The sequence below is a fragment of the Duodenibacillus massiliensis genome (assembly GCF_900128485.1).
GTDB lineage: Bacteria > Pseudomonadota > Gammaproteobacteria > Burkholderiales > Burkholderiaceae_F > Duodenibacillus > Duodenibacillus massiliensis.
Genome location: NZ_LT635857.1, coordinates 32,893 through 76,858, shown reverse-complemented (window position 1 = coordinate 76,858; position 43,966 = coordinate 32,893). Strand labels below are relative to the sequence as shown.

General features: G+C 57.1%; 38 protein-coding genes, 2 tRNA genes and 2 pseudogenes. 19 read left to right on the top strand and 23 right to left on the bottom strand.

Annotated elements, in window-relative coordinates:
• Nucleotides 1-1,012: 1,012 nt before the first annotated feature.
• The 9 genes and pseudogenes from dut to BQ7486_RS12165 form a co-directional block, all read right to left on the bottom strand.
• Nucleotides 1,013-1,459, bottom strand: a complete 447-nt coding sequence (dut, locus tag BQ7486_RS02085) for a dUTP diphosphatase (RefSeq protein WP_022374082.1) — start codon at nucleotides 1,457-1,459, stop codon at nucleotides 1,013-1,015.
• 6 nt (nucleotides 1,460-1,465) lie between these two features.
• Nucleotides 1,466-1,855 (bottom strand): hypothetical protein, encoded by a 390-nt coding sequence (locus BQ7486_RS02080; protein ID WP_074008790.1) that lies wholly within the window; start codon nucleotides 1,853-1,855, stop codon nucleotides 1,466-1,468.
• Nucleotides 1,848-3,053 (bottom strand): bifunctional phosphopantothenoylcysteine decarboxylase/phosphopantothenate--cysteine ligase CoaBC, encoded by a 1,206-nt coding sequence (gene coaBC, locus BQ7486_RS02075; protein ID WP_074008789.1) that lies wholly within the window; start codon nucleotides 3,051-3,053, stop codon nucleotides 1,848-1,850. The genes BQ7486_RS02080 and coaBC overlap by 8 nt, the downstream gene beginning before the upstream one ends.
• Before the next feature lie 355 nt (nucleotides 3,054-3,408).
• A complete protein-coding gene (locus BQ7486_RS12340) occupies nucleotides 3,409-3,543 on the bottom strand; it encodes a hypothetical protein (RefSeq protein ID WP_022374086.1) in 135 nt (44 codons plus the stop codon).
• Nucleotides 3,544-3,817: 274 nt separating this feature from the next.
• Nucleotides 3,818-4,267, bottom strand: a pseudogene (locus BQ7486_RS02070) (RNA-guided endonuclease TnpB family protein); the annotation flags it as partial.
• Between the two features lie 18 nt (nucleotides 4,268-4,285).
• Complete coding sequence (gene lspA, locus BQ7486_RS02065) at nucleotides 4,286-4,813, bottom strand: signal peptidase II (protein ID WP_022373770.1); 528 nt, start codon at nucleotides 4,811-4,813, stop codon at nucleotides 4,286-4,288.
• 6 nt (nucleotides 4,814-4,819) lie between these two features.
• Nucleotides 4,820-7,699 (bottom strand): isoleucine--tRNA ligase, encoded by a 2,880-nt coding sequence (gene ileS, locus BQ7486_RS02060; RefSeq protein ID WP_074008795.1) that lies wholly within the window; start codon nucleotides 7,697-7,699, stop codon nucleotides 4,820-4,822.
• A 143-nt stretch (nucleotides 7,700-7,842) separates the two neighbouring features.
• Entirely contained in the window at nucleotides 7,843-8,799 is a 957-nt protein-coding gene (locus tag BQ7486_RS02055; protein ID WP_022373772.1) for a bifunctional riboflavin kinase/FAD synthetase, read from the bottom strand.
• A gap of 143 nt (nucleotides 8,800-8,942) precedes the next feature.
• Nucleotides 8,943-9,125 carry a TOBE domain-containing protein gene (locus BQ7486_RS12165; protein ID WP_074008787.1) on the bottom strand — a complete coding sequence of 61 codons (183 nt, stop codon included), beginning with the start codon at nucleotides 9,123-9,125 and terminating at the stop codon, nucleotides 8,943-8,945.
• 118 nt (nucleotides 9,126-9,243) lie between these two features.
• On the opposite strand from BQ7486_RS12165, the gene BQ7486_RS02045 reads away from it, so the two are divergent.
• The 6 genes from BQ7486_RS02045 to BQ7486_RS02020 all read left to right on the top strand — a co-directional run bounded on the left by BQ7486_RS02045 (nucleotide 9,244) and on the right by BQ7486_RS02020 (nucleotide 13,656).
• On the top strand, nucleotides 9,244-9,558 hold the full coding sequence (locus BQ7486_RS02045; RefSeq protein WP_074008786.1) for a hypothetical protein: 315 nt from the start codon (nucleotides 9,244-9,246) through the stop codon (nucleotides 9,556-9,558).
• Nucleotides 9,559-9,673: 115 nt separating this feature from the next.
• Nucleotides 9,674-10,675, top strand: a complete 1,002-nt coding sequence (locus tag BQ7486_RS02040; protein WP_074008785.1) for a TRAP transporter substrate-binding protein — start codon at nucleotides 9,674-9,676, stop codon at nucleotides 10,673-10,675.
• Nucleotides 10,676-10,690: 15 nt separating this feature from the next.
• On the top strand, nucleotides 10,691-11,974 hold the full coding sequence (locus BQ7486_RS02035; protein ID WP_074008784.1) for a TRAP transporter large permease: 1,284 nt from the start codon (nucleotides 10,691-10,693) through the stop codon (nucleotides 11,972-11,974).
• An 11-nt stretch (nucleotides 11,975-11,985) separates the two neighbouring features.
• Nucleotides 11,986-12,516, top strand: coding sequence for a TRAP transporter small permease (locus BQ7486_RS02030; RefSeq protein WP_022373778.1), 531 nt, complete (start codon nucleotides 11,986-11,988; stop codon nucleotides 12,514-12,516).
• Nucleotides 12,517-12,521: 5 nt separating this feature from the next.
• Complete coding sequence (locus BQ7486_RS02025) at nucleotides 12,522-12,935, top strand: hypothetical protein (protein WP_074008783.1); 414 nt, start codon at nucleotides 12,522-12,524, stop codon at nucleotides 12,933-12,935.
• Nucleotides 12,936-13,158: 223 nt separating this feature from the next.
• Nucleotides 13,159-13,656 (top strand): transposase, encoded by a 498-nt coding sequence (locus tag BQ7486_RS02020; RefSeq protein WP_074008782.1) that lies wholly within the window; start codon nucleotides 13,159-13,161, stop codon nucleotides 13,654-13,656.
• Between the two features lie 189 nt (nucleotides 13,657-13,845).
• On the opposite strand, the gene BQ7486_RS02015 is transcribed toward BQ7486_RS02020, so the two are convergent.
• Entirely contained in the window at nucleotides 13,846-15,117 is a 1,272-nt protein-coding gene (locus tag BQ7486_RS02015) for a carboxylesterase family protein (protein WP_074008781.1), read from the bottom strand.
• A 127-nt stretch (nucleotides 15,118-15,244) separates the two neighbouring features.
• Between BQ7486_RS02015 and BQ7486_RS02010 the strand changes: the two genes are divergently transcribed.
• Complete coding sequence (locus tag BQ7486_RS02010; protein ID WP_074008780.1) at nucleotides 15,245-16,846, top strand: hypothetical protein; 1,602 nt, start codon at nucleotides 15,245-15,247, stop codon at nucleotides 16,844-16,846.
• A 214-nt stretch (nucleotides 16,847-17,060) separates the two neighbouring features.
• On the opposite strand, the gene BQ7486_RS02005 is transcribed toward BQ7486_RS02010, so the two are convergent.
• Nucleotides 17,061-17,921, bottom strand: coding sequence for an alpha/beta hydrolase (locus tag BQ7486_RS02005; protein WP_074008779.1), 861 nt, complete (start codon nucleotides 17,919-17,921; stop codon nucleotides 17,061-17,063).
• Between the two features lie 145 nt (nucleotides 17,922-18,066).
• On the opposite strand from BQ7486_RS02005, the gene BQ7486_RS02000 reads away from it, so the two are divergent.
• The 3 genes from BQ7486_RS02000 (at nucleotide 18,067) to BQ7486_RS01990 (ending at nucleotide 20,738) form a co-directional block, all read left to right on the top strand.
• Complete coding sequence (locus tag BQ7486_RS02000; protein ID WP_074008778.1) at nucleotides 18,067-19,005, top strand: LysR family transcriptional regulator; 939 nt, start codon at nucleotides 18,067-18,069, stop codon at nucleotides 19,003-19,005.
• 109 nt (nucleotides 19,006-19,114) lie between these two features.
• A tRNA-Arg gene (locus BQ7486_RS01995) sits at nucleotides 19,115-19,190 on the top strand.
• A gap of 186 nt (nucleotides 19,191-19,376) precedes the next feature.
• Nucleotides 19,377-20,738, top strand: coding sequence for an integrase arm-type DNA-binding domain-containing protein (locus BQ7486_RS01990; RefSeq protein WP_074008777.1), 1,362 nt, complete (start codon nucleotides 19,377-19,379; stop codon nucleotides 20,736-20,738).
• Between the two features lie 222 nt (nucleotides 20,739-20,960).
• Here the strand turns inward: BQ7486_RS01990 and BQ7486_RS01985 are convergent, their stop codons facing one another.
• The 7 genes from BQ7486_RS01985 to BQ7486_RS01950 form a co-directional block, all read right to left on the bottom strand.
• A complete protein-coding gene (locus tag BQ7486_RS01985) occupies nucleotides 20,961-21,194 on the bottom strand; it encodes a hypothetical protein (protein ID WP_074008776.1) in 234 nt (77 codons plus the stop codon).
• A gap of 9 nt (nucleotides 21,195-21,203) precedes the next feature.
• Nucleotides 21,204-23,108 (bottom strand): DUF927 domain-containing protein, encoded by a 1,905-nt coding sequence (locus tag BQ7486_RS01980; RefSeq protein WP_074008775.1) that lies wholly within the window; start codon nucleotides 23,106-23,108, stop codon nucleotides 21,204-21,206.
• The gene (locus BQ7486_RS01975) at nucleotides 23,105-24,160 is read right to left on the bottom strand and encodes a toprim domain-containing protein (protein WP_074008774.1); all 1,056 of its coding nucleotides are present in this window, start codon (nucleotides 24,158-24,160) and stop codon (nucleotides 23,105-23,107) included. Before BQ7486_RS01975 ends, BQ7486_RS01980 begins: the two co-directional genes overlap by 4 nt.
• 108 nt (nucleotides 24,161-24,268) lie before the next feature.
• Nucleotides 24,269-24,625: a hypothetical protein gene (locus BQ7486_RS01970; RefSeq protein ID WP_074008773.1), complete on the bottom strand. Its 357-nt coding sequence runs from the start codon at nucleotides 24,623-24,625 to the stop codon at nucleotides 24,269-24,271.
• Nucleotides 24,622-24,810, bottom strand: coding sequence for a hypothetical protein (locus tag BQ7486_RS01965; RefSeq protein WP_074008772.1), 189 nt, complete (start codon nucleotides 24,808-24,810; stop codon nucleotides 24,622-24,624). Before BQ7486_RS01965 ends, BQ7486_RS01970 begins: the two co-directional genes overlap by 4 nt.
• A gap of 421 nt (nucleotides 24,811-25,231) precedes the next feature.
• Nucleotides 25,232-25,501, bottom strand: a complete 270-nt coding sequence (locus BQ7486_RS01960; protein WP_074008771.1) for a helix-turn-helix transcriptional regulator — start codon at nucleotides 25,499-25,501, stop codon at nucleotides 25,232-25,234.
• Nucleotides 25,502-25,895: 394 nt separating this feature from the next.
• On the bottom strand, nucleotides 25,896-26,663 hold the full coding sequence (locus BQ7486_RS01950) for a hypothetical protein (RefSeq protein WP_143183002.1): 768 nt from the start codon (nucleotides 26,661-26,663) through the stop codon (nucleotides 25,896-25,898).
• A 1,723-nt stretch (nucleotides 26,664-28,386) separates the two neighbouring features.
• Between BQ7486_RS01950 and BQ7486_RS01940 the strand changes: the two genes are divergently transcribed.
• From BQ7486_RS01940 to BQ7486_RS01930, 3 genes are all read left to right on the top strand, one after another.
• Entirely contained in the window at nucleotides 28,387-29,049 is a 663-nt protein-coding gene (locus BQ7486_RS01940; RefSeq protein ID WP_074008793.1) for a metal ABC transporter ATP-binding protein, read from the top strand.
• Between the two features lie 6 nt (nucleotides 29,050-29,055).
• Nucleotides 29,056-29,883, top strand: a complete 828-nt coding sequence (locus BQ7486_RS01935) for a metal ABC transporter permease (RefSeq protein ID WP_074008767.1) — start codon at nucleotides 29,056-29,058, stop codon at nucleotides 29,881-29,883.
• A 164-nt stretch (nucleotides 29,884-30,047) separates the two neighbouring features.
• A complete protein-coding gene (locus tag BQ7486_RS01930; RefSeq protein WP_162272221.1) occupies nucleotides 30,048-31,901 on the top strand; it encodes a C69 family dipeptidase in 1,854 nt (617 codons plus the stop codon).
• A 526-nt stretch (nucleotides 31,902-32,427) separates the two neighbouring features.
• On the opposite strand, the gene BQ7486_RS01920 is transcribed toward BQ7486_RS01930, so the two are convergent.
• Both BQ7486_RS01920 and BQ7486_RS01915 read right to left on the bottom strand, forming a co-directional pair.
• On the bottom strand, nucleotides 32,428-33,984 hold the full coding sequence (locus BQ7486_RS01920) for an FGGY-family carbohydrate kinase (RefSeq protein WP_074008764.1): 1,557 nt from the start codon (nucleotides 33,982-33,984) through the stop codon (nucleotides 32,428-32,430).
• Between the two features lie 102 nt (nucleotides 33,985-34,086).
• Nucleotides 34,087-35,148: a Fic family protein gene (locus BQ7486_RS01915; protein ID WP_074008763.1), complete on the bottom strand. Its 1,062-nt coding sequence runs from the start codon at nucleotides 35,146-35,148 to the stop codon at nucleotides 34,087-34,089.
• 255 nt (nucleotides 35,149-35,403) lie between these two features.
• On the opposite strand from BQ7486_RS01915, the gene tig reads away from it, so the two are divergent.
• The 4 genes from tig (at nucleotide 35,404) to lon (ending at nucleotide 41,604) form a co-directional block, all read left to right on the top strand.
• Entirely contained in the window at nucleotides 35,404-36,756 is a 1,353-nt protein-coding gene (gene tig, locus BQ7486_RS01910; RefSeq protein ID WP_074008762.1) for a trigger factor, read from the top strand.
• A 218-nt stretch (nucleotides 36,757-36,974) separates the two neighbouring features.
• A complete protein-coding gene (gene clpP, locus BQ7486_RS01905) occupies nucleotides 36,975-37,574 on the top strand; it encodes an ATP-dependent Clp endopeptidase proteolytic subunit ClpP (protein WP_022373787.1) in 600 nt (199 codons plus the stop codon).
• A 20-nt stretch (nucleotides 37,575-37,594) separates the two neighbouring features.
• A complete protein-coding gene (gene clpX / locus BQ7486_RS01900) occupies nucleotides 37,595-38,941 on the top strand; it encodes an ATP-dependent Clp protease ATP-binding subunit ClpX (RefSeq protein WP_074008761.1) in 1,347 nt (448 codons plus the stop codon).
• Between the two features lie 209 nt (nucleotides 38,942-39,150).
• Complete coding sequence (gene lon / locus BQ7486_RS01895; RefSeq protein WP_074008760.1) at nucleotides 39,151-41,604, top strand: endopeptidase La; 2,454 nt, start codon at nucleotides 39,151-39,153, stop codon at nucleotides 41,602-41,604.
• A gap of 70 nt (nucleotides 41,605-41,674) precedes the next feature.
• Here the strand turns inward: lon and BQ7486_RS01890 are convergent, their stop codons facing one another.
• Nucleotides 41,675-42,034 (bottom strand): hypothetical protein, encoded by a 360-nt coding sequence (locus BQ7486_RS01890; RefSeq protein WP_074008759.1) that lies wholly within the window; start codon nucleotides 42,032-42,034, stop codon nucleotides 41,675-41,677.
• 15 nt (nucleotides 42,035-42,049) lie between these two features.
• Complete coding sequence (locus tag BQ7486_RS11860; RefSeq protein WP_154666300.1) at nucleotides 42,050-42,214, bottom strand: hypothetical protein; 165 nt, start codon at nucleotides 42,212-42,214, stop codon at nucleotides 42,050-42,052.
• A 446-nt stretch (nucleotides 42,215-42,660) separates the two neighbouring features.
• On the opposite strand from BQ7486_RS11860, the gene BQ7486_RS01885 reads away from it, so the two are divergent.
• Nucleotides 42,661-42,933: an HU family DNA-binding protein gene (locus BQ7486_RS01885; protein ID WP_022372406.1), complete on the top strand. Its 273-nt coding sequence runs from the start codon at nucleotides 42,661-42,663 to the stop codon at nucleotides 42,931-42,933.
• A 46-nt stretch (nucleotides 42,934-42,979) separates the two neighbouring features.
• Nucleotides 42,980-43,055 (top strand) — tRNA-Val (locus tag BQ7486_RS01880).
• A 620-nt stretch (nucleotides 43,056-43,675) separates the two neighbouring features.
• Here the strand turns inward: BQ7486_RS01880 and BQ7486_RS11565 are convergent.
• Nucleotides 43,676-43,966, bottom strand: a pseudogene (locus tag BQ7486_RS11565) (integrase core domain-containing protein); the annotation flags it as partial.

Below are 43,966 nucleotides of genomic sequence, written 5' to 3'. Positions count from 1 at the left end.
GGCGAGCGCAGGCGCTCTGGGCTGCGGCTCCAGGCGGGCACGGGCGTTGCAGAAAGAAACGTAACGGCGTAGGGGGCGGAGAGGATTTTCGTGGTCATGGGTTTTCTCGATTCAGTTAAAAATGCAGTTCATAAAAAAACGCCGGCTTTTCTCGTGTGAGCCGGCGTTTGCAGGTGGTGTTGGTTGTTTGCGCTTTAAGTCTTGGGTTTCCTCACTTTTTGCGCGCACGACACCGGGCTCACGTGGATGGTCTGACACATACACATGGGCATACACATGAGGCGGGCGGTGATCGTGCTGGTGAAGTTCATGATGTTTGTTTTGTTTGCTTGGGTTAACAAAAAAGGCGCTTCGGAAGTTTTTCCGTAAGCGCCTTGCGGTTTGCTTTTCTTCGCGTTATGCGGTTTTTCGCAGACAACAGACGCTTACCGGTGTGCAGCAGCACATCGGGCACATACGCATCATGTTGTTCTTGGCGGAGAGCATTTGGTTAACAAAACCTTTTGAGTCAAATTCGGTGAAAGGCCGTTGCCTTTCGGTGACGGGCATTATGCACGGAGCTTTCGCCGGCTGTAAAGCGAATTCGAACGGCAAGGGCAGGGTGGAAGGTGACGGGGTCGTTCGCTGCTTTCAGAAATTTGCGGAGAAAAGTCTTTTAAGTTCAGCTGCCTTTCGTTCGACGGAAGCGCTTCGTGTAGTCACAACTGCCATCGCGCAATCAGGGTATGCGGCATGGTAATACGTCGTATGCGCAAAGCCGAATTCTTCGCAAAGGGCATTGTCCTGTGCGATAAGGACGGCACGCGGCTAAGAGACAGGTCCGGACATCACCGCGCTCAATGTCCGGCTTCCTCTTTATCGAAACGGCGCATCATGTCGGCGCCGGCAGTTTGCGTCTGCGCGGTTTCAAGCGGTTCAGGCTGAGTTGGTTGCGTCAGCCTGCGCATGACCGACAAGAAAAAAGGCCGCCCGGTATGAACGCCCGACAGCCTTTCTTTCGAAACCAATCCCGTTATTTTGTCCCGGTCGACCCAAAGCCCCCGGCCGCACGGCTTGACGCTTCAAAATCTTCGACGACATGAAACTGCGCCTGCACCACGGGCACGATCACAAGCTGCGCAATGCGCTCAAAGGGATTTAACACAAAGGGCTCGGCAGAGCGGTTCCAGAGGCTCACCATGAGTTCGCCCTGGTAGTCGGAGTCAATGAGCCCCACGAGGTTTCCGAGCACAATGCCCTTTTTGTGCCCGAGGCCGCTTCGCGGAAGGATCACCGCGGCGTAGCCGGGGTCGGCCAAGTGAATCGCAAGACCCGTGTGCACAAGGTACGTTTCCCCCGGGGCTAAGGTGCGGGGTTCATCAACCAGGGCTCTTAAATCAAGCCCTGCGGACCCCGGTGTTGCGTACTGAGGGAGCTGCGTGCGGATGCGGTCATCCAAAATTTTGAGATCGACTTTCATATCTATCTATCTTTTCTTGTTTCTGGCCTGGGCGGTGGTCACCACGCCGATAAAGACGAGGATCATACCTAAGGGGATGTTGTCGGAACGGTCAAAGGCAACGCCTGTGGCCATGAGAATGACGCCAGCGAGGGCAATCAAGGGCCCCGCAAGGCGGATGAGGGCAAAGGCCATGCGCACAACGGGTTCATTTTTAAGGTAGGGGTCATCGTCCGTGTCGGCGGGCACCGCGTCCCCCTGAAGAGGAGCGGGTTCAGCCGTGCTTCTCACGGTCACCATGCCGTTGTCTGCGGTGACGGACAAGGGGCTCAGACTCCCGATTTTGCCTTTTATGAGCTTATCGAGGTAGGCCACATAGTCGCCGTCGGGCGGCTCAAGACTGAAGGGATCACGCATGGTTTCCGTCCTTAAGGCTTGCCGCAATAAAGTCCGTGATGAGCTGCGCGGTTTCGTCTTTAGTCATGGTCGGAAGTTCTGTGACGCCGGTTTTTGTCACGAAGATCACGGTATTCTCGTTCTTGCCGAACACTGCCGGGGCGAGGTTGCCGACAATAAGGTCAGCGCCCTTCGTTACACATTTGGTCCGGGCATTGGCTTCTAAGTTTTCGGTTTCCGCGGCAAAGCCCACGGCAAAAAGCGTGGGCCGCGCTTTTTTAACGTCCGCGAGAATGTCAGAGTTTTTCACGAAGGTGAGGGTAAGCGACTCTTTTCCCGGCGTCTTTTTCATTTTCTGCGGAGCAACCTCTGCTGTCTTCCAGTCGCAGACCGCGGCAACGCCCGCAAAGATATCGGCGTCTTGGGTTTCTTTCAGCGCTGCCGTATGCATTTCGTCTGCCGTTTTGACGGAGATAACGCGCACACCCGCGGGCGCGGTTAATGCCGTGGGGCCTGAAATCAGTACTGTGTCGCATCCGGCCTGCATGAGGCTTCGCGCAAGCGCATAGCCCTGAAGGCCGGAACTACGGTTTGTGATCACCCGAACGGGATCAAGAGGCTCTTCGGTGGGGCCGGCCGTCACAACGGCTTTTTTGCCCGTAAGGGTTTTGGGGGCAAGCGCGGCGGCAGCCAGTTCCACAATATCTTCCGGCTCCATCATGCGCCCTGCGCCGGTTTCGCCGCAGGCAAGGTTTCCCGCCTGAGGTCCCCAGATCATGACGCCGTCATCAGCTAATACTTTGACGGAGCGCTGCACCGCGGGGTTTTCCCACATCCGTGTATTCATCGCCGGACAGACCGCGAGGGGCGCCGCACGCGCAATGATTGCGGTGCTCACAAGATTGTCGGCAATCCCGTGGGCGGCTTTACCGAGGATGTCGGCGGTCGCGGGCGCCACAATCATGAGGTCGCACGCCCCGTGCGTGGCCGCAAGGTGCGGCATATCGCGCGTGAGGTTTTCAATGCCCACGGCGTGGCCGCAGAGCGCTTCAAAGGTTAAGGGCGTCACAAAGTGCGCCGCCGCCTCAGTCATGATGATCCTCACATCGGCTCCGGCTTTTTTTAGGAGCCTGACGAGTTCACAGGACTTGTAGGCGGCAATACCGCCCGTGACGGCAAGCGTAACGGAGCGGTTTTTGAGTGTGGGATAAGCGGGCACGGCAGGCAAACGATCGAAAAGTTAGCTGATGACGGCATTGTAGCGGGACAAGGCGGGCGCTTTTCGGGCCGGTGACGGATAATTCAGTGCGGCTGGTAGCGGCGCTTCTGTTCCGGAATGCGGCTGCGTTTCTGTGATTAATTCCTGAAGGAGAAGCAATGAGTACGCCGTACATCATGGTTTTGGGCATCGGGGTCGGCTCGCTGATCCTTGCCTGGCTGTGCGGGTACTGGAAGAAAAATAGCCGGAAAGCCAGTCAGCGACGGACTTTTTGCCTGCGCTCCGGACAAATCGCATCATCCTCAGTGATCGTGCCGACATGCCTCGTCGCAGCCCGCGCCCTTTCCACGACGCCCTAAAAGAATTCCGGGTGCTGCATGTAGTACTGGAGCTGCTCCCAGTCGCGTTGGGAGAAATCAAGCACCACATTTCCGGACGGTGTCTGCAGGGATGCGTAGGTGCCGGGCCGTTTGTTTTCTTTTTTCTGCATTGCTGATTCCTTGTTTCCATGCGGGTTCCGGCTTACTGAGCCTGCCGCATTGCGTTGTCTGGGATTGACCGGAGGAGATCTCTGATCCACGCCGGTGCGCCTTCAAGGACTTTCACGCTTTTGCTGTCGCTTCGGGCTCCCAATGCAAATTGATGCCCCGAGTTGTCAACGACCCAGGCGCGGTCGCTTAAGGCAAGTGCCGGCGTAAACAACACCCCGTCTGAAGACGGGGGCTTTATTGTAACCGCATCACACGGCCCAACATAAGGCTGGTTTACATCAGCCCCTGTGCTGACAGCTGTTGGCACAGACCCTGCAGGTTGCGGCTCGCATTCAAGTCGCTGTGCGCAAGGTGACCACATTGGCTGCAGCGGAACCCGTGCTTATGGCGTTTGCCTGGTGCCCCGCACTGTGAGCATGTCTGGCTTGTATAGCGCGGATCCAGGAAAACACACCGGATTCCAGCGGTTGCCGCTTTGTAAACAATCATCTCCTGCAACTCACGGAAAGACCAGCGGTGCAGTCGGCTTCTGATGCGTTTCCCGGCCTTGATGTGATCCCGGATATGCGTCAGGTCTTCCAGGGCGATTAACTTGATACCCCGCTTTACGGCTTCCTGCACAATCTCTTTGCTTACAACGTTATTGACATGCGTCACATGGCGTCTTTCTCGGCCTGAGGCTTTTTTCAGGTGCTGTCCGGCACTCTGAGAGCCGTTGCGCTGAAGACGCTTTCTCTGACTTCAGTCAGGGGTAGTTGACTTCTTCGCGGACTTAAATTCCGCAACGACAATGAGAAAGGCCCCGAGGCAGATTGCGATATCGGCCACATTAAACGCGGGCCAGTGCCAGCCGGCAAGATGAAAGTCGAGAAAATCGACGACGCTTCCCAAAACCACGCGGTCAATGGCGTTACCCACGGCGCCCGAGAGAATGAGAACGGAGGCCCACTGAAAGAAGCGGTTGGCGGTGCGCTTCATGGTAATAAGCGCAATCACCGCAACGACAGAGGCCATCGTCACGAAAAACGCGGTCTGCCAGCCGCCCGCGTCGCTTAAAAAAGAGAAGGCTGCGCCGGTGTTTCGGACGTGGCAGAGATTAAAAAAGGGGAGAACGCGGATAAATTCTCCCTCAAAAAAGGCCGCCTGAATCCAGGCTTTTGTCGCCTGATCAAGAATGAGAAAAACGACGGCCGCAGCCGCAAGAAGGCCAAACCGCCCCCACGAAACTGCGGGGGGATTTGACGGATTCTGACGGTCTGCGGCCTGCATGGCGCGTTAAGCGTAAAGACGCTTTTCGCCGGCACCGAAGAGGTTGACGCGGCACCTCGGGCAAAGGCCCGGATGTTCGGCGTCTTCGGTGGTGCCGTCAACGTAGTGCCAGCAGCGGATGCACTTGGTGCGCGGGCTCGGGGTCACGGTGACCGTGAGTTCCGCGTCGTCCTTTTCGGCCTTCCGGAGTTCACACTTTGAGGTCATCATCACAAAGCGGAGTTCTTCGCCCAAAGAGGCAAGGTACTGCCAGTCGCTTCCGGAGGCCGTAATGATGGCGTCCGCGGCAAGGCTCGAACCGATCTTGCCTTCGGCGCGCAGGGTCTCGATTTCTTTCAAAACCTTGGCGCGTGCTGAACGCACCGCCTCCCACTTTGCGAGAAGCTCGGGGGCGTTGGCGACTTCGGGCACCATGTGATTGGTTTCCGTGAAGATCGTGCCGCTTTCGTTGGGCGAAAACACGGCAAAGGCTTCTTCGGCGGTAAAGGACAGAATCGGCGCCATGAGACGCAGAAGCGTTGCCGTGATGTGCCAGAGCGCGGTCTGCGCGGAACGCCTCGGAAGGCCATCGGCCTTTGTCGTGTAGAGGCGGTCCTTCAAAACATCGAGATAGAACCCGCCCAGGTCTTCCGTGGCAAAGCTCATCAAGAGGGAGGTCACCAGATGGAACTGGTACGTCTGCTCAAGTTCGAGGATTCTGTCCTGCAGGGCGTCGACGCGTGCCAGGGCCCAGCGGTCAAGCTCAAGCATCTCACTGACCGGAACGGCGTCTTTTTTGGGATCAAAGTCGCTCGTGTTGGCAAGGAGGAACCTGAGCGTATTGCGGATACGGCGGTAGCTGTCTACAACGCGCGCGATGATGGAGGACCCGATTCTGAGTTCGCTCGTGTAGTCGGTGCTTGCCACCCACAGACGGCAGATTTCAGCACCGTACTTGTTGCAGATTTCCTGCGGGCTCACGGTATTGCCGCGGCTCTTGCTCATCTTTTCGCCGTTTTCGTCCACAAGGAACCCGTGGGTGAGAAGGGCGTCGTAGGGCGGACGGCCGTCCAGCATCGTGCCGATGAGAAGCGACGAGTGGAACCAGCCGCGGTGTTGGTCGCTGCCTTCAAGGTAGAGGTCTGCCGGGAACTTGTTCAAATCATCCTTGTGGCTGCCGCGCATCACGGTAAAGTGCGTGGAGCCGGAATCAAACCAAACGTCGAGAATGTCACTCGTCTTTACGTACTGGCTGACTTCGTCGGCCGCGAGGAACTCTTCGGGCTTGGCCTTCACCCAGGCTTCAATGCCTTCTTTTTCGACGCGCTTGGCGACTTCTTCCATGATTTCAAGAGTCTTGGGGTGCAGTTCACCCGTGGCCTTATTCATGAAGAAGGGAAGCGGCACACCCCAGTTGCGCTGACGGGAAATACACCAGTCGGGGCGGTTCTCGATCATGGCGTGCAGGCGGTTATAGCCCCAGCTCGGGAAAAACTTCGTGCTGTCAACGCCCTTAAGCGCGGCTTCACGCAGAGTCTGCGCGGAGGCCGGTTCCCCGAGAACGCCCTTGGTGTCCGCATCGGGCTTATCCATTCTCACAAACCACTGGGCCGTGGCGCGGTAGATCAACGGGGTCTTATGACGCCAGCAGTGCATGTAGCTGTGGTTCATCTTGCCCACGGCGTAAAGAGCGCCCGCGACACGCAGGGTGTCAACGATCTTAGGCTGCGCCTTCCAGATGAAAAGTCCTCCGAAAAGCGGGAGCCAGTCGGCGTAGACGCCGTTACCCTGCACGGGATTAAGGATCTCATCGTTGGTCATTCCGTGCTTTTTGCAGCTCACAAAGTCATCCACACCGTAGGCCGGTGCCGAGTGCACGATACCCGTGCCGGATGCGGCTTCAACGTAGTCTGCGAGATACACGGGCGAAAAACGCTTATAGCCCGGGTCGATATCGTACAGGGGATGGCAGAACCTGACACCCTCAAACTTTTCGCCCTTGGCGGTCGCAACAATCGTCCCGGTCTTTCCGTAGCGCTTTAAGGCGGCTTCGGTGAGGCCTTTGCCAAGGATAAGGTAACGGTCGCCGCAGTCAACGAGCGCATACTCCAGTTCGGGGTGCATGTTAAGCGCCTGGTTCGCGGGAATCGTCCACGGGGTCGTGGTCCAGATCACCGTATAGCAGGGCTTCTCAATCTTGTGCGCAAAGGCTTCTTCAACGCGCGGCTTATCTTCCTCGGAAAGCTTAAAGCCGATATCGATTTCGTAGCTTTCGGCGTCCTTATATTCGACTTCAGCTTCAGCCAAAGCCGACTGGCAGTCAAAGCACCAGTTCACGGGTTTGAGACCGCGGTAGACGTAGCCCTTTTCCATGATTTTGGCGAGAGCCCGGATTTCAGCCGCTTCCGTTGCGGGCCGCATCGTGAGATACGGATTTTCCCAGTCAGCCAAAACGCCCAGGCGCTTAAAGCCCGCTTTCTGGTGCTCAACCTGTTCGGCCGCGTAGGCGCGGGCCTTGGCGATCACTTCTTCCTTAGGCAGGCCCTTGCCGTACTTTTTCTCAATCTGGATTTCAATCGGCATGCCGTGGCAGTCCCAGCCCGGGACGTAGGGCACATCGTAGCCGGCAAAGAGCTTCGTCTTATTGATGATGTCCTTCAAAATCTTATTTAAGGCGTGGCCCATGTGAATGTCGCCGTTGGCGTACGGGGGGCCGTCGTGCAGAATGAACTTGCGCGCGCCTTTGCGGGCCTTGCGGATGGTCTGATACACACCGCGCTTTTCCCAGTCGGCGACCCAGCCGGGTTCGCGCTTGGCGAGGTCTCCCCGCATCGGAAAGGGTGTGTCAGGCAGATTCAGAGGATATTTTTTCGATGCTGCGTCAGCACCTTTGTCGGCTTTTGCCATGTGTTTCTCCAGGCCCCCTCGGGCTCTTCCGGATTGACAGTAAAACTTCAGGCGTAAAAGCATTACGCGCCGAAGCGGTGAATTTGAGAGTGTATTTCATCGGGGCGGTACTTTGCCATAGGCAAAAGCGCCCAGTTTGACGTTCAGGCTTCGACTTTGACGCCCAGAATTGCTTTGGCGCGCTCGCAGTCGGCAGAAATGGCGGCCGTGAGTTCCGGAAGGCCCGAAAACTTCTTTTCGTCTCTGAGTTTTTCAACGAACTCCACCTCGATGAGCTTACCGTAGGCGTTGCCCGTCCAGTTAAAGACGTGGGTTTCAAGAAGCCACCGGCCGTCGCTGACCACGGTCGGTTTGTTGCCGATACTCGCCACCCCCGGCCAGACGGAGCCGATCGCGTCAAGGCCCTTTACCCGCACCGCGTAAATGCCGTGCAGCGCCGGATGCGTTTTACTGCCCGGGGGGACGGCAAACATGTTGAGCGTGGGGAACCCCAGCTGCCTGCCGAGCGCCGCACCGTGCACCACGCGCCCGGTCATCGCGACGGCTCGCCCGAGCATCTCGGCTGCTTCATGGAGGTCTCCCAAGGCAAGCGCCGCGCGGATTCTGGAACTTGAAATCCTCTCCTGCCCGTGAAAAAGAAGGGGCGTCTTAAAGGTTTCAAAGTGATAGTGTTGCCCCAATTCTTCAAGCGTAGCGAAGTTGCCGCTGCGTCCGGCGCCGAACGTGAAGTTTTCCCCGACGCTCACCCAGCGGCACGCGAGGCCCTCGGCGAGAATGTCGCGGGCAAATTCTGCGGGCGCCATTTTGGCCATCGCCTCGTTAAAGGGCATCACAAAGACGCGCTGAATGCCGCAGGCAACGATGTTCGCGAGCTTATCCCGCAGGGTTGAGATGCGGGGGAGGTCGGTCTCGCCGAAAAACTCACGGGGGTGGGGCTCAAAGGTAAGCACCGCGGGCATAAGGCCTCGCGCGGCCGCAGCCTGTCTGACTTCAGCCAGAAGCGCCTGATGCCCTCTGTGAACGCCGTCAAAGTTGCCGATGGCCACCGCGCAGTCCATGCGCGTAAACGGGCTCGGAAGTCCCCGGATGATGTGCAGCATATGGTTTGTGTGTTGCAAAGCCCGCGGGCTTTGCGCGAATAGAATCGGATGGGCAATTATATGGGGAGGGCGCTAAACGCAGAAACCGCCCGCGGGAGGAAGGGCCGGCGGGCGGTTTGTGATTTGGGGAAAAGTCCCGGGTCTTAGTCTTCGATGCCGATCATGACGTTGGTGGCCTTAATGATCGCGTAGGCCTTGCCGCCCACCTTAAGGCCAAGGTTTTTCGCAGAAGTCGTCGTGATGGAGGAGACGATCTTTTCGCCGGCGGCAGTTTCGATCATGACTTCGGTGGAAACCGGGCCTTCCTTGACTTCAAGGCCCAGCAACCGCCCGCTTGCCGCCCTTTTTCCGCCGGATCGGGCTGATGAAGTCTTTGGGCAATGCGCTGCCTTTGATTGCCGGTGTTGCAGGGACTGGCACCTGGGAGAACCGGTTTTGCGGGAGATGTCTGACCGCACCGTCATTGCGGTACCGCGCAGGCCGTTTGCAACCGATGCCTACGGAGCCCTGCCGCATACATTGACCGCTTCTGATCCTGAGGTTCCCGATCCGCTCAGGGAAAAGCTCATGGCCTGTCTCAGAGACACGCCGCAGGCGACGCAGTCTGAGGCAGCCAAATCCCTGGGGGCTTGCGTCATTACCGTTAAGCGCCTTTTTGCCGGCCTGCAGAAAGAGAAAAGCGCCTGCGCCGCATCGGCAACAACCGCCGCGGCCTCTGGCAGGTACTTTAAAGCCCCGTCCGCCTTGGGCAGGGCCTGACGCGGGTTGTTAGAATGCCCGCAGTGCGGCCCCAAAATCAGGCAAAGTGCCGCACGGGCTCAGGGTTTCGCTCTGAGTCAGCCCATGCTTTGCCGGCCATTAGACCGAGAACCCGATGCATAAGATCCTAGCTTCCCTTTGTGCCGCCGCCCTTGCGGCCTTTACCGGTGTTGCCGCTCAGGCTGAAATCCCCGCGCAGACAATACGCCTGGCGCACACCGCGGCGGTTTCCCACGCGCACCATGAAGCCGCGCAGCTTTTTGCCAAAAATGTCTCTGACAGAACGAAGGGGAAAGTGAAGGTTGAGGTGTATCCCGCAGGCGAACTCGGAGACCAGCCGGCTTTGGCTGAGCAGGTGACCTTAGGCGCCATGGACATGGCCGTGGTGAGTCTAGGCAACATGGCGATGTACGATAAGAAACTTAACGCCATGACGGCGCCCTTTCTTTTTACCGATTACGACCACGCCCACCGCACGATTGACGCGTTTGTGATGGACTGGATGAATGCGGGCCTCTCGCAGCATGACGCCGTGGGCCTTGCCATGTTTGACTACGGCTTCCGGCAGACGACAACCAAGGGCGTGCCGATTAACTCCGCAGACGACTTAAAGGGCCTCAAGATCCGCGTGCCGCCTTCAACGGGCCTTCTTGCGGCCTTTGACGCCCTGGGCGCCAACACCCAGCGCATTGCGTACTCAGAGCTCTACACCTCCTTAAAGCAGGGCGTGGTGACGGGCGAAGAAAACCCGGTTTTCACAATCCTTGCGGATTCCCTCTATGAAACGCAGGATGAGTTGGCGCTCACAAACCACTACTTTGACTGCCAGGTGCTTTTGATCAACAAGATGCTCTTTGACGGCATGCCCGAGGAACTGCAGACGATTCTGAAGGAAGAGGCCGTCAACGCCCAAAACCTCACCCGCGAAAAAATCAGTCACGGGGAAGCCGCTGTCATTGAAGAGCTTAAAAAGAAGGGGATGCATGTGACGAACCCCGACCGTGCGTCTTTCGTAAAGAAAATGCAGCCCGCCTACGAAAAGGTGGGAGCCTTGGCGGGCACGAAAGAAATGAAGAATCTTCTTGATGCGGTTGCAAAAGCAAAGACCGCAAAATAAGAGGGTGGCTGCGTCATGGTGATGTTTGTCATCTTCGCCTCGGTGCTCGTTCTGATGCTTTTGGGCGTCACAACGGCCGTGACGATGGGCTTTGCCTCCGCGGCAACGTTTTTACTTGCGGGCGGGGACATGGCGCGGCTTTTTCTTGTGCCGCAGCGCATGTTTGCGCAGGTCTCAGGCATCACCCTCATGTCAATCCCGTTTTTCCTTCTCATGGGTAACCTCATGACCGAAGGCGGGGTGAGTAAAAGCCTTTTTGCCTTCGGACGCGTCAGCCTCGGGCACCGCTGGGGAGGGCTCTCCAACGCCGCGATTGCCGCCTGCATCGTGATGGCCGCGATGTCAGGCTCCGCCGCCGCGTGCGCCGCAGGGATCGGCATGATTGCCGTTGCGGAAATGAAAAAGTCCGGCTACGGGGAAGCCTTTTCCTGTGCAACGATTGCGGCAGGCGGCGCCTTGGGGCCCATCATTCCCCCGAGCATCACATTGATTCTTTACGCCGGGCTCACGCAGACGAGCGTCAACGCCCTTTTTGCCGCGGGCGCCGTGCCCGGGCTCATCATCGGGTTTGCCTTCATGCTGTGGTCCTCGTGCGTCTGCCGCATGAAGGGCTACGCCAAAACGCAAGCCGCCCCCTGGCGCGAGCGCTGGTACGCCTTTAAGGAAGCGTTTTTTGCGCTTTTAACGCCCGTTATCGTGACCGGCGGTATGTTTGCGGGGCTTTTTACCGCGACCGAAGCTGCGGCGGTCGCCTCCTTTTACGTGATGATTCTGGGGTTCTTTGTCTTTAAGACCCTCAAGGTCAAAGACCTTCCGAAAATCTTTTGGGCGACGGCCGAGCAGACCGCGAAAGTCATGTTTGTGATCGCGACGGCGGGCTTCTTCCAGTACGTTCTTCTTTATACCCGGATTCCCCAGGAAGCGATTGCCTTTATTTCGACGAGCTTCACTTCCATCGTTCCGGTGCTTCTCATCATCATTGCGCTTCTTGTGATCATGGGCTGCTTTATGGAAGGCACCGCGATCCTCCTGATTACCGTGCCGATTTTTGTACCCCTGGCAAAGGCCTTTGGGTTTGACGTGGTGCAGCTCGGAATCGTGATGTGTATTTCGCTTGCGGTGGGCGTTCTGACGCCGCCCGTGGGGCTGAATCTTTATGTGATGGCCTCGATCTCAGGCGTGAAGGTCATGGCGATTGCCAGAGAGGCCCTGGGTTATGTGCTCATCATGATTCTCGGGGCGGCAGCGGTCGCCTTTATCCCCGAATTGTCGCTGGGCCTTGCGCGCCTCGTGCCGTAGGAGTAGGGAAGATGCAGACTTTGCTCGTATGGCTTAAGAAACTCGATCACGCGGTAAGCGTCACAACGCGCACGATCTGTATCGTGGCTTTGGCCGCGATCTTTGTGATGTTTCTTTTAAACGTCTTCGTGCGGTTTGTGCCGGTTTATAACTTCACGCAGACCGATGACTGGATTCAGTTGTGCCTCGTGTGGATGATTTTCCTGGGCGCCCAGGAACTCGTGCGCACCCGCAGTCACTTTGTGGTGGACGTTTTAACGGAACGGATGGCGGGCACGCAGACCGGGCGTTTTGTGAGGATTCTCGTCTGTCTCATTGAGTGCGTCACCTATGCCGCGGTGTGCTGGTACGGGATTGTCTGGGTGATGCGCGCGCAGGCTTACATGCAGTCCATCCCGTGGCTTCAGATGCGCTGGGCCTATGCCGCGGTTCCGGTGAGCGCCTTTTTTATGACGGTCTACGGGATCCGCGACCTGATTCTTTCGGTGCGAAACTTCGTGCGCGGGCGCGAGGACATCGAAGTACTGGAAAAAGGATTCTGACAAAGATGACGCGCAGTTTCTGGACTTTTGAAGCGTTCCTGGCGGTGGCGGGCGTTTTGGCCGGCCTCATTTTTCACTGCATTTTTAAGTTTTATGTGAACCCCCAGATGCAGGATATCAACTGGACCTGGATGGGGTTTATCACTTTCACGATGGTGATTGCGGGTTTCCCCGCCTGGCTTGCTGCGAAGAAAACCTCGTGGCTGCGGCTTACGGTTTTTACCAACGTCTTTAATTTTGTGCTGCTTGCGCTTGTGCCCCTGTGGTACATTGCTTTCGGTAGCGACGGGATGGAGAAGACGCTCGCCTGGTACTTTTCCGCGGCCTGGGCTTTGTCGGGGGTTCTTCCGGCGATTTTTGCCTGTGCGGCGTTCGGGACCACGGTGGGCCGGGGCGTCTTTACGGGCGGCCGAAACTAGGCTGTTATTTTTCCAAACGGGCTTGAAAGTCATCAGCTGCTTTCGTGCGGCGATGACCTTCGGGTCAGATTCCGGTGTTTCGAGGACTTTAACCTGAATTTTGCATGAGCGCTGAAAAAACAGCGCTCTTTTCATGTCTTAAATTCTGATTTTAATAAAGAAAAAAATGTCTTTTTGTTAATATTTTTTCTACCACAAAAAATCAAAAATAAAAGACCTTTCCATGAATTCTGCTCGAACAGCAACAACTGATGGGTTCGGCCGCAGCGTGCAGATCACCAACGGGCGGTTTGTCGCCACCATGATGACGGGGCTGCTGCCCGTCGCCGATATGGTCTCCCGGATTCAGCTTTTGGCCCCCTTTGAGCAGGCGTTGGAGCAGACACACAAGCCGAAAGACCGCAGTCTGTATTCCGCCGGTGCTATGTTTCGGCAGCGTGTTTTCGCACATATCTGCGGATTTGAGGATTTGGCTGACCACGACGTCATTACAGAAGACGAAGGCTTTCTTTCCGCACTCGGGGTTAATGATGCTGCAGACAGCTCAACCCTCTGCAGATTTGAAAACACAATAACCCGACACGATCTTGATCGCCTCAACTGCTGTTTTTTGGACGCACAGCTTCGGGCCAACCGAAAGCATCGCATCTTTCTCATGGCCGGGGCCAGGAAGACTCCGGTAATGATCATTGATGATACCTCTTTTGTGGTATTTATGTGAACGGTCGCTTTGTGTTTGAAAATGAGAAAAACGTCTCGGAAGCAGACGAATGGACTGCAAAGGCGAGGGAAGAGGGCTGCGGCAGTAGAGAAGAAGGGAAAGAGGCGCGCTCCGGGAAGGATGCGCGCCTCTTGACGGGCGGATTGTCGGGCGAAGCCGTCAGGGAGGCGGCTTCGTCATCAGGATCGATCAGCGGTCGCCGCGGTCGAGCACGACGGGAATCGAGTGCCAGAAGCTGCAGTGGTGCAGATCCGCAAAGTACGAGGCGGGAACGGTCTGGCTCTTGCCGTTGAGTCGAAGAGCCATCATGGCGCCTTCGCCTTCAAAGGGCTTCCAGACGGGGAGGCCTTCGCCGTTCGGGTTTTGGAGCTTCACGAAGTTGCCCCAGTAGGCGCGCATCTGGCGCGCCAGCGCACGTTGCTCGTCGGTCATGCGAACGGAGCGCGGCAGGTACTGGTCCGCATCCGGGAAGAGGTAGGTGAGCTCGGCCGCGTGGCTCGCGGCGTTGTCGTAGCCCTTGTGGCGGCTCGGAGACGTGGGCACGGTGGAGTCTTCGAAGGTGTAGATCCAGGGCGCCAAGGCGCCGGTCTTGGCCATGGCTTCTGCGAGCGTCAGGTTGGTGCAGCCGCCCAGGCCGCGCATGCCGCTGTCGGTGATGAAGTCGCCGATCGTGTACTCAAGCGCGTATTGGCCTTCGTGCTTCTTCGGATCGTAGATCTTCAGAGCATCGACGGCTCTCTGCTCGCCCACGAGTTTGACGACCCAGGCCTTGTAGTCGGGATACTTCCAGCCGACATAGGCGGCGCCGGCGGAGTGGCCTTCCTCCTTGTTGGAGCCCGAGAGCACCGGGACCTTGATCCAGTTCCCCTTCGCGATTTCGCTCACGGCGCTCGTTTCGGAAACGGGATTCCAGCCGCCGACCGCGGCGCTGGCGACGGCCAGCTTGTCGGTCGGGAGCTTCCTCAGGCAGGCAAGCGGATCAGCTTCGTCGGCGCAGCCGGTGAGCACGAGGAACTTGTCGGCGCGCTCCTTGGCCTGCTTGGGCGAGTCGACGTCGTGGATGCAGTCCTCACTCTGAAGAACGACGCCCGCCACGAGGCCCTTCGACTTCGGATCAACGAGGATTCGGCAGGCGTTGGTCGAGCCGGCGGATTCGGTTACCAGCGTGACCTTGTCGGGATTGCCGCCGAAGGCCGCGGCATTGCGCTTGACCCATGCAAGCGCGGCTTGCGTGTCGGTGATGCCGAAGTTGCCGGCTGACGAATCCATGCCAGGGAGCTTCAGGAAGCCGAAGGCGCCGAGACGGTACTGGATCGTCATGACGATGATGCCGTTTTCGGTGGCGAGGCGCGCGCCGTCATGCTCGCTGGCGTTGCCGCCCGTATTGCCGCCGCCGTGTGGGTAGACGGCGACCGGGAGATTGGCGTCGGCCGCTGTGCCGGCGGGCCTATAGATGTTCACAGAATTTCCCGCATTCCTCCCGGGGCTTGAGCCCCGGGAGGAATGCGGGCTTTCGAAATTTTTTAATCTTGGAGCAAACGCAGCCAAACCATGCACATAGTTTTCGCTTAAGGTATATTCAGCCGCTATGAAATCGCGCACACCGTCCTTTGTCATCGAGCTGGGCCTGAAAATCGGAGAGGATCAGGAAAGTGCACTGGAGACCTACTTCTCCGATGCACGCCAGCTCTTCAATGCTGTTCTTGGAACGGCAAAGAAACGCGTGCGCGCCATGAAAAGCACTGAAGCATGGAAGCTGACGGCCGCGATGCCCAAGGGCAAAGACCGTAACAACCGGTTTAAGGAAATTCAGAAGTCCGCCCTCCTTTCCGAATATGCCCTGCATGATGTCGTGAAAGAGCACCGTGCCAAGGGCGGCTTTACAAAGCGCATCGGCATCAACGAAGCGCAGAAAATTGCCACACGTGTCTGGCAGGGCATTGAGCGCTGGCTGCTTCATCAGGGAGGTGAGCCGCGGTTTAAGAGTGCTAAACGGGGCTTGCACAGCGTTGAGGGAAAATCAAACAAAACAGGGTTGCGTTGGAAGGCTAAGACGTGGACGCTCGAGGTTCTGGATCTGGTGATAAAGGCTGAAGCGCCGGATGCCTGGCAGAAAGAAGCTCTTCTTTCAGCAACAGATCCGTCCGGTTTTAAGCGTGTCAAATACTGCCGTCTTGTCCGGCGGATGATCCGCGGCCGTATGCGCTACTTTGTTCAGCTCATTGTCGAAGGCGTACCGCCCGTCAAGCACGTTTATGCTCCCAAGGATCTCAAGGTGGCTGTTGACCCGGGCCCGAGGACCATGACTTTTTACAGCCCCGAGTGGCAGCAAAAGATTTTGGTGAGCGCGGGCACTGTCTCTCAGGAAAAGGAGATTGCGCGTCTTTTACGTGCCATGGACCGCTCCCGCAGAGACACGAATCGGGAGTGCTACAACGCGGACGGCACCGTTAAAGCCGCCGGAAAAAAGATTGTCTGGAAGGAATCCAAGACCTATAAGGCAACAAAGGCAAAACTTGCGGATCTGTACCGCCGTCAGGCGGAAACCCGCCGTTGCCTGCACGGCGAAGTGATTAACCAGGTGTTCGGCAGGGCCGGCACCGTCATTGTGGAGAAGAGCTCATACAAAGCATTTCAGAGAGCCGGATACGGCAAGAGTTTGGGCAAAAGCGGTATTGCAGGATTGATAACCCGGATGACAAGTAAGGCTGAAAGCGCCGGCTGTTGTGTGGTGGAAGTCAGTCCCCGAAAACTGCGCCCGAGTCAGCACGATCCCGAAACGGGAACGTACCGTAAGAAGGCTCTTTGGGAGAGAAGTCATCAGTTGGGAGACACGGACTGGTACATGGACCGCGACCTTGCGGCCGCCATGAACCTGTATTTTGCGGATCCCGCCACTGACAGCTACGATCTGAAGGCTGAGCAATCAGCGCTTGCGAGGCTCAAACAAGTCTCAGGGAACGCCGGATCGATAGTGCAGTACAAACCAGCGAATCGGCAAGACGAAGCAGTCCTTCGCCGGAACCGACGGATCGAGCTGATGAAGCCCGTACCCGTAGAGCGGTTGCGTTTTAAATGTTCCTGTGGTGCAGGGGACGCCCGGGCAGACAAGGCCTCAAAAACCTTGGCTGTTACGGGAAAGCCTGCACCGTGTCAGGAAACCCCGCGCTTTCAAGCGCGGGTTGTTTAGAAAGCCCGTGAGGTCGCCTGATTCAACACGAACGACGTCGGCCTGAGCGGCCGTGGCCATGGAGCAGGCGCCCGCGAGGACGAGCGCCGTGACGAGAGGAGTGCGTTGGAAAAGCATGGCTGTTCTCCTTCTTGCAAAACAGCTTTTGTTGGTCTGATGACATTGCGGGCGGACAATCCGGTCCGGCCGCCCGCAATGGGTTGTGCGCAGCTTGTTACTTGATCTTCTTCAGCCACATGGAGAGATCTGTGCGGAAGTTGTCGCCATCCGGGAAGTCGGCGGAGGATTCGGCGCCCCAGCCGTGGTTGCCTGATTCGTAAACGTGAAGCGTGACGGGACGGGCGTTTTCGATCATGGCGCGTGCGTAGAGCATGGAGCCGAGGCTGCCGGCATATTCATCTCCGGCGGACACGGCGAGGAAGGCGGGCGGTGTCGTGAGCGAAACATGCTTGTAGGCCGAGAACGTCGTGTCGTATTTCATGGAGCGGGCGGGCCCGATGAGATTGTTGCGGCAGGAGCTCTTGGGCTGGGATTCCTCCTGCATCATCGTGATGTTCGGATAGACGAGAACCGAGAAGTCGGGGCAGGCGGCGCCCTTGCAGGAGACGCTCGACATGGCGGCAAGGTGGCCGCCGGCGCTCGCGCCCATCACGCCGACGGTGTGCAGGTTGTATTTGCCGAAGAGCGAGCGAACGGTTTCAACGGCCTTGTTGGCATCTGCGAGCGGCACTTCCGGGTTGCCCTTCGGAAGACGATATTTGAGCACGAACGTCGTAAAGCCCTGTGAGTGGAAGAACGGAACGAAGCTCTTTTCAATGGTGCTCATCGACAGATTGCCGTAGCCGCCGCCCGGAATGACGATGACGGCCTTGCCGTTGGGATTGGCCGGAGCCGAGACTTCGAGACGGGCGCGCGTGACGTTGAAGATGGAGCCCTGGGCGTTCGTTTCCTCGGCGGCCGTGATGGTGCTCTTGTTGGGAGCGCCTTCGGGCCAGAGGTCGATGACGTCGGCCGCCTGAGCGGAGCAGGCGGCCGCTGCGAGGATGGCGGCGGTCATGTGAGCTATCTTGTGCATTGTGTTTCTCCTTTGTATTCCGCCTTCCCGAAGATCCGGCCTCGATCTTTCAGGGAGGCGCAAAATGCATTCTATAAATCTCGATGCATTAAAATCCAATAATCATAATTTTATAAACAATCACTAAGTTGTTATTGGCGGCGGCATGACTCAAAGAGCTTTCGGCCTTTTGGAGGCCTTGGTGGAGGAGGGGAGCTTTCGCAGGGCTGCGGAGCGGCTCGGCGTGACCCAGCCTCATGTTTCTCAGAGTTTGCGGCGTCTTGAGGAAAAGTACGGCGCCATGATCGTGGACCGCCATGCCTCGCCAATTCGCCTGACGCCGTTGGGCGAGGTCGTCTATGACAGTCTCCGGCGCATGCCGCTGATTGAGGTTGAGACGCTGCAGCAGTGTGCCGACTTCAAGGAACTTCGCACCGGACGCGTTCGGGTTGCGTGCAACGCCCAGCGGTCGATCAGCATGCTGATGCCGGTCGCTGCTGCGTTTGCACGTGCATACCCGAAAGTAGAGCTTGATCTGACATTGGATCTCTTGCTGGAGGACGTTCCTGATGCGCTTGCATCCGGGCGAGCCGATGTCGGTGTGCTCTTTCAACGGCTTATGACGCCTGATCTCAACGCCTATCCACTTGTTGAGGAGCGATATCTGCTGGCGGTGCCCGATGCGCCGGAGTATGCGAACGTCGGTGTGCCATTCAATGACGAAGGTATTTATCCAAAGGCAGCATCAGTCGATCTGACACCGATTACCGGATTGCCGTTTCTTTGTCCCAACAATCATCAGGAAAGAAAGGAGCTGCTGAGCCGGGCGCTCGGAATTCCCGTGCACGCAATGCCGGTGATGGCCTTAAAGCCGGGCCTCAGGCTTCCGTTTGTGGCCGAAGGGCTTTGTTGGACGGTTTGTCAGGAGCATCTTATTAGGCAGCACGAGCCGCACCGGCGCTGTCGTTTTGCCTCTCTTGAGGACGTGCTGCCCGTGCAGACGGTGGTCATCGCTTGGGACGAGCACGTGTATCAGAGTCTCGCGGCACGGGCGTTCTGCAGCATGGCGGTGGACATGATCGGGCGCGGCTGTACGCAGCCTTGAATCAACGGCTTTTGCCGAGTGAACCCTCCGAGCATAAAACGATCAAAACGGGCGGCGTAACTTTGCTACAATCCCCGCCCCGACGCGCAATGTTTGCGTCACGGGTTGTGCCACCGTAGTTCAACTGGATAGAACAAGCCCCTCCTAAGGGTTAGATCCGGATTCGAGTTCCGGCGGAGGCACCATCCACAAAAATCACCGTTACTCGCCCTGTATCACAATGCACCGCCAAGCCTAAGAAAATAAAAGGGTTTCGGCGGTTTTTTGTTTTCATGACATATCGCACTCTATCGTGCCGCCCCGTGCACAGCCGCTTGCAAAGTGAATAGAAAAATGAATATATTTTTGCCGGGCATCGAATTGGGGGCGCTATGACAACCTGCATCACGGACAAAGAATTTCAGGCACTGAAAAACAAACCCAGCAAAGGGATGGGCCACACAGTCGCCACGCTTGACGCCGGAGGCTCCCTGCTGCTCATTGTTGAAAACGGCGTTAAGGGGATGCGCCGCCGTTGGGTGGTCAGATACAACCCCCAGCCAGGAAAACGGGCTTATAAGGGGCTAGGCAATCTTGCCAAACTACCCAGGCTCAGGGACGCACGAGACTCGGCCGAAGCATTCGTAAGGGGTATGAGGGAAGGGGTAGACATCCGAAAGACAAACGACACCTCACCAGCATCGAAAACGATAACGGCACTTCTCCCACGATGGATTGAAGCGTTAACCATCGCACGGGACGGGCGCGGGGAGAATCCGGAATTGACTGCAAAGCGGTTCCGCAAACACTTTCTCCCGACATTAGGGAAGCTGACGCCCGATGATCTGACGCCCGAAATTGTCGCGGCCGCTCTGAACGGCGTAGAGGGGAAGCGGGGGACTGTCACAAAGGTAACACAAATTCTTAACAACTTTCTAAGTTGGTGTATTGCCGCTCACCACAAGACAGAAAACAGTATGCCGACCTCGGCCAATCTCTTAAAGCCGTTTTTGCGGCAACGGCCGGACGATGCTGAGGTACAGCCGTTTTTACTGCCAGCGGATATGCCGCGTTTTATCGCGGTCCTTACAGCACCGGAATCGATGCACCTTGTCGGCTCCCTTGCGCTGCTCTTTCTGATTCTTTGTTGCGGCCGCTCCGCTATGGTCAGAGGGGTGCCGCTGAGAGGGGTGCCGCCGCTCACCTGGGGTCAGCTTGAAACAAACCCCGATGACGGTCAGACCGTTTTGCGTATCCCGGCCGCTCAGATGAAAATCAAAAATCAGGGAGATTTTTATGTGCCCCTGAGCAAACAGTGCTGCCAACTGCTTGACTACGTGCGCTCCCTGGGGCTTTCTGATTCAACGGACGACACTGCACTCGTGTTCCCTAACAGTCACGGCCGCCCCTTATGTGAAAACACGGTTAACCACCGAATAAAGGCGCTCGACAAGGCAGACATTGAAGCGGGCGGCAAGGGCTTCAGGGACCCCAACACCAGGGGTGAAAACGGCGCCCCGAAAGTCGCCGTGCAGCACGGTATCTGCCGGGCTACGTTCATGACGTGGGCAGTCGAAAAGGACGTTAGCAATCGGACGATAGCCGAAGCGTGTTTGAGCCACCACATCATGGGCGACCAATACAAGGGAGCCTACAACCGTTCTCCCTACTACCAGGGCAGAAAGAAACTTCTGCAGGAATGGGCCGATTTCTGTTTTTCGGAAGCCGGGGACGTTTTCGCAAAATCCGAGTGAAACACCCGGGGTGGGTGACACACATCCATGTACATTGCTCTTAAAAAACGTGGGAACGGTGGGAACGTGGGAACGGAAAAATAAAACCGTTAATAATTAGTATATTACAAGAAAAATCCGTTCCCAAAACAGAAAAATGAATTGGGAACGGTGGGAACAAAAAGCGGGAACGGCGTGAAAATCTAGGTGTTAATACCTAAGTTTTGGCGCCGTTTTTGATTACTACCGGATGAACACCTTGTATTTTTCCTCCATCATCATCAAGGCCAGTTTCCCCGCCTGGGAGTGTTCTTCCCCGCCTTCATATTCGAGAATGCCCGCACGCTCGGCAAAGTCCTCCAGTAATGAGGCCACAGCAACGCGCTTGCCGGGCGGCGATACAGTTGTCGTTCTTGCCTGAGCACCCGGACTGCTGACGCCCTCCCGGTGCTGACGGTACCTTTCTAAGTCCAACATGGCGCCACCTCATGCGTTTTTCAGCAAATCGAGAATTTCTTGTTTTTGGCTATCCGTTAACGGCGCCCCGTTCTTCACTGCCTGGGGAAAAATCGCCTTATAGCGGCTTTTTGGCAGCAGGGATTTTGTGTTTTCGTCCCTGGGCCTGAACTCCCGGCGACTCTTGTCATTGAAATACAGGGCATCGACATTCATGAGTGCTGCTTCGACATCGGCGGCCACGGCCCCCATTTTGTTAATTATCTCCCGAAACTTTCCGGGCTCATAGCAGGCCAACACCCGTACTTTTTCGGCAAAGACAAGGGCAGAACACTCTTTTGTCTGAGGACTGTAGGCATCGGATTTTTCAGCCAGCTTGCCGCCTTTAAAGTACAACCGCTTCGCCTTTTCTTCATCAACAAAGGCCAGGGCGTCCAAACAGTCCCGGATACGCTCCCGGCGACTGCCTGCTCGTGAATCCCAAGCGGCGAAACAACTCAGGGCCGCTGCCTGGGCCTGACGCTCCTGCCAGGGCAATACCCCGTAGTTTGTTGCCAGCTCCCCGGCAAAGGCAAACGCGGCAAAAAAGCGCAGCACTCGTTGCTGCTGATTGTCCAGCACTCGGCCAGCCGAGGCCATTGCGCTGAAATCGGCGGCATAACCTGCAAAGTTTTCCCGGATACTTTCGACCCCATGGACTTGCACGTCCTCCAGCAGCTTTTTAATAAAGGCTCTCCCGGCCGCGCCCTGATACTTCTGAGCGGCTGCCGTGTATGCATCGACTACAGCCTCGGCGGATTCGCCTTCAGCCAGTTGGCTCAAAATGCCGTTACCAGCACCTACATCGGCGGGAATGTTAATCAGCCGGATTTCTTCACCCGCTGCCGATGCTTTCCCTGTCTTTTCCCGTTTGGCTTCATCGGTGGTTTGCTCTCCCGTTGATACCAACGTTAAAGCCCAGGTGAAAACCTTTTTGGCGCCGCCCTTTGTTGTCATACGTCCTTTCCCCCGGCCGTTGGCAATCATGTACAGCAGCTCCATCGTTTTGCGGTCAGCCTGGGAGATTTCATCCAGCACCATTGGCAGAGAGTTATGTGAGGACGCCACGAGCTCGGCGAAATTATCCGTTAGCCGCCAAGTGCCAAACCTGCTGCCGAAAATAGACGCCGTGCCACGGGCTGCCGTGCTTTTGCCGATTGAACTCCCGCCGTAAAAGTGCACGCCCGGGCTATTCTGTAACCCCAGCAGTTGAATCATGGGGGCCGCGAATCCGACACACAACGACAACATAAGTCGATCTGACTTCAATGCCGTGAGTCCTATGCTCTCCTGCCACTGCTGCAACGTCCCTTTTACTTCAAATGATGGTGCCCCTTCAGGGAGGTCCATGCAATAGCGCTCTTTTGCGTCCTCCCCGGGCGCCATCATGACGCCGTCAGGGAAGGCGAAGGCCGTGAATTGATCCGACAGCCAGCCGACACGAGTCACGCGTCTAACCAGGGGAATGCCTTGTTGTTTGTAGTTCTGAAACACCGCATTGAGGTAATCGGGCACACGACTCTGCCGGGCTCCAGGCGCTTCATCAATGGATAGTCCAAGCCCCCGCAGTTTCTCTGCAGCCGTGCTCAGTTCATCCAAGCCGATGCGGACCGCCTTTAAGTTACCCACTGCGTTATGAAATTCGGCCGTAATGCCGAAGCCTTCACCGTTCACATCGTAATCAACGGCACTCACACGCAGCGGGGCGCAGATTCTTCGGACATCTATGCCGCCTTCCGTGCGCTTTTCAAACCACACCCCGGGTTTTTCTTCGCCTTCCGGCTCAAGCCGATAGCTCTCACCGCCGTTTGCCTTCGGGATAAGTGAGCCGATGAGAACAACCTCTTTCGGCGCCTCAGCCTGTAAAATTTCAGTAGTGGTTTTAACGTCTGTCATGGCGTTATCACTCCATTGTGTGCCTGCAACGCGAGCAGGTCATTAAAGTCCGTAGGCACTGCGCCTGCGGATTTTTTTATCTGTTTGAATGTTTCGTAATCCCCGGCATTGAAGCGCGGGATATAGATGCCCGGCGTCATAGGACTGCCGCTCCTGCGGTCCGCACCGAGCTCCAGCCAGGCGGCCTGAGCCTTATTGCTGCCTATGCCGCTCGGGTCCCTGTCCGCATAAAAGGCCAGCAGACTGGAGGGGAACAGGGCGCAGACCGTTCGGGCTGCTGCCGACAAGTTCCCCGCCGACATTGCAGCCACGCACGGCACGCCGTACAACCGGGTAACACTGAGGGCAGTTGCCACGCCCTCGGCAATTCCGATCACCTGGGGGCACACGGGCTTTTCATGAGGGCACCACACGGCGCCACGGACCGAAGCCCCTCTCAAGAAAGTTTTTGTCCCGTATTCGTCAATCAGCTGCACCGAGCTCACACCCTGTTTCGTCACAAGCGGCGCCACCAGGAGACGGGCGCTTTTCAACTGCCGTAACCCCTGGGGCGGAGAGTCAATGCCGCCCGCTGCTATCAGGGCCTGCGCTTTTTCTTTGCTGATCTCCAGCAGGGAAGGGGCGGCAAAGGCTATCTGCTTCAGCCTCAAGTAACCGTGCACATCGTCCCCCAGGTACGGGCGGGACGCCTCCACGATTGAACGGGCGACCGCTGCCGCTTTTTTCCGGCAAGCCTGTTCCCGCGCCCACTCAGCGGCACGGGCCCTTTCTGCCTCAGCCTTCAGGCGCGCGAGCTCCCTGCGGTCAATGTGCTGCCCGGGAATCCAGCCGTAGACCACAACGGCCATTACTCCTGTTTTCCAGTTCATCACCGCACAGCCCCGGCCGTCCGGAAACTGATAAACGCGCCCGGCAGCTTTCCCCCGGCGATCATCCTCGGCCTGTATCGCCGTGTAACGGCCTTTCAACGCTCGCGGCACGGCTATACCGACAACCGCACAAGCCTCAGCCAGTGTGGGATAAATGGCGCCGATTCTCTGAAAGTTACTCATGCTTCAGCCTCCACCGCCAATAAGTCGGGACTGCGATAAACCCATCTGAGCGGCCGTGCCCGACCACAACATCGACAAGAGCAGGAAACAGGAGCCGCCAAAGTTTTCCTAACATTGCGACCTCCCTGAGTTATTTCCGGCCAGCATTCGGCAGCCGTCTGCCTGCACCTGAGCATCAGAAACAAGCCGGATCACCGAGGCCAGCAGCCCCAGGGCATTCCCCAGCTTTTGACGGTTAGAAAAGCAACGGTCCTCACGCTCCCGGGCCGCGATCTCGGTATCTGCCAGGCAGTCCAGTGTGTCGGCAGCCGCATTCAGGAGAAAATCAGCCTCAATTGCTGCCTCAGACCGTTCAGCGGGACTCAATGAGGCCAGGCGGGCCACCATCTGCCCGAGCGCCGTATCGGTTGCAATTGCATTGGCTGCTGTCTGCGCGTTGGGCGCCAAGTGTTCACACTGTTTCATGACAGCACCTCTGCTTTCTGCTCAGCAAGTGTTTGGACGCCGTACATCAGGAGTTCCACAACGTCCGCTGCCCGGGCGATCTCCTGGGGCGCAGTGTTGGGATGGGAAATAACGGCGTGTGCGGCCGCAACGGTTGCAAGTCCGTCTGCGTAGTCAACGCATTGACGCAACGATTTAAGGCTCATGGCGTGCCTCCTAGAGAGATCGGAATAGCTGCACACCCTTCCGCTAAAGGGTGGGCAGCACCGCGCGGGTTAGCGGACTGCTCTCTAGGACACAGCAACCCCGAAGGGTTCCCGCGCGGTACGCCCGTACAAACTACGGACGCAATAACGCCACGAATTGAACAAACGCCAAAAAGAAAAACGCCACGGGAAGGCGCGGCGACTGTTCGCCTAGAGAATTGCAAGCCGCTACGCTCGCACCCGGCCACGCGACCAGGTACGGGCATTTTATGGCAATTCCGTTCTATCCTGCAAGCGTTCGCCTCAGTTTTGGCACAATGTGCACTGCGGCCTGCATCCCTGACACCTGTCCCCGTCACTCGCCAAAGTTCCCGGGGACTAGTGCCACAAGCGGCCGCATTGTCGTTTTTCGGCATGATGCTCATAACCGCTCCCCTGCCTTCGCTTTCCGGTCAGCCCAGGAGATCACGTCCGCCACCTTCCAGCGGCACAAGCGGCCGATCTTCAGCGGCTTCGGAAAATCGTAAATTTTGGTGAGCTCCCAAAACTTTGTGAGACCAAGCCCCAGTGCTGCCGCACACACTTTGCAGTCGCAATAACGCCCAGCGCCCAGGGCGCCCGCCCGTTCTTCAACGTTCTTTGCCTTTTTCTCTGCCAGGCTAGGAACGGTTCGTTCTTTGCTTTCGTCCATTTGTCACACTTCCTCGTGAATGGCTTGTTTTGCCTCGGCGCCAATCGCCTCAGCACAAGGGGAATTCTCGGGACGAAAACAGCGAAAAAACAGAGGGAGCTTTTTAAAACCGGGGGAGGTTTTTGCCTTCAGCCCCGGGGGCTTCAGTCTGCGAAATCGGCAGAAAAGCCAATAACGGCGCGGTAGAAAAATGGGGTGGGGTTTTCTGAAATTGCCCTGAAAAAAGGCGGCAAAAAAATTTTTAAGCGGCCTTAAAAGCAAAACCCCCGCCGAAAACCAGCGGGGATTTCACGAAAACCGGGGGAGGTTTGTAGAAAAACAGGGGGAGGGTTTTTGCACCGGGCGGCGCCGCATGAGCAAAAACCCAATACACAAAGGGCGAAAAATAGGGGGGCTATTTTTTCTTGCCGTATGGCCGCCCTGGTTTTGCCTTAACGAAAAAGGCTTTAAAGGCTGCACACTGAGCTTCACTTACTCCGCCCTTAGTGCTTGTTCCCCAGCCGCTTTCTCTTTCAAGCCCGCTTAGGACTTCTTTAATTTTCTCATCCTGAGCATCCTTGTCCAAGAACAACAATGCCGCTCTTAAGAAATCAGCAAATGCAGGCACACGCTCTGCAATTGCGTGTAAGTCTGCCACCGTCACATGAGGGTGCATTTTCTTCTGAGGAAATACCTCAACATCATCGCTTTCGTGAGTGGCCTTACAGGTGTCCTCTTCGCCCCATAGGTATTGAGTCAGCACCTCATCTGCCGTAACCTTCGGAATGCCGTTTTTATCAACGTAGCTTTCTATGTGTGGCATATGGTTAAACCATTGCGGGAAGGTCATGGCCTTGTAATTCTCTAGCCACCAGCAGAAATAGGCCTGTTGCGGGAACAGAGCATCATCATCGGTATATGCGTTAAAGTCATTGCGCCACGTAAAGCCAAACAACTCGTATTGAAAGAACCGCTCATTGCGCCTAATGCAATTTTGCAACGACTGCCGCACTGAACAAAAAAGAGGATCATTGACATCATTGAGATCAATGCCAAATTGTCCCCGCTTAAGTTCCCTATGCTGATAACCACAAATGGCTTCAGCCGCATCATCTAATGAGCACAGGTTGTTTGTAGGAACATCGTCCCAGGGAGCCCAATCACTAACATCTGTTGGCTTCATCAACGCCTCACACCGCCCCGGGAATAAGAGATAAGGCGGCGCGCGTACGCCCGATAACCGAGGCGGAAGCATCGAACGGCCGGGGGGTAGCTATTTCCCCTGGGCGCGCCTTCGGTTATCTTATCGCAATTCGCCGTATTTGCCTGCACTGCCACGCACTCATAACGGCCACGGCGCCGTGCAGAGTAACCAACCCCCCGTAGCGGCGCCGTAGTGCCCCGGCCCCGTTCGTCTCTCGCGCGCTTGCGCGGACTTGTCACCAAACTCAAGGAATCGGCGCCACCTGGGGCGGACAGATTGAACTATTCGGGCTCGTTCGCCTCTCCCGCGCGCACGCGCCCCCGCGCGGACTGGTGCAAAAATTCAAAAAGCACCAATAAATGCAGGGGGTTCAAAAACTGAGTGCCGTAAAAACGGCATCGGCTCAAATACCGCAGTTCATCGCTTCTCGCGCGCGCCCGCGCTGTCTTGTCGAAAAACTCTGAGCAACGCAACGACCTATAGCCAGGGCCATTGCAGCCCCCTAAACCTTAACAATCCTTAACAGGCTCTCCGCCATTGTCTCCGTGCTTCCTGCTTCATCACGAAATCTTCAGTGAGTGCAGTTAACTGCCGTTCAACCACGGCATATTGGCGCCGCAGCTCAGAAAAGGTTGTTTTGTGCATCCCTTTGGGCCTGATAAGCCAAGCCCCGATGCGTGACTCTATCTTGTGCCTTTTGTTCAGCAACCGATCTAAGCGGCCGTCCCGCTCGGACTGATACCCCAGGCGGAGGCAATGACGGCACCCGACCACATCATCAGCGACAATGGCCCCGACACGGCGCCCGCAGTGCGGACACACAAACCACAGCCGGAAGCCGCCATAGTTGCAAGGCTGCCTGACTATCTCCACTTCAGCGGATACCGGGCGAAACGGCTCCGACTCTGAGCGCCTTCGGGAGTAGGACACAAGGACTTCATTGCCTTCGCGCCGCACCTGGGCGGCTCCAGCGGGCCTGCCGCCGTAATTCCAGGAGATAAACAGACCACACACCAGTGCATCCCAGTTGCTTTTAACCCAGCCAATGGGGATATTTCGCACTAATTCGACCGTCCCCCGCCGTGCCTGCATTGTTCGCCCGCTACCGTAACCGCCCATAAAACACCGTCCCTCGCGCGCGCACGCACTTTTTTTCACAAATCCCTAGTGAAATTTACCCCATCCGGCTGCCTGGGATAGGGGAACAGTGCCAAGCAATTCCCAGGGGTAGCAGGAAAAACGGGAACAACTGCAACAGTCTGAAATCTTCAGGAAAACTCAACAACAACAACAACAACAACTACTACTACTACTACTACTACTACTACTACTACCTTCCGTTCCCACCGTTCCCACAGCGTTCCCAAGCCGTTCCCAAGCTGAAACACACCGCAAACCCGCGCCGTTACTGAGTTTCCGCAATTCGTTCCCACCGTTCCCGCTTTTTGGGGTATATTTTCTCTGCACACTTTGACGAACACCACGCGAATCGGTGCGATTTAGCCCGATAGATGGGCTAGGTAAAACTACCTAGCAACTCGGCAAAGTGAATAGAAAATTGAATATATTTTTAAAGTGCTCTTCGCTAAGCCGCATAAATGCGGCATTGATGGGTGCTCGGCGGAGGCACCAATTCTGAGAGCCCGCGGGCTCTTTTTTGTCCGGTTACAGCCGGTTCTCTGCGGTTTGGAGGCAGTTTGCCGTGTCAAGCGTTATTGCCGTCAAAGATCTCTCGTTTTCCTACACGGGGACCGCACCGTGGCTTCTTGAGAATATTTCGTTTACGGTGCAAGAGGGTGACTACGTGTGCCTGATGGGCGCCAACGGCTGCGGCAAAACCACGCTCATGAAGATGATCCTGGGCTTTATCGAGCCCGGCCGCGGCACGGTGACCGTGAATGCTCCCTTGTCGGGCTACGTACCTCAGGCCGATCCCGCGGCGATGAGCGCCTTTCCGATTACGGTCTCTGAGGTCTTAAAGGGCTATGCGGCACTTTGCAGGGCCGGCAAAGACGCATCCGAGCACGTGCTCGCCACTGTCGGAATGGCCGCTTACCGCAATGCGCTTATCGGCACGCTCTCAGGGGGGCAGCGGCAGCGCGTTCTCATTGCCCGGGCGCTTTTGGCGCAGCGTAAGCTCCTGCTTCTTGACGAACCCTCCACGGGCTTAGACAAAAAGTCCGCCACCGACATCTATTCGCTTTTAAAGCACTTAAACGTGAGCCACGGCGTGACGGTTGTCAGCGTTGAGCATAACTTTGAGGCCGTGCGGGAAAACGCCACGAAAATCGTCGCGTTTGCCGAGGGGCATGCCCGGACGATGACGCCCGACGCCTATTTTGATGAGAAACCCTGGCTGGAGTAGCGCGCCATGACGGAACTCTTTTCCTATGACTTCATGCAGAGAGCGCTCACAGCCACCGTCTGCATGGCAGTGCTTTGCCCGGTGATCGGGATCTTTCTCGTTTTAAGGCGCACTTCGATGACAGGCGACGCCCTCGCGCACGCGTCCCTTGCGGGCGTTGCCGTGGGCCTTGCGGGCGGCGTCAATCCCGTCGGGGCTTCTTTTATCTTTACGTCGGCTGCGGCACTTCTGATTGAAGCGCTCAGGGGCCTGTTTAAAAACTTTTCCGACCTCATTCTCACGATTGTTCTGGCGCTTTCGGTCGGCATAGCCGTAACGCTCATCACCTCGGGTGCGGTGCACGCGAACGCCGAGAGTTTTCTATTCGGCAGCATCCTCACGGTCACGGACGAAGACCTCGTGATCGTGGGGCTTCTCACCGCGGCGGCCCTTCTTCTCGGGTCACTGAACTACAACGCCCTGGTCTGCATCGCCTTTGACGAAGAGGCGGCGCGTGCCGCGGGCGTTAAGGTGCGGCTTACCGCTGCGGTCTTTGCCCTCATCTCTGCTGCGGCTGTTGCGTCATCGATTCGGGTGGCGGGCGTACTTGTGATGAGTTCGCTGCTCACGGTTCCCGTTGCCACGGCACTGCAGTTCCGGCAGGGCTTTGCAAGGACCCTTGCGGCAGCCATGATTGTGAGCCTCATTGACAGCGTGGGGGGGCTCATGCTTGCTGCAATCGTGGACGCGGCGCCCGGGGGCCTCATTGCGCTCACGTCCGTGGCGGTCCTTGCGTTCGTAATGATGGGGCGCTTCGTTCTTTACCGGCTGCGCCGCGGCAGCTCCTCATCCTGACGGTCGGTGTCGTATGGGTTATTGGGTAATAACCCTAGGTTATTTATCGTGGTCAGTGCGCCTAGAATCCTTCCTCGAGGTGCCTGTCATTTCCCCGAGAGGCGCCAGAAACAATGGGTCCGGCAATCCCAATCGGGCCCGCAGCAACCAGAAGGAAGGAAAGTATGTCATTACGGATCAAAGCTCTCTCAGCCGCCTTGGGCGTAGCTATTGCGTCGCTCGCGTTTAACGCAATCGGCTGCTCCACGGTCATCGTCGGCAAGGACGTCAGTAAAACCGGCACGATCATCGTGGGTCACAATGAAGATAACGGCGGGCGCATTCTCTCGGCGCAGTACTGGGTGCCTGCAGCGACGCACGCCAAAGGCGAGATGATTACGTTTGAACCGACGGCCGCGAAGATCCCCCAGGTCGAAAAGACGTTCGGTTTTTACTGGTCTCAGACCTTCGATCCCAACGGAGCGAGCTTTTCCGACGGCTTTGTAAATGAAAACGGTGTAGTGATTGTCTCAAACGCCTGCACCGGGATCTACAAGGACGACATCATGCCGGTCAAAGACGGCGGTATCGGTTACGGTATCCGGCGCCTGATGGCTGAGCGCGCCACAAGCGCCCGCCACGCCATTGACATCGCCATTGACCTTCTCACGACCTACGGCTATTTCTCCGAAGGCCGCACCTATACGGTCGCGGACGCCAACGAAGCCTGGCAGATCGCCATCCACCAAGGCAACACCTGGGCCGCCCGCCGCGTGCAGGACAATGAAGTTGTCTATATCCCGAACAACTTCATGATGGATAAGCTCGATGCCACGGATACGAAAAACGTGATTCTTGCGCCCGGCATGATTGAGCGCGCCATTAAAAACGGGCGCTATAAGCCCGCTGAGCCCGGCGTCTACAAGGACTTTAACTTCCGCGCGGCCCTGGCTCCGGCCGAACGCCGTGCCGCCGACTACAACCTCTCGCGCAACAACCTCGCGTGGAAGAAGATTCTCGGACAAAACATCACCGATCCCGAGAAGTTCCCGTACGCCGCCGTTAACCCAAAGAAGATGGGCGTAGAGGAAGTGAAGGACCTTCTGAGAACGCATGAAAAGGGTATCGGCGCTGACGCCGGGTGGTACCACTACAAGGGACTGGGCCTGTGCCGTCCCACCACGCACGAGTCGGGCGTCTGGGTGATGAACGAAAATGCGCTTCTCACGACGGGGTACCGCTCAATCGCGCGTCCCTGCGAAACGCCTTATGTGCCCTTCTTCCCGCTTGCCAAGCAAGCGGAAAAAGCAGGGTTCCTCACGGCCGAAAAGGCGACTGCCGAACACTTTAAGGGGACGCCCGAACTCTTCAGCTTCAACCCCGACTGGCCCGTCTTTGCTTCCGTGGAGCTTGCCAACGCCCTCGAATATAAGCGCGGCGCCGACATGAAGGCAAACACCAAGTTGATCAAGGGCTTTGAAAAGGTCTGGGGCAAGAAGGCCGCCGAAACCGCCGCCGTTGCGCAGCAGATCTGCCGCTTCTCGCCGGAAAAAGCCGCGCGCTATCTGCATGCCTTTAATGCCGAAAGCTTTGACGCCGCAACTGCGCTTGCTCAGAAGGAAGTCGCCAAACTGATGCCGCACAAGGTTGTGGTTCTCGCAGACGTCATTGACCCCAAGAGCGATCAGAGGGTTGACGTGGTGCTTCTTTCGGACAAGACCCTTGACGCCACCAAGGTTGACGTCAAAAAGACCGTCGCGGGCGCGGGGCGGTCGTCGGTCACCACCAAGGTGACGCTTGATCAGCTCGCCAAGCCCGTTTCCACCCGCACCATGGACTTCAACAAGGACGGCAAGGCCGATATGGTCTTTAACTTTGCCGCGAAGGACCTGGCGAAATTCATGATCCCGGGGACGGTCTACGACTTCTGGCTTTATACCGTCAACGGCAAGACCCGCATCACGGGCTTTGATACGGCGCTTGTGGCGCCCGACGGCTATAAGCCTCAGAAGGCAAAGTCTGAAACGCACGACCGTTAATCGGCGTTTTCCCCGTTAACGCGTGAGCCCCGTTTTGCATGTACTGCGGAGCGGGGCGTTTTTTCCCGGTGAGTTTTTGCCGTGTTCGCGAACCGTGCCATCTCAACACGCTTTCGGTAATCTCGGAAGTCATTGAGGAGAGAATACTGTTCGCGAAGATTGAAAAACACGAATCAGACGTATGGCTTTTCCTGCCGGACGAGTGCATCGAAGACCTGAAACTCAGTGAAGGAACGCGTCTCGAGGTTGTAAAGACCGCAGCCGGTTGGTGTCTGCGTCCGCTGCGGCTTACCAGTGAGAGTCTTGAGAAACGAGTGAGCAGGATTACGCCGGACAACCTTCCGGACCGGGAGTCAGACGGGGCTGCGCTCAGGCGACACTTTCCGATATGAAAATGCCGACAGCGCAAGCACTGTCGGCTAAACGTCCCTCTTTGTCTGCATACCCATGTTACGGGCAGAGGCCTTCGGGCACTGTTGTCGGGTATTTTAGGGGCAGATCACGCTGACTGCAGCCCGCCCGTCAGTCATTCGCTTCTCACCGGCCGCATGGCGGTGAGCGTTTCAAACGCGGTCTTCATATCCTGTTGCACCAAACGTGTTTTCAGCTTAAAAAGACGGCGGTAAAGAGCGGACTTTTCAGCGTCGGGCGTGTACTGCGCGTCTTTGACGATCGTTTTGGTAAGAGCCGCTTTGGCGTCGGTGACGTCGCCCGCGGCAATTGCCGCAAAGACGCAGTTGGTGACGACGGCGCCCCCGGCGTTGCGAAAGCGTACAACGTCGGCAGCGAGCATATCGGCCTTGATCTGATTCCAGAGCGAATCGCGGCTGCCGCCTTCGGTCACCGTGATGCGGGTGAGCGGCACGCCCGCGGCGCGGTACGTGTCCGTGATTTCCATGTAGTCGTAGCCGATCGCTTCAAGCACGGCGCGCCACTGCACGAAGCGGTCATCGTCCAGGGTCATGTTCATAAAGCACCCGCTTGCGTGCTTTAACTCTCCGGCGCCTCCGGTGAGGTAGGGCAGAAACAGCACCCCGTTGCAGCCCGCGGGCACGGCTAAAGCTTTTTCCGAGAGCTCCGTGTAGTAGCGCGGATCATCGGCCTTGCCGCAGATATTGTCCTTAAACCACCTGAGCGCCAAACCACCTGTGCGGATAAAGCCCCAGTAAAAGTAGGTGTCCGGCAGCGACCCGGAATTAAAAATGAGGCCGCTGCCTTTTTTAGAAAGTTCCGGGACAATGCCTTTGGTAGAAACGCAGAACATGGCGCAGGTGCCCGCAACATCCACGCCCTGATTGGCTTCAAAAACGCCGGCGCCGAGCATCGACTGCATGGTGTCACCGGCCCCCGCGCACACGGGAGTCCCCGCCGCAAGGCCCGTCACCCTGGCAATGTCCTGCGTGACCGTGCCCACAACATCCCAGGGCTTTTTGACGGTGGGCATAAAGCGCTTGTCAATCCCGAGGATTGCGAGCTGCTCGTCGCTCCAGCATTTTTCCTCGACTTTGTAGCCTAAGCCCCAGCCCGACATTGCGCCCCAGTCGATAAAGGCGTCTTTGCCCTTGAGGCCCGCCAGATGCATGAGGATATACGGGGCGTTGTGCACAAACTTCACGCCCTTTTCCCGGAACTTGCGGGAGTTTTTGATAAACCACCGGGCAAAAAGCGCGGGGAACATGCAGTTGGCTTCCGGGTTGCCGGTCTCTTTGCCCCAAATGTCGAGGTTTTTGGCGTTGATGGCATCGGCGTCAGCCTGCGTGCGGCTGTCAAGGTAATTGATGTAGGGGGTCACGGCGTCGCCTTCAGCGTTTACGCCGCAGATACCGCAGATGATTCCGTCACCCATCACGGCGCGGATGTCGGCGGGGTCGTAGCCTTTGCCGCGGATTTCATCCGTGCAGCGCTTCATGCAGGTAAGTGTGATGCTGAGAAACTCATCGGGATCCATCTGTACCCAGCCCGGATGCGGGTAGTGCAGGGTTGTCGCGGCCGTTGCCTGCGCCAGGGGCGTCAACGACTCATCGTAAACGGCGACCTTCACGCTCTGGGTGCCGGCATCAAAGCCCATGTAAAGTTTGGCCATGACTGATCCTCATAAGTGTTCGCAGCCTGACTGCGGAAATTAAAAATCTACGGCATTGTACGTAGAAAACCGCCGGGAAACCGTAACCGGTTACGGCCGGTTTCAGACCGAGGTATCGGTTTTTGCGGCGTGTGACGCGGTGTACCGGGTCGCAGGACCCGCACCGCACTGAATCAGAAGCCCTTTTTTGACGAGCTCGGCGACGTGATAGCGTACCGTTGCCATCACGGCGCGGCTTTCGTGCTGCAGGCTCCTGACGGTCACCGATCCCTTCATCTGCGCCTGCGTGAGGATAAAGTCCGCCAGGGGCGAGAGGCGAGGTCCTGCCGATCCGAGAAGCGTGAGCCGGTCCTTCACTTCAAGCATCTGCCGTGTAAGGCTGTCGGTGAAAAAGTCAAACCATGGCTCCCACGCGGGGGCGGGGTGGGTGAGTGTGAGCTGCGTTGCGCGAAGCGCCGTGATAAAGCGTCCCTTGTCGTTATCCATGAGGCGGGTGAGCGACGCCGCAGAGGCCCAGCCGTACCCCTGCTGTAGCATGATTAAGACGGTCATGAGCTGACAGAGGCGGCCGTTGCCGCGGGCAAAGGGGCTCACTGCCGGAAAGACCGCGTTAAAGTAGGCAAGCGTCAGAAGCGGGTGCAGTTCCTGCGCGGTCAAGAGGGTATTGACGGTCGCGATGAGTTCGCGGGTTAATGCCGGGGCCTGACTTGCCGGTGCCGTTTCAAAAAAGAGGCTCCCCGGTGCCGCCCGCTCATCAAGCCCCGTTTTGTAGTCGCCTCCGCGCACCGTGCCGTCCGTCGTGTGCCAGAAAAGAATGCGGTGCAGCTGCCGCAGAAGATCTTCCGTTAACGGCATTACCGCGTAGCTTTTGACAATGAGGTCAAGCGCATCGGCACAGCCCGCGGCCGCTTCCGCGGCCTGCGTTTTGAGTTTCGTTTTCTTCACCATGAGCCGTGAGGCTTCCGGGGCCGTAAAGTCCGTGCCTTCGATTCTCAGACAGGCCGCCACGGTTTCGGCGGAGGCCGCCCGCGTCATGGCGGTGACGGCCTCGGGCTTCATCGCAAGTGCATCGCGCCAGAGCGTGAAGCGGAATTCGTCGATTGCGGCCAAAGGCCTTCTGTAGCGCCTGTCGGCCGTAAACGTCTCGGGACTTGCAATACGCATGGCTTAAAAATCCTCGCAGATACTCGCAGATAGAAAAATAACTCTTGGTCAGTATTTAGCGGATATTAGCAGAATTGACTGTCCGTAACACGCATTAACACTTTGATTTCACGGTATAACACGTGAAAACGCGGAGTTTTGCGCACCGCCGATATAATGCGCCCTGTTTGATTAACAGAGTGCGCCGCAAGGCGTGCTCTACCTGTTGCCGGCCGCACCCTTGTGTTCCGGCATAAAAACGGAATAGACAAAAAAATGACTGAAAACGCAAAAGACGTGAAGACCGAAGAAGCCGCAAAGCCTGAGGTTAATCCCCTGGAACGCTCGCTCACCCTCAAGGTGAACAACGCCGAACTCGAAGCCGGTGTGGCCGCTGAACTGAAGCGCCTCGGCAAAAAGGCGAAGCTCCCCGGTTTCCGTCCCGGTCACGTGCCCGCCGCCAAGGTTGCGGAAATGTACGGCTACGAAGCCCGTATGCGCGTGATGAACAACCTTCTTGACGCCGCCTACCGCAAGGCCGCGGAAGAAAGCGGTCTGCGTATCGCCGGCTTCCCGGAAATTGCGCCGGCTGAAGGCAGCAAACCCGGTGACGCCGAACTCGTCTTTACCGCCAAGGTCGAGGTTTATCCCGAATTTGATCTCCCGGACCTTTCCGGCCTCGAACTGAAGCGCTACAGCTGCGACGTCACGGACGCCGAAGTTGCCAAAACCCTCGACATCATGGCCAAGCAGCGTGCCACCTACACGACCGAAGAGGGCCGCGCCGCTCAGAAGGACGACCGCGTGACGGTGAACTTCAAGGGCATGAAGGACGGTGTGGCTTTTGAAGGGGGCTCCGCCGACAACTACAAGTTCATCGTGGGCGCAGGCATGATGCTGCCTGAATTTGATCAGGCCGTCGAAGGCATGAAGGCGGGCGACAAGAAGAGCTTCAACCTTACGTTCCCGGCGAACTATCAGGCCAAGGACCTCGCGGGCAAAGAAGTCACCTTTGACGTTGAATGCGTTGCCGTTGAAAAGGCCAACATCCCCGCCATTGACGATGAATTTGCAAAGAAACTCGGCATGGACGGCGTTGACGCCATGAAGGCCGAGGTTCGCAAGAACCTTGAACGCGAAGTCAAGGTCCGTGTGAGCAACCGCACCCGTGGCGAAGTGATGAATAAGCTGCAGGAACTCTGCACGTTCCGTGTGCCCTCTGCGATGATTCAGGAAGAAAGCGAACGCATGGCTCAGGCCATGATGAACGACTTCATGGCCCGCGGCATGCTCAGCAAGAAAGACCGCAACCGTCAGCTGCCGGCATCGCTTTTCACCGAACAGGCCGCCAAGCGCGTTGCGCTGTCGATGTTTGTCGGTAAGCTCATCGACGAAAACAAGATCACGGCTTCCGAAGATGATGTGAAGCGCATCGTCAAGAACGTGGCCGAAGCCTACGAAGAACCGGCTGAGATGGAGAAGTACATCCTCTCCAACCCGCAGACCGCGCAGAACTACCACAACCTTGCCCTCGAAGAACGCGTTGTGGACTTCGTTCTCGGTAAGGCCAAGACCACCGACGAAAAGCTCGGCTTTGACGATCTGATGAAGAACCCGGGCAGCCTTTAAGGCTCAGCCCCTGCCGCAGAAAGCCTCTTTCGGGGGCTGCTGCGGCACAAGTCAGAGGTGACGGTGCGCGGCATAAACTGTCGCATACCGCCGCCAAAAAGGCGGACAATGAATGCTCTCGGTGACTGCTTCGTTATCCGCTTTTTCGCTTTTTTCCGGCAAGCGCGGACGTAACGGACGGTCTGGTTCGTAATCCTTTGAAATAGACACAAAAAATAATGAATGCACAGAACATGCTGATTCCGATGGTGATCGAGCAGAGCGGCCGCGGCGAGCGCAGCTTTGATATTTATTCGCGCCTTTTGCGCGACCGCATCGTGTTTCTGTCGGGGGAGGTTAACGACGAGAGCGCAAACCTCGTCATTGCCCAGCTTCTCTTTCTTGAGAGCGAAAACCCCGATAAGGACATTTCCCTTTACATCAACAGCCCCGGCGGCAGCGTCTACGCGGGGCTCGGTATTTTTGACACGATGCAGTTTATTAAACCCGACGTGCAGACGATCTGCGTGGGTATGGCTGCCTCGATGGGGGCGTTTCTTTTGGCCGCAGGCGCCAAGGGCAAGCGCTATTCGCTGCCCAACTCGCGCATCATGATTCACCAGCCGAGCGGCGGCAGCCGCGGCATGGCAAGCGACATTCAGATTCAGGCGCAGGAAATACAGTCGTTAAAGGGCCTTTTAAACGGCGTACTTTCCGAGCGCACGGGCCGCACGATTGAAGAAGTGACGCGCGACACGGACCGCGACAACTACATGAGCCCCGAAGAGGCGCTCAAATACGGTCTGATTGATAAGATTCTCACGCACCGTACTGAATAATTTCCGGGACAGACTGTTCAATGTTTGACAAGAAGAAAACCGACGATCTGCGCTGCTCGATCTGCGGGCGGCATAAAAACGACACCGAGGTGCTCGTCGACACCGGCCAAGGGATTTTGATCTGCGACCGCTGTGTGAAGGGCCTCATGAAGGCGATGGGCATCGAAGCCCCTGCGAAGAGTCCGGCTGATGCAACGGCGGCAACGGGTTCAGAAGCCGCTGCGGCGGGCGAGACGAAGACCGCGCAGGAACCGGCGGCACCCGAACTTGAGGGGAAGCTTCCGACGCCGCAGGAACTCTACGCGCACCTCAATAACTACGTGATCGGTCAGGAAAAGGCCAAGCGCGTGTTGTCGGTCGCTGTTTACAACCACTACAAGCGCCTGAGGCACGCCAACGACGACGGCGTCGAGCTTTCCAAGTCAAACGTGCTGCTCGTGGGCCCGACGGGGTCGGGAAAGACACTTCTGGCGCAGACGCTTGCCCGAGGGCTTAACGTGCCTTTCGCGATTGCGGACGCGACGACCCTTACCGAAGCCGGCTACGTCGGCGAAGACGTCGAAAACATCATCCATAAGCTTTTGCAGGCCGCCGACGGCAACGTCGAGCGTGCCCAGCGCGGCATCGTTTACCTCGATGAAATCGACAAGATTGCCCGCAAGAGCGAAAACCCCTCGATTACGCGTGACGTTTCGGGCGAGGGCGTGCAGCAGGCGCTGTTAAAGCTTGTGGAAGGCACGCTCTGCAACGTCCCCGCCTCGGGCGGCCGCAAGAACCCCCGCGGTCAGATGATTGCGGTGGATACAAGCAACATTCTCTTTATCTGCGGCGGCGCCTTTGACGGCCTGGAAAAGATCGTGCGGCGCCGGTCGGTGAAATCCGGCATCGGCTTTTCCGCGCAGGTAAAAAGCGAGAAAGAGGCGTCGCTCTCGGAACTTTTGCAGGACGTCGAGCCCTCCGACCTTGTGAAGTACGGCCTGATTCCGGAACTCGTGGGGCGATTGCCCGTGATTGCCGTGCTGCAGGAACTTACCGAAGAAGGCTTTGTCTCGATTCTCACCGAGCCCAGGAACGCCTTAATCAAGCAGTTTAAGGAGCTCTTTGCGATGGAAGGGGTGGAGCTTGAGGTCACCGCCGACGCTCTCAAAGCCATTGCGCATAAGGCGATGGAACGCAAGACCGGTGCCCGCGGCTTAAGAAGCATCGTGGAAGCGGCACTGCTGGACGCGATGTTTGAAGTGCCCGCCAAGCCCGAAATCGGCCGCGTGGTGCTTGATAAAGCCACGATTGAGACGGGCGCGCCCGTTGACATGATTGCCTGTCCCCGCAAGGACCCGGTAAAGCCTGAAGCATCTCAGGCGTCCTGATCCGTTTTTTTTAACTTGTGTCGGGACGGCCTCCGTCCCGGCACAATGTGCCCCATTTTTGCCGTATTCGGGCAAGGTTTAAGCCCGTTTCCCTTTTATAGTCCATAGGTATCGGCGGGGAAGTTTTTTCCCCCTTGAAATCGGGGCTTTGAGCCCCAACATAGCCCATTACTGAAACTTTAGACGCTCAGTTTTTTGAGATTAATTACATGACAGAAAAAGAGAACAATGCGGGTGAAGTCCCGGGCGTGGTTGTCGCGCCGGTCCTTCCGATCCGTGACCTTGTGATTTTTCCGCGCATGATGCTGCCCCTGTTTATTGCGCGCCCCAAGACGGTGCGTGCGGTGCAGAATGCGATGAAAGGTGACAAGCGCATTGTGCTTGTCACGCAGCGCGATCCCAAGATGGATGATCCGAAGGCTTCGGACGTCTATGACGTGGGGACCCTTGCCACACTCATGCAGATGCTGCGCCTTCCCGACGGCACCTTAAAGGTGCTTGTGGAAGCGCACGGGCGCGTGCAACTCAGCGACATCGACGATAAGTCGCCTGAGATGACCTGTAAGGCGACGCGCCTAGACTCCACCGACATTGAAGGGACGGAAACCGCAGCCCTGCGGCGTGCGGTGGAAACGCAGTTTGTGAGTTACGCCAAGGAAAGCAAAAAGATCACCGACGAGGTGATCGCGGGCGTGAAGGCCCTCAAAGACGCCGAGAGCCTCGCCGACGCCGTTGCGGCGCAATTGCCGGTTTCCCTTGAAAACAAGCAAAAGCAGCTTGAAGAGCTTTCCGTGCGAAAGCGCCTCAATAATCTTTTGGGGCTCATTGCCGGGGAAGTGGACATCCTTGCCGTTGAAAAGCGCATTCACGGTCGCGTGAAGCAGCAGATGGACAAGAGCCAGCGCAACTACTACCTCAACGAGCAGATGAAGGCGATTCAAAAGGAGCTCGGAGGCGAGGAAGCGGCTGACGGCGACGATATCGCCAATTACAAAAAGAAGATTGCCGAATGCGGCATGCCCAAGGAGGCTCAGGAAAAGGCGCAGGCTGAACTGCGTAAGCTCCGGATGATGCAGCCCATGAGCGCTGAAGCGACCGTCATCCGCGGCTACCTCGATACGCTCGTGGAGCTTCCCTGGAAGAAAAAGAGCCGCGTGAGCACGGACCTTAAGAAGGCCGCAAAGATCCTGGACGCCGATCACTGGGGGCTTGAGAAGGTGAAGGAACGCATTCTCGAGTACCTTGCCGTGCAAAAGCGCGTCGATAAGGTGAAAAGCCCGATTCTGTGCCTGGTGGGCGGTCCCGGCGTCGGTAAGACCAGCCTCGGGGAATCCATTGCCCGCGCCACGGGACGCAAGTTTGTTCGCATGGCCTTAGGCGGCGTGCACGATGAAAGCGAAATCCGCGGTCACCGCCGCACCTACATCGGGTCCATGCCGGGTAAAGTGATTCAGTCGATCACAAAGGCGGGGGTGAGGAATCCATTGTTCCTGCTGGATGAAATCGACAAGCTCGGGCGCGACTACCGCGGTGACCCTGCGGCGGCGTTGCTTGAAGTGCTCGATCCGGAACAAAACCGCACCTTCCAGGATCACTACCTCGATCTGGACTTTGATTTGTCGGACGTCATGTTTGTGGCCACCAGCAACAGCTACGACATTCCGCCGGCGCTTCTTGACCGTATGGAAGTGATCAATCTCTCCGGTTACACCGAAGACGAGAAGATGCACATCGCCGAAGAACATCTCGTTCCTAAGCAGATGAAGATGAACGGCGTCAAGCCCCACGAAGTGACGGTGAAGGCCGACGCGATCCGCGACATCATCCGCTACTACACCCGTGAGGCGGGCGTGCGCGGGCTCGAGCGCAGCATCGGCAAGATCTTCCGTAAGGTCGTGCACATGAATGCCGAAAAAGGTGACAAGAACACCAGTGAAATCACGGTGGACGCGAAGAACCTGAGCGACTTTTTGGGTGTCAGGAAGTACACCTACGGCGTAGCGCAGAAAGAACCCCAGGTGGGGCAGGTCAATGGGCTGGCCTGGACCGAAGTGGGCGGCGACATCCTTACCGTGGAAGCCGTGGTCTTCCCGGGTAAGGGCGTTGTGCAGCGCACGGGCTCTTTGGGCGACGTGATGAAGGAAAGCGTGGAAGCCGCGCGCAGCGTTGTTCGTGCGCGTGCCGCCAAGCTCGGTATTGAAAATTCCGCTTTTGCCAACACCGACTGGCATATTCACTTCCCTGAGGGCGCTACGCCCAAGGACGGGCCCAGCGCGGGTGCCGCAATCTGCACGGCAATCGTTTCCGCGATGACCAACATTCCGGTGCGTCCGGACGTTGCAATGACCGGGGAAATCACCCTCAGGGGTGAAATCCTTGAGATCGGCGGCTTAAAGGAAAAACTCCTCGCGGCTTTACGCGGCGGTATCAAGAAGGTGCTGATTCCTGAAACCAACGTCAAGGACCTTGCCGAGATTCCGGATAACGTCAAGACCGGCATGGAAATCGTGCCTGTGCGCTGGATTGATCAGGTTCTCGAAGAGGCGCTTGTGCGTAAGCCCGAGCCCTTAAAGACCGATTCGGCTGAAAAAGCGGCGACTGCGGCGCCGATTCCTGCCGCGGGCAGCAACGCCGTGTCGGGCACTCAGGCAACGGCACATTAAGCCTTTTATGCTCTGACACGAACGGGCTGAAGCTTTTTATCGGGCTTCAGCCCTTTTCTTTACTCTGGCGTCAGAACTGAACGGCGTCATCGCCGTTGGGGGCTTCAGCCTTTATCACCAGATCCAGAACCTCGAGCGTCCACGTCTTAGCCTTCCAACGCAACCCTGTTTTGTTTGATTTTCCCTCAACGCTGTGCATGCCCCGTTTAGCACTCTTAAACCGCGGCTGACCTCCCTGATGAAGCAGCCGGCGCTCAATGCCCTGCCAGACACGTGTGGCAATTTTCTGCGCTTCGTTGATGCCGATGCGCTTTGTAAAGCCGCCCTTGGCACGGTGCTCTTTCACGACATCATGCAGGGCATACTCGGAAAGGCGGGCGGACTTCTGAATTTCCTTAAACCACTTGTTGCGGTCTTTGCCCTTGGGCATCGCGGCCGTGAGCTTTCATGCTTCAGTGCTTTTCATGGCGCGCACGCGTTTCTTTGCCGTTCCGAGAACAGCATTGAAGAGCTGGCGTGCATCGGAGAAGCAGGTCTCCAGCGCACTTTCCTGATCCTCTCCGATTTTCAGGCCCAGCTCGATGACAAAGGACGGTGTGCGCGATTTCATAGCGGCTGAATATACCTTAAGCGAAAACTATGTGCATGGTTTGGCTGCGTTTGCTCCAAGATTAAAAAATTTCGAAAGCCCGCATTCCTCCCGGGGCTCAAGCCCCGGGCTTCCTGCGGGAAATTCTGTGAGTGCCTCTTTTCGCAGAAATTTGTGTGAGGCCGCAAAACGCACCGGCGGGCGGCTCATTTCTCAGATTTCTCCGGCCTCAGAAATGCCCAAAAAGCCACGGATTTCCGGCAAAAACCTTATCTGCGCCTGCGTTCTGTCAAAGAATTGACACAATCGTGACTAAATCAGCACGAAATCGCTTCAAAACCCTGCAGGGCTTGACTTTATTGATTTTGCGTGTTGTAAAATGCCCCGCATGCATAAGGCAATGCATCAGTTAACCCGTCTGTGCCGGTACATAGCAAACGACACAGGCATAACCAAGGAAGTCTGAAATGAACAAGACTGAACTCGTTGAATTTATCGCCACCCAGGCGGATCTTTCCAAGGCCAAGGCTGCTGAAGCTGTCGACGCTTTCGTTGAAGCGGTGACCACCTCCCTTAAGAAGGGCAAGGACGTCACCCTCGTCGGTTTCGGTACCTTCACGATCTCCAAGCGTGCTGCCCGCACCGGCCGTAATCCTCAGACCGGCGCCACGATCAAGATCGCCGCTTCCAAGGCCCCGAAGTTCCGTCCTGGCAAGAGCCTCAAGGATGCTGTAAACTAACAAGCTTCACTGCTTAACCGCACTCAGATTTGTCTGAGCGCGGCAGGGATGCTTAGCTCAGTTGGTAGAGCGGCGCCTTTACACGGCGTAGGTCGGGAGTTCGAGACTCTCAGCATCCACCACAAGCCATCGGAATACCTCGGCATACATTGATTTGTCGAGGTTTTTCTTTGTCTGAATCGGCATAGAACGGCATAATCCGTACAAGTTAGTGGCGTTTTAGTGGCGGTAATAGTGGCGCTGGATTGGCAGATGCGCTGCTCCGTCATACCTTGTACAGGAGAGCATTAATGCCCAGTTTCAACAACTCAATACGGTACATAACGGGTTCTGTGGTATTCCGGCAGCAGTAAAAAGCAAAAAACGTTTCCCACAAAAACGGAAGCTAAAAAATTTGCTGCAGCGCTTGAACTCAGCCCTGAAGAGAAAAGTTCCAATATTTCTTTGGCCGAGCTTCTGATTGAGTACCGTGACCGGTGAATGTCAAGTGAGCTTTCGCCGATTTTGTTCTTAAAAAGTAGGTTGTAGTCTGAGCTCAGTGAGGGCTTTGCCCTCTCCGCCTTCGGCGGATTCACCCAGAGTTTTTTGGCCCGTAGAAAAACCTTTGATGCAGCTGTGTTGCACCGTTCGCGCGAGAGGTCGGCAGGCCGGTAGAATGAGCCTCCTCAGGCAGGAGGAGTCCGAGCCTGAGGCCCGCGGAAAACCGCCGAACGCGCTGTTGCAGCAACAGCGGGGCGTTTGTTCAAGCTGCCTTGGCATGCTTTTCCTCCAACTGCCCATTTTCGGGGTTAAGCCACACCTCTTTGATCGGCGTACAGTTCAGCACTCTCCCGGTGATCCAGCGCTCCGGATGGCGTCTGCGAGCCTCCAGCATCGTCTCCCTGCGTCGGCGCAGCACCTCCGCGTCCTCGCCGCGATAGCGCTGCCCCGGCGTTACCATGCGGATGCCGCGGTGTCTGTGGTGCTCGTTGTAGTGGTCTACAAAGCCCTGCACCCATTGCTCAGCTTCCTCAGCATTGTCGAAGCCGTCACG

Bases quoted from the DNA above. Each gene is read 5' to 3' on its own strand.
- dut (WP_022374082.1), bottom strand. From the start codon at position 1,459: ATGAAAGTCGATCTCAAAATTTTGGATGACCGCATCCGCACGCAGCTC.
- BQ7486_RS02080 (WP_074008790.1), bottom strand. From the start codon at position 1,855: ATGCGTGATCCCTTCAGTCTTGAGCCGCCCGACGGCGACTATGTGGCC.
- BQ7486_RS12340 (WP_022374086.1), bottom strand. From the start codon at position 3,543: ATGCAGAAAAAAGAAAACAAACGGCCCGGCACCTACGCATCCCTGCAG.
- lspA (WP_022373770.1), bottom strand. From the start codon at position 4,813: ATGCAGGCCGCAGACCGTCAGAATCCGTCAAATCCCCCCGCAGTTTCG.
- ileS (WP_074008795.1), bottom strand. From the start codon at position 7,699: ATGGCAAAAGCCGACAAAGGTGCTGACGCAGCATCGAAAAAATATCCT.
- BQ7486_RS02055 (WP_022373772.1), bottom strand. From the start codon at position 8,799: ATGCTGCACATCATCCGGGGACTTCCGAGCCCGTTTACGCGCATGGAC.
- BQ7486_RS02045 (WP_074008786.1), top strand. From the start codon at position 9,244: ATGTCTGACCGCACCGTCATTGCGGTACCGCGCAGGCCGTTTGCAACC.
- BQ7486_RS02040 (WP_074008785.1), top strand. From the start codon at position 9,674: ATGCATAAGATCCTAGCTTCCCTTTGTGCCGCCGCCCTTGCGGCCTTT.
- BQ7486_RS02035 (WP_074008784.1), top strand. From the start codon at position 10,691: ATGGTGATGTTTGTCATCTTCGCCTCGGTGCTCGTTCTGATGCTTTTG.
- BQ7486_RS02030 (WP_022373778.1), top strand. From the start codon at position 11,986: ATGCAGACTTTGCTCGTATGGCTTAAGAAACTCGATCACGCGGTAAGC.
- BQ7486_RS02025 (WP_074008783.1), top strand. From the start codon at position 12,522: ATGACGCGCAGTTTCTGGACTTTTGAAGCGTTCCTGGCGGTGGCGGGC.
- BQ7486_RS02020 (WP_074008782.1), top strand. From the start codon at position 13,159: ATGAATTCTGCTCGAACAGCAACAACTGATGGGTTCGGCCGCAGCGTG.
- BQ7486_RS02010 (WP_074008780.1), top strand. From the start codon at position 15,245: ATGAAATCGCGCACACCGTCCTTTGTCATCGAGCTGGGCCTGAAAATC.
- BQ7486_RS02005 (WP_074008779.1), bottom strand. From the start codon at position 17,921: ATGCACAAGATAGCTCACATGACCGCCGCCATCCTCGCAGCGGCCGCC.
- BQ7486_RS02000 (WP_074008778.1), top strand. From the start codon at position 18,067: ATGACTCAAAGAGCTTTCGGCCTTTTGGAGGCCTTGGTGGAGGAGGGG.
- BQ7486_RS01990 (WP_074008777.1), top strand. From the start codon at position 19,377: ATGACAACCTGCATCACGGACAAAGAATTTCAGGCACTGAAAAACAAA.
- BQ7486_RS01985 (WP_074008776.1), bottom strand. From the start codon at position 21,194: ATGTTGGACTTAGAAAGGTACCGTCAGCACCGGGAGGGCGTCAGCAGT.
- BQ7486_RS01980 (WP_074008775.1), bottom strand. From the start codon at position 23,108: ATGACAGACGTTAAAACCACTACTGAAATTTTACAGGCTGAGGCGCCG.
- BQ7486_RS01975 (WP_074008774.1), bottom strand. From the start codon at position 24,160: ATGAGTAACTTTCAGAGAATCGGCGCCATTTATCCCACACTGGCTGAG.
- BQ7486_RS01970 (WP_074008773.1), bottom strand. From the start codon at position 24,625: ATGAAACAGTGTGAACACTTGGCGCCCAACGCGCAGACAGCAGCCAAT.
- BQ7486_RS01965 (WP_074008772.1), bottom strand. From the start codon at position 24,810: ATGAGCCTTAAATCGTTGCGTCAATGCGTTGACTACGCAGACGGACTT.
- BQ7486_RS01960 (WP_074008771.1), bottom strand. From the start codon at position 25,501: ATGGACGAAAGCAAAGAACGAACCGTTCCTAGCCTGGCAGAGAAAAAG.
- BQ7486_RS01950 (WP_143183002.1), bottom strand. From the start codon at position 26,663: ATGAAGCCAACAGATGTTAGTGATTGGGCTCCCTGGGACGATGTTCCT.
- BQ7486_RS01935 (WP_074008767.1), top strand. From the start codon at position 29,056: ATGACGGAACTCTTTTCCTATGACTTCATGCAGAGAGCGCTCACAGCC.
- BQ7486_RS01930 (WP_162272221.1), top strand. From the start codon at position 30,048: ATGTCATTACGGATCAAAGCTCTCTCAGCCGCCTTGGGCGTAGCTATT.
- BQ7486_RS01920 (WP_074008764.1), bottom strand. From the start codon at position 33,984: ATGGCCAAACTTTACATGGGCTTTGATGCCGGCACCCAGAGCGTGAAG.
- BQ7486_RS01915 (WP_074008763.1), bottom strand. From the start codon at position 35,148: ATGCGTATTGCAAGTCCCGAGACGTTTACGGCCGACAGGCGCTACAGA.
- tig (WP_074008762.1), top strand. From the start codon at position 35,404: ATGACTGAAAACGCAAAAGACGTGAAGACCGAAGAAGCCGCAAAGCCT.
- clpP (WP_022373787.1), top strand. From the start codon at position 36,975: ATGAATGCACAGAACATGCTGATTCCGATGGTGATCGAGCAGAGCGGC.
- clpX (WP_074008761.1), top strand. From the start codon at position 37,595: ATGTTTGACAAGAAGAAAACCGACGATCTGCGCTGCTCGATCTGCGGG.
- lon (WP_074008760.1), top strand. From the start codon at position 39,151: ATGACAGAAAAAGAGAACAATGCGGGTGAAGTCCCGGGCGTGGTTGTC.
- BQ7486_RS01890 (WP_074008759.1), bottom strand. From the start codon at position 42,034: ATGCCCAAGGGCAAAGACCGCAACAAGTGGTTTAAGGAAATTCAGAAG.
- BQ7486_RS11860 (WP_154666300.1), bottom strand. From the start codon at position 42,214: ATGAAATCGCGCACACCGTCCTTTGTCATCGAGCTGGGCCTGAAAATC.
- BQ7486_RS01885 (WP_022372406.1), top strand. From the start codon at position 42,661: ATGAACAAGACTGAACTCGTTGAATTTATCGCCACCCAGGCGGATCTT.